This is a genomic window from Robertmurraya sp. DFI.2.37, assembly GCF_029211245.1.
Lineage (GTDB): Bacteria > Bacillota > Bacilli > Bacillales > Cytobacillaceae > Robertmurraya > Robertmurraya methanolica_A.
In genome coordinates, this window is the sequence record NZ_JARGEJ010000020.1 from 1 (window position 1) to 57,671 (window position 57,671).

Genomic DNA, 57,671 nt, shown 5'->3' on the forward strand with positions numbered 1-57,671 from the left:
ATTTTCTTTGTAAAACTTAGTTCCATAGTAGAGGCAAGGTTTAAGGGGTGAAAGAGGGCGTGAGGTCAAGTGGGAGAAGGGATTGAGGGGATGTAGGAGCTTTGTAAGGGAGAGTTCCAAGGGCATAGTTTTTGTAGATTTGGAATAAAGTCGCGAAGCTTTTCCCCTTTAGATATGATTGTCTAAAGGGGTGTTTTTATGTCGAAAAGAAAAATTAGATGAAGTAAAAGACTTACTAAATTTAAAGAATAAACAAATGGAAAAACATTTAGATATATTGATTAAGTATAAGTTACTTGATGAACCAGAAGAAAGTTATGAGTATCGAGGGTATATAAGTAATTTTAATCAGGTTGATGGATGGCCAATGTGGAAAGATATTAAAGAATATTGCAAGAAGAAATCAATAGTTTTATATTCTGTAGTTTATGATTTGAACTTTAAGTTATTAGATTAAGGTTAAAAACATTCAATCTTTTTTATAAGAACTAACTCCACTTTAAAACCCAATTCATTCATTTTGGTCAGTCTTTGTTCAAAATAAATGGGTTTCTATTTATATAAAATCAATGTTTACAGCTCTCTTTTAATCAAACTTTATTTCAAACCTACAGAATAGACGAAAATTGCGATTTATTCTTGATTCAATTTTCTTATCTTATCTTTGTGTGATGTAAATTGTTAAAAATAATAGTAAGACTAAAAATCGATGATAGTATAGTGCTGAATAACAATCCTTTAATTACATTTTGATTAAACAGTTGTACCAACCTTTTAAGTTTAATCAGTATTAATATTCATTTGTAAGTCTATTTTAATTCGGATTGCGAACTAAGCAGTTTTATTCAACTAACGTTGCAACTTAGTTTAGTATCCATTTTAATGATTATTCATAACACTATAAAGGATACGAATATAAATCGTTTATGGAAATATATTAAATAAATTTTCCTTGACTTGGTGTTCACTCCAAGTAGTAATCTGTGTTTACTATCGGAAACACAGAAAGGAAGAATAAAATGAACGAACAAAATAAAGTGGTATTGATTACAGGAGCTAACTCTGGGATTGGATTGGAACTGACGAAAAAGATGCTATCTCAAGGATGGGAAGTAATTGTTGTAATTCGTTCTGACTTTCTAAATGATCAACCAATAATTATTGATGCTCTTAAAAAGAAGCTATTAAGAGTGTATAAAGCTGATTTAGCCGAATTCTCCAGCCTTAGAAACGTACTTAGCCAGATTAAGAAAAGCGAGACCAAAATTGACTTGATTTTTAACAATGCAGGAGTCAGTTTTGCTGAATACAAATATTCCAGACAAGGGCGTGAAATTCATTTTGAAGTTAATACATTAGTGCCTTATATCGTTACAATGGAACTTAAAGAACTGTTACTACAGGGGCAGGAGAAAACGATCATCAATACGTCTTCCAATTCTTTATTATTTTTGAAGCAATTTGACTTAAATACAGTAATCGATCCTAAGACAATTCCATTTAAAAAGATTATAGGTCCATATGCGAACAGTAAATTAGCCCTGTCCCTGTGGACGAATGGAATTGCTCCGAAGCTATTGACCGAGGGAATAAAAATTCGCAGTGTCTGCCCAGGACCAAACAGGACGAAGTTGACCAAAGGAAAAAGAATGCCCAGTTATATTCTTCCAATAAGGAACCTTATTTTTTCTCCTCCAAGCAAAGGGGCATCTCGCTTATATGAAGCTGCTTTCAATTTCAACAACGAAATTACCGGGATTTTTGTAAACAAGGGCAAAGAAACTGCAATCAAATTCTCTGGTTATGAGGAACAAGTACTTAATCAACTGATAGATATTTACCAAAACGAGTTTCTCGTTTAGATTTTAATTAATCTATCTGTAAACAAAATTAGTAGGTGATGATTTGAATGCTTATTCTATCAAGCAAGCTTCCAAGAAAACCGGATTAACTGAAGATGCGATCCGCTATTATGAAAAAATCGGATTGCTTCCTTATGCAAAAAGAAAACGAAATGGACATCGAATATACGATGAAGAAGACATAGAGCTAATGGAACTGATCATTTGTCTGAAAAAAACAGGAATGTCATTAAATGAGATGAAAAATATTTTACAATATCCTGTAAAATATAAACTTAGTTCTGTTCCCGAATTAAAAAGAACCCTTTTAGAATATAAAGAAAAAGTTATGAATCAAATACACGATCTTCAACGTATTGTGGAGTTTATTGATTCTAAGCTAGAAAACGATGAGACCCTTTTTCGGCCTCAAAAAAATAAAGGTAACAAAAACGGTTAGTGTATGACTGATATTTTAACTGTAGTTAAGGTATGAAGCTGCCCCTTATGGGCTATTACTTATTATTTTGTTTAAATCAATATGTTCTTATTGCACTAACGGGGGCGTTAGTTGGCTATGGAGCTAGAAATAATCAAACTTTCTTATAAAATAATCTAACATAGTTATTAAAAGGAAATACATTTTGTTCAATCTTTCTTCAAAAAATGTATTTTTTGTATCCGTTGTTAAATAAGGAGTCAATTGTTTATTGCAAAATAGAAGTGCAGAGCTTTGCAAGAGGAAAATGCAGAGTTCTGCACTATTTTTATAGGCATGGAAAATAAAAAAAGACTTGCTAGTCACCCCAAGTCCCTCTACTGTAATTGGTGTCGAATCAACTTAGAGTGGAGGAAAAGAAAGGATGCTAGCAATGTCTGATATTAATTGTATCAAACACTTAAGAAACAACAAAGGTTTACCTATTACCAAAATACAACATACATTAAATATAAACTGGAGAACAGTAAAGAAGTATGCAGATGAGGAGCAATTACCAACAACAAAGATCTCTCCTAAAAAGGGAATGATGCATGATGAGAACTGGGGAGAAATTGTTTCGGATTGGCTTTTTGAGGATTCCAAATTAAGAAGAAAAGAAAGAAGAACTAAAAAGAAATTATTCCAAGAACTACAGGAGTTAGGATTCAAGGGGTCCTATCGGACTCTAGGCTATTTTGTTCAAGATTGGAACAATACCCATCACCATGAAAAAGAAAAAGGCTTTGAACTTTCACAAAGCATTCTTAATCCCTAAGCTTATGTTTTTCTTTAGAGCTAATACCATAGGAAAACTCATTGCAGCTCTTAATACAATCCCTAAAAGATGTTTAATAGAACAATTTAGATAGGTTATAAAAGCATATTGTCAAAAAGGACAATTTGCTTTATTATTCTTATTGATAATGATAATCAATTACAATTACTAAACAGGTGGGATGCGCAACTTTGAAGTATCTGTTTTTGTGAATGAATGTCTGAAATGAAGTGGGTAAAGAGCCAACTGAAAAATACAAGGAGATAAAATCAATGGACAAAAAAATTCTTTTTATAAGCATAATGGCACTTTTGATTATTGGGTTATTAAGTGCTTGTGGCAATGATACAGAAAAAACAGATGAGGCTGCTTCTGAATCTGAAGCTAAAACAAGAGTATATCAAGCTGAAAATGGAGATGTGGAAATTCCTGTTGAGCCTAAAAGAGTTGCCGTTTTAGCACATATTTATGTTGGGAATGTTTTAAAGCTTGGTGTTACCCCTGTAGCGGTGAATGAGTGGGTAAAGGGAAATAAATTTTTCGGTGATCAACTGGAAGAGGCTGAAGTTGTGCCGGATGGGGCGATTGAGAAATTAATCGAACTGGAACCAGATTTAATCATTACGTTTACAAATGACCAAAATATAAAGAAATATTCTGAGATTGCCCCTGTAGTTGCATTAACAAATACGAATTATGATTATCTTGAGCAGCATCTTGAAATTGGGGAAATTTTAGGAAAAGAAAAAGAAGCACAAGTGTGGGTTGATGAATGGAATACAAAGGCAGCAGAAGCAAAGGAAAAGGTCAAAGCTGCGATTGGCGAAGATGCAACCGTTTTGGTTATTGAGCAGGTTGAAAAGGTAACTTACATTTATGGACAGAACTGGGGCCGTGGCACAGAGGTAATGTACCAAGCTTTAGGAATCAAAGCGCCTGAAAAAGTAAAAACTGACGTGTTCGGACCTGGATATAAAGCGATTTCACCAGAGGTTATTTCTGATTATGCAGCAGATTATATATTTGTTGGCGTAGGCGAGGATGCTGCAGACCCGTCCTTTACTCAAACAAGTGTGTGGAAGGAACTACCTGCTGTTAAGAACGGGAATGTCTTCAAATTTGATTCAGAATCTTTTTGGTTTAACGACGCAATTACACTGGAACATCAACTAGAGTTTGTAGTGGATTCTTTAACGAAAAAATAATCATCAATAAAACGGCAGCCAAACGGCTGCCGTTCTTGCATGTTAACGATTCTTGAAGATTGCTCTTTTGTTATCGTACCTTTATAGCCATCAATAAAGATATGGCTCATTGAATGGTTCAATAAATAAAGTCATTGGGAAAGTGTACAAAATAGTGAATAGTTTTAAATGGCATTGTACCATGGTAATTTTTGTAGCTTTAAAATAAAGCTTGATCAAAAACAACTCGCAAACCCACAATTCACATGAAATTAAAGAAGGCGTTTTGAAAATAATTTGATCAAGAGGATTCTTTCTTTAATGCTGAAAAGAATTTTTTATAAGGTATACTTGTTTTTACTTGTGCTACTTAATAGTCGTGCTGGATAGCAGGATGATTTATATTGTTCAATATTCTTAAAGTTGTTTCTTATTAAAGCTATCTAAAAGAGTGTATCCAAAAGCAATTCCTCCAATTATCCCTAATGGTATATTTGCATTTTCTACTAATACATGGCCTAATGGTAATGAAGTTCCAAACGGAAGCATAAAATATAGCAAATATATTTGTGAAACGTATATACATGGGATTCCTATAGCTACAAACTTTACCCAATCTATTGATCTTTCTAATTGTTTTCTCTTAAACTCTAATATTAACTTAGGAAATCTTATTATCATTCCGACCAGTATGGGAAAGAGTGAATACCAGTATTTCCCAATTTCGTTATTTTCCATATGATCTATTTGTAGGCTATATCCCAAGAATACAATAATTCCAATGGATATAGTAATAATAAAATAATAAATAAATCGTTTCATTTAAACCTCCTATATAACTAGTATATATTAAGTACACATATTGTCTGATTGAAAGGTTAAATTTAGCTAATGGGTTTAGTGAGTAGTACTATTGACTTATTAAAAAAATCAAAATGACTTTGAGGTGTTAAAGGAAAATACCCATTTACTACTTCCTCGATTTATAGTGACCTTCGGAGTAGCCCCAAATAAAGACCTGCCACAACATTGATGAACTGCAGGTCAACTGCCAAGGCGTATGGAGTATGTTGTATTTACATTAATTGTGTTTTCTCTATTGCCTGTCCCACCGCCAAGTGCACCTCCTTGCTGTGTAAGGTAAACGCTCCGATCAGTGAATGAAATTCCTGATGTTAAAGCTTGCCAACCACCACTAACAGAATCCCATCTTACATACGTTCCCCCAGAACCGTTCACATTTGTGTAATAAAATGTAATATACCCTCTAGCTGAATAGGTTGGGTCAGTTACATTGTCGTAGTGAGTGCCACCACTACTTAAAATTTCAAGCTCGTTTTGGTTATCTGATAATTGTCCTTCCTCAACCACCGCAAAAAAAGTTGATGCAAATGACTGCTCGACAGTCCCATCTTGATAAATTGTTGTTTTTAGTAATATTCTTTTGCCTCATAAACTTCAAGTTCTTCTACTGCCGTTTTCCCAACACTTTCTAAACTAGCGCTATCGATTATTCTATTATCTGATAGTTCAGAAGCATTATTTAATTTTTCTGCCTTTTCAAATAGAGTATCGAGGTTATTAATTTTCTCTGCTATATACAAAACTCTTTCATCATTACTTTGGCCTTTTTTGGCTGATAGGGGTAAATTAATAGAAATTAGTAAAATAAAACAAACTGTAAAAATTATTAATTTTTTCATTTGTGTTCTTCCTTTCCATTTCAAATTTAAAGTAGAGTTTTTTTATTCTTTAACATTAGTTCAAAACACCTCCTTTGTGAAAATATTCGATATTTTTAAAAAATACCCTTTTTTTGTAAAAAATACAAATTTCAGACTTTAAACAAAGTCTATTTTATTTCATGTGAATAGTCTCCATAACCCCCAGGTCTATTTGTGTTTTTTTAGCGGTTATTCATTTCGTTCATACTCCTTATCTTTTTCATGGTGATGCGTATTGTTGGAAAAAAGAGAGCGTGTAATAGCGAAAGAGGTCGTGAGTGTGGCAAATGGATTTAATAAAGAATGGACTATCTAAGCTGATTACTATTTAGTCAATTGGGATTGAAATTGGGAAACACTCCTACTTCAGAAGCATTTAAATTTATTGCTGTAATCTAAACGCCTTATTAAGTAATAAGTGGATGATATACTAACTGTTAAGTCAATCTTTAAAATTTATTTTGAAACTGAGACCGGCTTTAATGTAATCTAAAATGGAACACATGAAAGAAATATTATAGGTCAGAGAATTCAAAAAGACGAAAAGAAGGATATTATTTATTAGAATATAATGGACAAGATTATTTAGGAGTTTTCGAGACATTCGAAGGAACCACTAATTTAAAATTGATAATTAAGGGAAGTATGAAGAAGTAATAAGATAATAGGCTAACAGTTAAAAAAAATCTCATAACCACAACCTATCTGATGTTACAATGATTATTCAAATTAGTGGAATAAAAAAGGACTGGTTGGGTAAGAGTGAAGTCAGAATAACTTCACTCTAAAGGTTGTATTATATAGACCTTGGAAAAGAACGTTTTTTCCTGAAGCCCCACAAAATGAAGGAAATAATAAGTGATACAATCGCATAAAAAACTGCCCACCCAAAAATACTTAGCCAGCCCACATTGTAAATGAATGGAATCACTACTGTTGGGATGTTAAGCATAAAAAATATGATTACAGGTGCCATCAAATACCTTTTAAATTTAATTGTGCAAAGTAAGGAAATAAAGATGGTTAAAATGGGTGCTAAGATTAAGTACATTGGAATTTCCCACATTAATATCACCCCCTCGTTTATTGTTAAACTGCCCATCTACTTGAAGAAGAAGCATCTCTTCTAGAAGGTACCTCTTAATTATATAATTCAATCATTTATGCTTTGATACCTTCCTCCGCTAAATCGTTGTATAAGTTTAAAACTAAAAAAAGAAATTTTTCTTAGAGGATCATTCCTGTTATTTTGAGGACAACACATCAATAAAAATCGATGATAATAAAAAAATGGGCCGCTATGAGTCCGGTTGAAACCGAAACCATACCAGCCAATGAAAAGTATAATAAAACGCTTACTAATCAAGTTACTTCATATGTAGGTACCTCTTTATTTTCCTGTTTCCATTGTTCGTACCATTCTGTAATAAAAGGGCTAGGTTGTTCAAGTAGTTCTGTCTGCATTAATTCTTTTAGGCGCACGTATTGCTGATGAACAGAAGCTCTCTTGCCTTTGACTGCAAAAATTTTCATCAGCCATAAAGAAGCTTCTTCTTCCAGAGGATAACGAGAACAAACATCTAGAGATCGAGCAGTCGCTTTTTCCCATTCCTGTTGAGAATAATGCCAGGCGATGAGTTTGTAGGATAATTGCAGCCATTGTACTTGCAGCCTTTGTCGTTCATTTTCTGTCCAAATATAATCATACCCTTGTAAATAATCGCCATTCACTAAGTCAGCCGCTTCTTCGTAATCACGGACCGTTGCATCATTTAATGGCAAATCCGTTTGAATCAGTCGTTCAAACTGTTCCACATCCAGCTGAATATGTTTAAGTGTTAAAATATATCCTTCTGATACTCTTTCGATTTTGAAATATCGAGCGTAAGGCGCTAATGTTTTGCGCATATTGTATACAGCCGAATATAGCTGCTGAAATGCTTTGTCGAGATCGAGATCCCACCATAGTAGCTCGACTAATTCCGTTTTATGGACCACCTGACCCCGATGTTGAACCAAGTAAAAAAAGAGCTGCTGTACTTTGGCTGTTCTCCATCGAAGGGTTAGTAGCTTTCCTTCTTCGTCGAAAATGGCTCCCTGCTGAAACAAATTCATATGTAGAATACCTGTTTGTTTCGTCGGAGGTGAGTCAGTCTTCCGATTGAAAGCACGTTGAACGGTGTTGAGCAAACGTTATTTGGTGACGGGTTTCAAAACATAATCAAGCGCATTCAGTTCGAAAGCACGGATAGCATAATCATGATGAGCGGTGATAAACACAATTTGCAGATCAGGTTTGTTCTCGAGGAGCAATTCAGCAAGCTCGATCCCGTTTATGAGGGGAATGTGAATATCGAGAAATACAAGATCGACGTCGTTCGTTTCAATGGCTTTTTTTCCAGCAATCGGATCTTTAAACTTACCTATGATTTGTAAGCCTTCGATATCGGACAGTTGGTACTCCAAATATTGTAAGGCAAATAATTCGTCGTCAATTAAAATTGTTTTCACCATATTCACCTTTTTAAATATAATTTTATTCCTTTATTATAGCATCCGAAAGGGAAACAGCAAACATTTCAAATAGTTTGATAGTTTGCTATTGTTTCTCTTTTTTTATAAATCTTTTTGATCAGTCTAGCAATTGTATAGTTTTTGTATAGAACGATGTAGTATCTTGTAGGAATGTGTTGCATAGTGTCACGTTATGCAAGACTATTACAAAAATAAGCAAAGGGGATGGGAATGTAGTTATGATTTGGCATCAAAAGCGACAAAAAAAGCTGTCGAAAATCCTTCTGATTTTCTTATCTATACTACTTGTTATAAGCGGGATTCCATTTGCAGGTAGTGAAGGTACTACTGTGCAAGCAGCAAATGGGACAGACAAAACGTCTGTGTTCATGACAGCTAATTCGACCTTTCCGGTGGAAGTGACTCAGGGTGGCAATCAAATTGCACCAGGTGGAACGATCCAAGGAAGACAGCAATTCACGCTGAAATCGGAAGGCTTGAAGATTCCGGTAAATGGTGATGATCCGGATCCGACCAACGCGGATCCTGAACAGTACATCCAGAAAGGTGACTGGATTGAACTGAAAAGAGAAGACCATTTCAAGGAAGTAGTGCTGCCGACAGCTACTAGAACCCTGATGGCACAGACTGAATCAGGGATAAAAACACTTGGTACCGCCTATTTTACGCCAAATAGCATTAGAATTTTATTTAACGGCGATGATAGCTTTTTCAATGGTATCGGCCGAAGTGTAGTTTTTAGTTTTGATACTACTGCCGATGCTGATGTAACGGGAATGGGGTATGGTGACACAAAGCCTATCACAATTTTTGGTGGTGCTTATCAGCTTAAAAACCCAGATGTTACAGCAGGGTACAGTATTAATTTATCCTCACCAGGAATGATCAGGTGGGATCAGTATGGTTATCGTGGAATTCAACCTGCGCAATTTATTGAGGGAGCGATTACTTGGCAGTCAACCGTATCTTCTTTTGATCAGTATGACACCAAAATCATACTGCCTCTAGACGGAAAGACATTTTATACAAATCCTGCCTCTTATAGTAATGTTAAAGGGATCTATGTACCTGGTTCATTCAAAGTAAATGGACAAGCTGTAACACCAGATATTGGGGCAGACGGATCACTAGCCTATACTTTCCCAGAGGGAACAGGTGAAAATCCGCAGGTTGAATATAAAACATGGATTCCAAAGGAATCCTATTATTACGAATATCGGAATCCACCAGGCAATCTTGGCCGCAGTTATCGGGTCATGAACGGTCAAGTGGAATTAAGACAAGGCAGTGACGTACTAGCAAGAGCTGGTCAGGAGATTTCTTTTGCTCCAGACTGGATTCAAGCCAGTGCCTCATATGATCACCCTAATGAAACCATCACATGGAAAGTTACTGTTAACCAATACAACAAAAAGGGATTAAAGGACTTTACGATTACAAATGCTTTGCCTGCTGGGTTGGAGTTCATCTCAGCGACATGGCAAACATGGGTGGATGGCACTGCATCTGAGGTACAATCCATTACACCGGATAATAACAGTGTTTATTCCTTTGGAGATATTGATGGTAAAGTGGAACTAGTGATTAAGACCAAGGTGAAGGAAGGTTCAGATTTCAGAATTGACCCACGTGCTAACTGGAATTTGGCTACACCAGGTGGTATTCAGAACAATGATGCAACGACCGGTACAAGGCCTAACGCAGTAACTGACGAAGCAATTGTTACAATCGGTGCACATACTTTTACAAAAAGTGGTTCTATTTCAATGGAGTCATACAATCTTGGCGCTATTACGTGGACTGTTAACCTGACTCCACAATATGCTTTGCCGGATGCAGCGGTTTACGATGTGCTTGTGCATGGCGGAGATTTGAACGTTTTGGATCATGCAGTGGATGCGACTGGTGAGGTGAGTGCAGAAACCATTGCAAAAATTAAAGCAAATGTTACAACAGGACAGCTGTGGAAGAAGTATCATGAGGGAACCTTGAGGGGCGTGACCAATGCATCTGGATTGACAATGAAGTCGATTCCTTTGACAGTGAACGGGGAAGTGGTAGCGGATTTAATTAAAGTGACAGGCTTCACGAACACGCAACCGACATCTTTCAGCTTCCGTGCACTGGAAACCAATCTGGATATCCTCTTTAGGCAGGATAATAGCTTAGGCAAAAGACGCACGAATCGAGCATTGTTATTTGATGGAGATGCTGTAAAATTAGCAGAAAATGGTATCGATCTTCACCTGCGTATGTTGAATAAAGACATGCTTACAGCATCCTACCCTATTAGGAGTAACGGAACGGCTGACACATGGTATATCCCGAACAATATTAGCCGCTATATTGGTTATGACAGTTCGTCAAGAGGTGATGAGTACACCTTAGCTGGTTATGATCAAGAGACAAAAACCGTTACCTTCCGCCTAGGCGTCAATATGCCGGGCTATAATACGGAGGAAATGGCAAAAACAGGCGAAAGCAGGACCATCACCAATGTGAAGCTGGTTGACACATTGCCGGAGGGGTGGGAGTTCGTTCCATTTTCTGAGGAAAAGGATTTTGAACTTTGGAAAGGCTATTCGGACAATGGCAGCGGAACTGGATATGGATTCCGAAATAATGCCTTATCCATAATCGAGCCGGACGACCCAGCTCATGTTGTAAGTTTCTCCCATAATGGCAACATAGGCACCTTCGACTTCTCAAAGCTGGAAAGTCCTTATGTTATTTTGGTAAAGGCAAGACCTTCCAATTCAGCTTTGGAGAAATATTTGGAGGAATATACTACAGATGGTACAGACAAGCAGGTGCTTTACAACCAAGCTGATCTCCACATGACATGGGGTGGAGAGGAAAAGGTTGTATCCGAGCAACGCAAAATTATTGTACCTATTCAAACCCTAGGGAAATCGGTAACAAAGCCAACTCCAGGGGTGCTGGAATGGACGGTGAATTATTCTCCACCGTTCAACATGGAGCAAGGTGTTTATTTACAAGATACGATCGGTGCTAACATAAACCTGCGCTATGATCTAGATGGAAAGCTTGTGCTGACCGCGCCAAGTATGGCCGTTTATCCAGCTAAGCAAACAGCAAGCGGTGCTTTGGAAAGAGTTGGAGAAGCGCTGGATCTTGCAGACCCGAACTCTGAAGTTCAAGTAGAAGCTGTACCAGGTGCAGATGGTACGACTGTTTTAACGTTTAAAATGGCTGATCCTAATAAGTTCTATCAGTTTGTATACCAGACGGAGGTTGACCCATCTAAGGCGAAAGCGGGCGACAAAATGGGCAACAAGGTAGAAATTATGGGTGATGATAAATTGAAGTCCATCAGTGCTACAAGTGAGAGCACTTTGGATAGTTCAGATGTCGCGGGAAGCTCAGCATCGAATGCACTGCTGCCACTGAAGAAGGTTGACCCCAACGGCAACCCGCTGCAGGGGGTACAGTTTACACTGTATAAGAAAGAAGATGGAACGGAAGCTGCCAAAGGAACAACCAATAACGGAGGGCTTTTAAATCTACTATTCCCGGATCCAGGCTATTATGAGCTAAAGGAAACGTATATTGACACGGATACTTGGCTGCCAATTACCCATGTCTATCAGGTATATGTAGGAAATACGCCAGGAAAGCCTATTTGGGTAGATGGAGTATACGTAACTAGTAATAATCCATTGGTCGTACCAACCCCGGCTCAAGGCAACCTTACCATCAGTAACACTGTACAAGGCAATGCTGGAGATAAGAACAAGCTGTTTGATTTTACAGTAGAAATAAAAGGCGATGATGCAGCTGAAGAATATTCCTACACCAAATCAGATGGAACAGTGGGTAAGTTCAAAAATGGCGACACCATTCAACTGAAAGATGGAGAATCTATCGTCATAAAGCAGCTGCTTGCAGGTCTTACGTATACTGTGACCGAGACGGACTATAGTAGTGAGGGCTATACAACAGATCCGACGACTCTAAAGTATACTGGCACGATTGAAAATAATGGTGATCATAGAGCGGACTTTGTCAATACACGAGAACTTTTCGGTAACTTGCTAATAGGGAATACTGTAACAGGAAACGGCGGAGATAAGAATAAGCCGTTTGAATTTACAGTTAAATTCAATGGCGAAGGTGCAGATGGCGAATATTCTTATATCAAGTCTGATGGCGGGCAAGGAAAGATAAAAAGTGAAGATGTCCTCTCTTTGAAAGATGGGGAGACGATCACAATATTTAGCTTGCCGAAGGGTATGAACTATGTTGTAACCGAGGCGGATTATAGCAGTGAAGGCTATGCTACGCGTCCTGAAAGCAAAAAGCTTACGGGTGCTATTATCGGAAATGAAACTACTGAAGCCAGATTTGTGAATAACCGTCAGTTACCTGGGACTCTTGAGCTTAAAACGAAGGCTGCTGATGATTTAGGAAGACCGAAAGATTCAGCAAAGGTACCTGGTGATGGATTGCATCCAGCAAAATTGATTGCCACACTTGTTGATGATGAGGGCAAACCGTATGCGGATGCAGAAATTACGTTTAGAGACAAAGATGGCAATGAAGTTGGAAAAGCAATGACCGATCAAACCGGAACTGCGGAAATTTCATATCAACCGGATAAGGTGACGGATAACACCGAAAAAGTATATCCATTCACAGCAACTACTACCGCTAAAAGTCCTTCGGGGATTCCTTATGAGGAATCTAACGAAGTGACCGTAATTGCAACTCCGGCGGTACTGGTTGGTATTCTGCGAAACAACAACACCGGTGAGGTGATTCCAAACGCAGAAATTATAGTGAAAAATGTAAAAACCGAAGAAGAAGTGATTATAAAAACCGATGAAAATGGTGGATATCGCTATCCTGTAAACAGAGATGAAGAATATACCATTACTTACAATAAAATGGTAAACATCGGTGGTGTTGAAACACCAGTTCCATTCACGCAAAAGGCGGATACGGAGGACAGTATTATCGCAGAGGGTAAGGAGATTCCGGCAGACATTGCGGGAGTAGGAATTGTACTCTTTAAGCAACCTGATGGAAAATCTTCTATGATACAAAATCAGTTTGCTGAAACTCTGAAACTTTACCTAAAGGATGAGTCAGGAAATTATATTATGGATGCGTCTGGAAATCCTAAGGCCTTTCCTTTAAATTCTACGTATGGTACTTTCTCTGCTGAGGGGTTAAGTGAACAAACCTATAGCATGGAAGTTCGTTATGAATTTGAAGCAGGTAAGGAACTGGTTATCAGCAAAGCGGAACTGAATATTAAGGCGAATGGCGAACTAAATATTTCAGAAGTGTTAGTTGATCCTTATGGAACGATTACCGATCAAGCTACAGGTGAGGTAATTGAAGGGGCAGAAGTAACGCTGTATTATGCAGATACACAAAGAAACAGAGACAATGGCATTGTTCCAGATACAAAAGTAACCTTGCCTGAAATTCCTGGTTTTGCTCCTAATGACAACGCTAGTCCAACTCAGAAAAGTGATAGAACTGGATTCTATGCCTACATGGTGTACCCGCATACGGATTACTATTTAATTGTAACTAAAGCAGGGTATAAGAGATATACCAGTGATACTATTTCGGTTGAGGAGGATATCGTACGTTATGATATCCAATTAGTGAAAGAAAGCTCTAGTGGCGGAAGTGGCGGATCCGGAGGAAGTGGTGGAACCGGAGGAAACGACGGTCCAGGAGGAAATGATGGAACCGGAGGAGATGACGGTCCAGGAGGAAATGACGGTCCAGGAGGAAATGATGGAACCGGAGGAAACGACGGTCCAGGAGGAAATGATGGAACCGGAGGAAACGACGGTCCAGGAGGAAACGATGGAACCGGAGGAAACGACGGTCCAGGAGGAAATGATGGAACCGGAGGAAACGACGGTCCAGGAGGAAATGATGGAACCGGAGGAAATGCCGGTCCAGGAGGAAACGACGGCACCGGAGGAAATACCGGAACTGGAGGAAACAACGGAACCGGAGTTAATAAAGGAATGGGAAGTAAAAAAGGAACTGATAACAATAAATTGGATGATGTTCCGAAAACAGGAGATGACCGCCCATCCCTAACTTTCTATATGATTTTGGCTCTTATTTCCTTGATTACACTTTATCTCTGTCTACCAAAAAGCAGGAAGAAAAAATATATGTAATACAAAAGGAAAGGTGGTAAGGAAAAATGGGAAAAATAAAAAAAGTTCTTATTATCCTTTCTACTCTTCTCCTCGTTTTTTCTCTTGCAATGATTGCAAGTAGTATTCAAAGTGATTATCAGGCTAAGAGGCAACTCGAAGAATTGGCTAGGCTGAAGGAATCAGGCGTAGGCGGGGATGTGGTGACATCCCTGCCTTCTGCTATGCTCCCGGAGTTTCAGGAGCTTTATAGACGAAACTCGGATATCGTTGGATGGCTGAAAATTGACGGCACAAGAATTGACTATCCAGTCATGCAGAATCCACAAGATACGGATTACTATCTTAGTCATGACTTTGATAAAAAGAAAAATAAAAATGGACTCCTCTTTTTAGATGAACACAGTCATATCAACGATTCAAACATTTTGCTAATCCATGGACATCACATAAAAAGTGGTTTGATGTTTGCAGACTTAATGAAGTACAAAGATGAAAGCTTTTTTAAGGAGCATACTACGTTTCAGTTCAGTACACTTTATGAAAAGTCAGAGTATGAGGTAGTTGCAGTTTTCCTTTCAGAGGTTTATCGTAAATCGGACAACGTATTTAAATACTACGAGATTGAACAAGTTGAAACAGCTGCTGAGTTCGACTCATATGTTCAAAATATTAAAAAGCGTGCTCTTTATGAGACGAGTGTGACTCCACAGTATGGTGACAAGCTTGTTGTCCTGTCCACATGCGATTACTCAACCGAAAACGGTCGATTGGTGGTAGTGGCCCGAAAGCTTTCATGATCATACTGAAATATGGATGATCCATTTTAATAGCATTAGAGAAACACTTAATAAACAGTAGAGTAGGTAAGTGCGTTTTACTCACCCCTTAATTAAATGCCAAGCATTGGAAAAATGCTTGGTATTTTTCTATATATGGATCACGGTATCTCATTGGGAGTTCTTCTAAACGAGGACGATTATGTTTTAAGTTTGCTTAAATCTTTATGTAGTATGAAAATAAAGGAGCTCATGATTGCCCTCAGTATAATATCGGATGTCTATTATAATATAATTGTTCGAAGAACATTAAATCACTGTCTTAAGATGAGATTAAACATTTATATTGAGATTCAGTGGAATTCATTTATGATAAAAACCAAAAAAAAAATGATGAGGAGAGGGGTAATTTGCGAAAGGTGGAAGTATGTCCATACAATGAGAAATGGGCTCAGATGTTTATAGAAGAGGCAGAAAGACTAAATCATATTTTAAAGAATGATATTATAGATATTCATCACATTGGCAGTACCTCTGTTCCAGGGTTAAAAGCAAAACCAATAATAGATATACAAATTGTTGTAAAAGATATTAACCGTGTTGAGCGGTATCATATGGAGATGAAACAAATAGGATATGATCCTAAAGGTGAAAACGGAATAGTTGGACGGAGATACTTTCAAAAGGGTGGAGACAATCGCTCTCATCACGTTCATATCTATCAGAAGGGAAGCTATGAAATAACAAGGCACCTAGCTTTTCGCGATTATTTAAAATCACATCCAGATGAAATGAAGAATTACGGTGAAGTGAAAGAAAAATTAGCACAGCAATTTCCATATGATATTGAATCGTACATAAATGGCAAGGATTATCTTGTGAAAGACATAGAGCTAAAAGCATTGGCGTGGTATAAATGAAGTTTAACAAATCATTAATTAATTGGTCAGGTACTTGGAAAAGTTTTCAGTTATGAAAGGTGTCACTTTATTTTTTATTAGTAATCGAAGAGAGATTGCAATAAAGTTCTCAAATTTGTCAAAAAGAAATTTTGTTGTACTTCTGAACGTGTTGTTTACTTTGATATAATAAGGCAGGTGAATGTGATAGCTAGAATCATAGAATTTAGCTATCTTTTTGAAGATTTTTAAGTGGATTAGGCTTTGTTATATGTCGGTGTTGATTTTGGATTCGTTTTCGCGATCTATCAGTATACTAAAAAGGCTGGCGAGACTAAGATCTGATAAGAGATAAGCTCAAAATCGTTTTATCAACCATCCTGCTTTACAAAGGCATATATTCATTAAACAGAAAGGAAGGTAGCAGAGTGAAGAAATTTATTTTCCCAATGCTTCTAAGTTCATTGATCATCTCAGGATGCTCATCAAATAATACACAAGAAGCTGAAGGTGGACACGAACATGCCGAGCCACAACAGCCGAAGCTGGAATATAAAATAGGAAGTAATGACTGGTCTGTCGTGACAGCATTGACTGATAGCCCGAAAGTTTTAGAAGCCTATCAGTTTGCAGTTGAACATCCAGAAGTACTTGATTACATGCCGTGCTATTGCGGCTGTTATGAGGAAGATGGACATACGAATAATACCCAATGTTTCGTTGATTCGGTTCATGAAGATGTAGCAGTGTTAGATACGATGGGCTTTGGTTGAGGGGTTTGCGTTGATATCGCCCGTGAGGCGAAGCAAGAGTTTGAAAAAGGAGTCGATCTTCAAACCATTCGTGAAAATATTGACAAAAAGTATGAAAGTTTAGATATCCCTTCTACTCCAACGCCAATGCCAGAAGGATAAGAGATAGCAGCGATTTTGCTGCTGTTTTTTTATGCAACGGTTTTTTAAAAGAGTACATCATTCAGCTATTCGCATATGATATTTTATCAAACCTAGGAAAGGTGGTTGAACATGTACTACACTCCTTATGTGTATCCATCGCAACATCTTTATTATAATAATACCCCATTGTACAACGTTCCAAGATATCCTGGATATTGGACAATGCCTAATGCCACAGAAGATACGCAGCGATTTTATCACCTGCAGCAACAAAACTGGAATAATAAATTAAAGCTAAAGGACTATGGCAAAGAACCATTTGTCGTGAATATTAATGAAGCCTCGAAACAAAATAAAACGTTTCGCACAGCACTATGGACAGGGAATCACTTGCAAGTCACATTGATGAGTATTGATGTTGGTGAAGACATTGGATTGGAAATTCACCCAAATGTAGATCAGTTTTTACGTATTGAACAGGGGCAGGGAATTGTTCAAATGGGAAAACGTAAAGAACACTTAAATTTTAAAAGAAAAGTGAAAGATGACTCTGCAATTATGATCCCAGCTGGAACATGGCATAATGTAACCAATACGGGCAATATTCCACTTAAGCTTTACTCCATTTATGCTCCTCCTAACCATCCATTTGGCACTGTTCATGCAACAAAAGCAGATGCGATGATGATGGAGGACTGAACATTTAACGGTGAGAATCAAATAAGTATTTATCCCCGCCATAAAGGACGGGGATTTTTTCATCTTTTTACTAAAAATATCGATTTATAGCCCTTTAGCAAAGAAGAATTATCAAAGTCATTGTAATAACTAAAATGACGTGTTTCTAATGTTAGACTAATGCTATAATTTTTAAAAAAATGAACCTGTCATGAAAGAGCACAGATGAACAGGAAGGTTTAGGGCATTGTTGTTAGACTGAGTATGAAGGGAGAGTTCATATGGAGGGACTTCAAAGAATGTTAGATAGTATCAAGTATATAGAGAGTCATTTAGAAGAGAGTCTTTCTATAGAAGATATCGCTGCAGTTGCTTGCATGTCAAAATTTCATTTTCAGCGGATGTTCAGTATGCTGACTGGTTTTTCCGTAAGTGAATACATTCGAAATCGGCGTATTACAGTAGCAACGCAGGAGTTAATTCATTCTAATTGTAAGGTGATTGACATTGCGATGAAGTATCGGTACGAGAGTCCGGAAGCATTTACGAAAGCATTTCGGAGAATTCATGGCATCAGTCCATCGGTTGCTAAGAAAAACAGTCAATTTTTGAAGGCCTATCCAAAGCTTTCCTTTCAAATTCAGCTAAAGGGTGATGTTGAGATGGATTATAAAATTGTTGAAAAGAATTGTTTCACTGTTGTGGGTAAGAGTATTCAAACAACTACGATCGGAGGTGAAAACCATCGGGAGATAGCGGCTTTTTGGGATGAGTCGAATCGAAACGGGTTTTCAAGAGAGCTTGCTAAAAATAGTGGTTCCCTTGGACTTATTGGAATTTGTATGGATTTTGATAAGCAACAAGAGAATCTCACCTATTTCATTGGTGCGGAAAAAAATATTGAAAGCCTCCCTGCTGGGTGGGAGGAACGGCGAATTCCATCCGCAACTTGGGCAGTCTTTCCAGTGCACGGTGCCATGCCTGATGCCATGCCAAAGGTGTGGGAAAGGATCTTCTCTGAGTGGTTCCCGGCAACTGGGTATGAACATGCTGGAGGGCCAGAAATGGAAGTTTATTTAAGTGATGCGGATCCATCTTCAGCAGATTACTATAGTGAGATATGGATACCGGTGAAAAAATAAAAGCTTGCCTAAGTGTGCTTTATAGTAATATAAAATAAAAAAAAGGTAGTCCGAAAATTTTCAATACAAAAAAAGAAGTGAAGAAATCAGGAGTCATTTTTCTTCATTTCTTTTTTTGTCAGCTTCCAAACTCTTACTCCCCGCTATCAAAATTCCCACTATTAACATTCCATTCCTTCGTCGTTTGTTCTGCTTTTATTAGGAGCAGAAATAAAGACATGAATGGGTGCATTGCGTTTATGATGACAAGTGAAATGGGAGAATGGTTTCCTTACATTACTTGTAAGTGTTTCTAGTCTTTTTCGTTGGTTATAATGTGTATAGCTCTATCGATCGATGAGAATTTTGGAAAATGAGCATCAAAAAGGAGAGTTATCGATGATTCGACAAGGGAAGTTGTTAGAGGTCCAAGACTTACAAAAACATTATGGAAAGAAAAACAATCTGACAAAAGCTTTAAACGGTGTTCGGTTCGATATACTCCCTGGGGAATTTTTAGGGATCATGGGGCCAAGTGGTTCAGGTAAAACAACGTTATTAAACTGTATTGCTACCATTATTAAACCAACCTCAGGACGTGTCCTTTTAAATGGCAAAAATATTAGTGCTTTTGATAGTAGGGATTTATCTGAATATCGTGGCAGTCGAATTGGTTATTTGTTTCAGGACTTTGAATTGTTGGATAATTTAACGGGGCAGGAAAACATATTATTACCTTTAGCCATTCATGGGATGGACTATACAAAAGCGCGGGGAAAATTAGAAGAACTAGCAGGTTATTTAGAGATAACAGAGATTCTAAACAAATTTCCAGCACAGATGTCTGGAGGGCAAAAGCAAAGGGTAGCTGCGGCACGCTGTTTAATCTCGGAGCCAGATATCGTACTTGCGGATGAGCCTACAGGCGCCTTGGACACACGATCAGCGAAAGCTTTGATGAATAAGCTGGAAGGCATTAATAAAGAGAGTGGAAGAACGATTTTAATGGTGAGCCACGACCCGAATGCAGCAAGCTTTTGCTCAAGAATTCTTTTTATTCAAGATGGTGTCATTTTTCATGAGCTGCGCCGCAAACAAGAAGAAAGACGTGAGAAATTTTATGAGAGAATTTTAAAGGTGTTAGCTCAGCTTGGGGGAGGAAGCGCAAATGTTCTCTAAGTTGATCTACCGTAATGCAAAACGAAGTCGCAGGGAAAATTTGATCTACTTTGCAACCCTTGTAGTTGCAGTAGCTTCGTTTTATATGATTCTTTCACTGGGGAAACAAGATGTGATCTTATTTTTAAGAGAGTTTGAAAGCGATGCGATAGATAAGCTGTTAACTGAGATGAATATCGTCTATGTATTTGCGTTATTTATCCTGTTTTTCTTAGTTTTATTTGCGAATCGCTACCAATTAAATCGAAGGAGTAAAGAGTTTGGGCTCTATCTCATGTTAGGAATGCGCAAGGACCGCCTTGTTCGCCAGCTTTTAACAGAGGGGTTTATCACTTCTATTTTCGCACTTGCTGGAGGGATTTTAATTGGAGGCATTTTAGCGGAAATGATCAGTCTGACTGTTTCTAAATTAGTCGGACAGGGCATTATCGGTCATCAAATCAGCTTATCGGTCAATGCAATTATTTTTACGATCATTGGTTTTTTAATGATTCAGTTTATAGCATTAGCCATTCTTGGGGGAAGACTATTTTATCAAGAGATCCATCAATTGCTTTATGAGCAAATGGATAAGACGACTGATATGGGCCATGTTAAAGGAAATCTCCTTCATATATTACTAGGCGCAGCGTTATTAGGTGTAGCTTATTGGATCGTTTTGTATCGCTTTTCTGATTTTGCCGGACTGCTTCTGTTTGTGGCGTTGGCTCTTGGAAGCATAGGAACAATCCTTTTTATGAGGGGATTAGGAAAGCTACTTGGCTTGTTGGCAAGCCTGTCCAAGCATAAATCGCTGCAAGGGTTGCACACTTTTACATTAAGGCAGTTTCAAGAGAACGTTGCGAATCGCTCTACTTCTGTCGCGGTCACATCGATTCTTATCACGTTATCAATCATTTTGATTGCCAACGGTGCTTCAACTATTTTGAGTTTGGACGGTTTATATAATAGGAATTCGTCGGTCTACGATTTTACTGTTAATGGAGACAGCCAGAAGGTTGAAGAGTTTTTGAGTACAGGAAAAATGGTATCCTATGTAGAGGACGCAAATCTTTTGGAAATGGGAAAAATGAAGGATGAGGGCGAGCGCATGGAAGATGGTATGCCCTTGTCAATGGTGGATTGGTCTAAATTAAAAGAACAGTTAACGATTGCTTTGCCAGCCCCATATAAAGAGCAGGTTTTATCCGGAGAAATGCAAAGTTACGATATTAGTTCGGAAAACCCTGAGGCTCTTAATCTGTTAGGAGTTCTGGAAATGGATACAATAACCCCTCACCTTATTCCCGAATCCTCCTATAATGGGCTTTTAAAAGCAATAGGGGAACAGCCATTGAACTTACATTCAGATGAAATTGCCTTATATTTTAATCCGGATTTTATGCCTATGGAAAATCTTGATCAGATGCCGGTACTTAATGGTATTCTTGAGAAGGCTGTAAAGGAAGGGCGAAGTTTGTTAAGCATTGATGATCAGGCCATCATCATTCGTCCATCTATTCCTATGAGAGGATTGGTAGCTGATCGTTCCGTAGAAATTTTTTCGGCTTTTGTTGTTCCCGATCCTATGTTCAAACAATTAGTCAATCCTGATACGTATGCGTCCTATTGGAACTTTCGTATCCCGCAAAAGATGCAGGCACAGCAGGGGTTGATGAAACCGATGATGGAAGCTAGAGACCTATTGAAATCTTCGGGCTTCGCCTTTGAAAGTTATTTGCAAAACTTTGGACGTAAATTGTTTTATATTGTTGCTGGAAGTTATACAGTCTTATATATGGGGTTCTTGTTTTTAATCATTGCATGTACGGTATTGGCTTTACAATTTTTGACTCAAATGAGGCAGACAGGCCGACGTTATGTAACACTCTCCATGTTGGGAGCCAAACGTCAGCAAATGAAAAAATCGATGCAGAAACAGGTGTTATGGACTTTTCTATTACCGATGTTTCTAGCTTGCGTGAGTGGAGCTGTTGGAATAAAGGCTATGATTTCATTTGTGGTTGTTCAATTTGAAGACGTTCCATCCCTATATCCGATTGCCTTTGCTTTTGCCTGTATGGTGATTTTCATTGTGGCAATTTACGGAGTAGCGGTAGCCCGTTCAGCAGAGCATGAGATCGACCAATTACGTTGGAAGCCTAATATGGATTAGAAATTTGTCCTATTTTTCATAAGAGGAGGTGCTAAAAGTGGCAAAAATTATCATTGTTGAAGATGATGTCTGGATGAGAGAGGAGTTAATGGATATATTGCGAAAAGCCGGATATGAAGTTTCGGCCATTACCAACTTCCATGATATTGCTCATCAAATCGCTACTTTAGCACCTGATTTAGTTTTATTAGATATCAATTTACCGGAACAATCGGGATTTGTCATATGCAAAAGTTTAAAATCAAAGGGGCTCGGTCCTATTTTAATACTTACATCTAGAGATAAGCTTCAGGATGAACTACATGGTCTTCATTTAGGTGCAGATGATTATCTCACAAAACCATGCAATCGCGATCGATTATTGGCGCGCATTCAGAATCTGTTAAGAAGGTTTGAAGGCCAGCCAGGTTTAATCGACGGGGGCAGTTTTTCACTCGACCCCAATACTTTTACCTTGTATAAGGGCACTCACTCATTAGTTTTATCCCCAAATGAGGGAAAAATTTTATTGGCGTTAGTTCAGAATCGACCTGATTTAGTATCTAAAAAGGCATTGAGTGAATTATTATGGGGGACTGACCAATTTATTGATGAAAATGCCCTTCAAGTCAACCTTACACGCCTGCGAAAAACGCTGCGTCAACTAAATCTGGAAGAGCAAATTGAAACTGTAAGGGGACAGGGTTATCGACTTAGGGGGTAGATGATACCGTGGGATGGATAAAGCAAATCTATGATTGTTTTCAAGCATATAAGATATGGTTTCTCATCATCATTGCCACAAATCTCTTATTTATTTTTTTCGCTTGGCTGGCTTATCCGGATACTTTTAAGGCATTAGTAGGATTAATGATTGTCTATACACTGATCATAATATGTTTACCTGTCTTTCTGATGATTAGAAAGCAAAAAATCAGCGAAGCTGCCTTTCAAGCTTTTTTGTTAGAACCAAATGAGACAAACGAAGAAATATTTTGTCAAACCATTCCTAACATACATCGATTGTTTACCCGGAGAATGGGAGACTTAATCAGAGAATATCAAGTGAAACTTAATGACCAAATGATGGAGTTGGCAGATTATGAAAACTACATAGAAGGCTGGGTTCATGAAATTAAAAAGCCTTTGTCCTTAATGACGTTGGTCATTGACAATCGTGGTGATGAAATGTCTCCCCTTGTAAGACAACGCATGCTTCACATTCGAGATCAAATGCTTGGAGATGTAGAGCGAATTTTGTATTTTGCAAGACTTGGAGCAGCTCATAAAGATTATATTTTCGAGCCAGTAAACGTACTCGCTTTTTGTAAACAGGTAGCAGAGAACCATCAAACTTTAATAGATGAATCTGGCTTTCGAGTACATTTTACCGGTGAAGAAGCAGAAATAATCTCCGACCGTAAAGGTCTGGCCTTTATATTAGAACAAATCATTGCCAATAGTACGAAATACGTTAATCAGCATCAGGCACAGCCAGCTCTGAGGTTTGAAACGGCTTATGATAAAGCGGGTAAGCAGATAATTCTCAATATTAGTGATAATGGACCAGGCGTATCCGCTGAAGATTTACCCTTTATATTTGATAAGGGCTTTACTGGAAGAAGTGGAGCTTATACAAGAGAAGCAACAGGAATGGGTCTGTTTTTAGTAAGCAAAATGGCCAATGATTTAGCCATTCAGTTCGATGCAAAATCCGATTTAGGCTCGGGATTGACCATATCACTGATATTTCCACATGTTGAATAAAAGAGCTTTATGTCGTCTTTGGAGGGGTCTTGTTTTAGACTAGGAGGTAGTGGAAAGGAAAAACAATTAAGAGGATATCAGTGAAAAACTAATATTTTTGGACAAGAAGAGGGTTAGGCAGATCCGTTGCTTGAACCCGCCAAATCATTTCTTGTTTAGAATATTTTTAAGCTAGTCTAATCGACCAAGCCTTGCTGAAAAGCGTAACTCGTCAACTGGACCCGATTGTCCAAATGCAGCTTACTTAAAATATTTTTTAAGTGACTTTTAACCGTATTTTCGGAAATGAAGAGTGCCTTGGAAATTTCCTTATTTGACAGCCCTTTGGCCACTAATTGAAGCAGTTCTAATTCCCTTGTGGACAGAGGGATATTTTCCTTTGATAGCGTCTTTTTTTGCGGGAATTCTTTTAAAATTTGGAAGGCGATTTCTTTGGACATCGGCACTTCATCTAAGGCGAAAGCTCTTAAATGCTCTACCCATTGATCAGACTGAATGTTTTTTAGTAAATATCCTTGCGCCCCTTTCTTTAAAGCATCGAATAGATCAGTAATATCATCAGAAACGGTGATCATGACAATTTTTACTGCAGGGAATTGAAGCTTAATTCTTTTCGTTGCTTCAAGCCCGTCCATTTCAGGCATCTGTATATCCATTAATATAATGTCAGGCAATAATTGTTCAGTAAGTTGAATGGCTTCTTTTCCGTTTTTCGCTTCTCCAATAATGAGAAAGTCCTCAAACTCCTCTAAAATTTCTCGAATCCCTTCTCTGGCATGTGCGTGGTCGTCGACGATAAGTATGCGAAACGGTTGCATTTACGTACACTCCTTTTTTAAGGTAACGATCGTTTCGTTTTCTATTCTTTCTATGGAAAACTTCCAGCCCATATCAAAGGCTCTGTTTTGGATAATTTGAAGTCCGTATCCTCGGTTATGCCCGATCATTTCATCCGTGAATCCGATTCCGCGATCTTTAATTTCGCAATGCCATCCATCGTCCGTTTCTTTGGCATCAATCCATATTTCATTGGTTCTCGCATGCTTTATGACGTTCATAACCGCTTCCTTAATACAGGCAAATAGCTCAATCTTTTCTTTTGAGGTTAATGTATGCTCCTGAATCTCCCACTGCAAATGGACATCGATTAAATGATGGTTTTTAATTTCCTCAACATACTGGTAGAATGCTTCCGTCCAATTTAATGGTTCTTTGTCAGGCAAATATTTCAAGTTTGTAATCGCTTGGCGGGTATCCTCGTGAATATGCTGCAAGGTTTGTTTAATCCTTTGAAAATCTGGGTCTTGTTCCAATTCATTCTTTCTGCCAAATTTATTCATTTTTACTGATAACAGAAATAAAGATTGGGCAATACCATCGTGGAGTTCCCGTGCTAATTTTTCTCTCTCGACGAGCGCCGCCTTCTTCGTCTTTTCCAATCTAAGCTCTACCTGCATTCTTTCTAAAATAGAGAAGAGATGACGTACAAATAAGAGTGTAACGATAAAGACTAAAAGAGGGGAGAGATAATTTCCCAACTCCATGGAGATATAGGAAAGGAGAAATTCGTGGCGTATATATTCCCATAAGGCAATTGTCACCGATGGTGTAATTAAAATCAGCCATTTAATATGTTTATATTTCAAGTTCTCACCTTTTTTCTAAGCTTTTTCTCATTCTTCCGGAGGAAATAGGGTTAAAGACTATCGTGTTAATTGCTCTGACTTGAGCAAGTGCTAGGTGAAAGCTGTGTATTTGAGTTAAAATATGGCGAAAATCAGGCTGCATCATAATCTTTAACAAAACCGATATAAAATTGTGTCTATATTTTAACACCTATTTACACTTTTTTAATGGTTATAATAAAAAAATCACTCTTTCGGGGTATTATTTAATATTACGATTGTATTTATAATATCATCTAGTGCCATACAAATAAAAAGATAGGCAAAATCAGCAAGGAGGAATTGTTTTGAAACGTTTTTTTATCGCGCTAATCGCGTTTTTATTCGTAACATCAATATCAAATAATGCTTTTGCACACTCGCATTTAGAAAGCTCTAATCCTGCGGACGGCGAGGTAGTAACCGAAGCCCTGAATGAAATTGTCCTTGATTTCGATGGCGGAATTGAGCAAGGAAGCTTTCTTGAAGTGACAACAACGGATGGACAAGCCGTTGAACTGCAGGATACATTGATCGATGAAGATAAATTGACTGCAGTGGCTGCTGAGACGCTTACAAACGGTGAATATCAGGTGACATGGAGCGTTATTAGCGCAGACGGTCACTCTTTAGATGGTGAATTTTCCTTTACAGTCGATGCTCCCGAAATGGTTGAGGAAGAAGTAACGGAAGAGGATAGTGGTACTGAAACATCTGAGCAATCTGTGGATAATGAAGAGTTGGATTCTACAGAGACAAGTGATGAGAAGGAGTCCTCCTCGTTGACAATTGTTTTCGTTGTTCTTGCGATCGTTTTGGTGGCAGGCGGATTAATCTATTTTACAAAAAGAAAGAAATAATAGATGGAAGTCATGACGATTATTAGTCAAGTACTATTGTATATATGCTTTTCGCTTTTAGCGGGAAGCTTTCTTCTATTGCTTGTCCCAAACAATTATCGACCTGATCTGAGAATCTCAAAGGGTTTTATGATCGCTAGTGTCATCACCGTCCCTATTGTTTCATTTATACCGATTCTAGATATTACGCGATTGCTTGCTCCAAGACTCGGTTTCGTTGATTCGTTGAAAATGGTGTTAACGACCTATACAGTAGGAACAGCTTGGAATTTTACCCTCCTTGCTTCCGTTCTTTTGCTTCTATTAATGATCGTGGCAAGACGTTCAGAGCAAGGAGTGTTTGCTTTTCTAGGAATTGGACTTACGCTAGGGCTTATTCTTACGGTTGCATGGTCCAGCCATGCAGGTGCAGTAGATCCGGTCAGAGGAATAATCAGTGACTTTATCCATCTGACAGCCTCTAGTATTTGGGTTGGAGTGATTCTTGTTGTAGGCTGGAATTCATTAAATCACCATAACTGGCTTAAGTTTTTACGCTGGTTTTCAATGGTGGCGATAAGTTGTCTCGTGATAACAGCTATTAGTGGGCTGATGTTGATGAATATTATGGTGGATGATTATCCGAACTCTTGGCGGGTCTCGTATGGTCAGGGGCTATTAATCAAGCATGTGTTTTTGCTGCCACTTATTTTTTATGCATTTGTGAATGGGGCACTAGTGAAAAGTTTAATATTAAGAAACTTTCATTTTAATCCTATCCCTTGGGTGCGCTTAGAAGGGCTTATATTGCTGGTTATTTTTGCGATAACAGCTGTGTTTTCACAAAAGTCACCGCCATATGGAAACTACATGTCGAATGAAGCAGTATCACCATTATTTCGCCTTTTTCACGATGAAATGATCGATGCATCAAGCACCATTGCTTTTGCGGGAAATCTAAATACTGTGTTCTTTCTCGTCTTATCAATCAGCTTGCTGGGATTAATGGGCTGGGCGTTTTTCAAAAAAGCACCGATGCTTATCTCTTTCCTTTTTAGCAGCTTATGTGTATTAAGCGTCTATATGATGTTGATGGTGTCCGTAGTCGTGCGTTAAATCCGTCATGCAATAAACAGTAGATTGCTCTACAGTTTTTTGTAATTAAAAATATAAAATGAAAGATATATATATAGTTGATGGAAAAATGATGACGAGAAATATGTTGCTCACAATGGACGAGTTAGTACCATCAAATCATTTGGTACGAAAGCTCGAAGTTGTTCTTGATTTCTCGTTCATTTATCCTTGGTTGATTATGTAGAAGAGGTTGAACACCTTTATCATACAAAAGAGGTAAAAGAAATATATGCACATCGTAAAGAGTCAGTTGAAAGAGTCTTTGCCGATGTAAAAGAAAAGCATGGTATGCGATGGACAACACTGAAAGGTCTAAAAAACAAGTCCTTGTAGGCGATGCTTCCTTTCAGTGCAATGAATTTAAAAAAATGGGCAAGTTAGATTTGACAACTTGCTTAAAAGAACGTAAAACTAGTTGATTGGAGCGGAAGCTGCTTGACTCTTGGGGGATTAGCGTTACAGCCGAGACCCCACAGGAGTGTCAGCGACGAGGAGGCTTGGCGAACGCCCCCTGGAAAGCAAGTGCCTAGAGTGGAAATCAACAATTGTATCGCAGTTCATTCAACTTTCGATGCCTTTTGTCGACAAACTGAGATGTGGTTGTCTGAAAAGCTCCTAAAATAAAGCAAGAGGCGAAAAACGGATCGTTTTTCGTCTCTTGCTTTTCTGTTCGATTGATTTCTATCTGAAAGTAGCTGGCGGATGCCTGCTACTTTCAATAGGTTATGGGCCAATGCCACAATTCCAAACTCGACGTGGACCTTATCGAGCCCCCGCAAGGAAAACCTACGGAACGACCGATTGCCCCTGATGTGACCGAACACGCTTTCTATTTCGATGTTTCGTCGAGCGTAGATTGCTTCCTGCCTTCTCTTTACACTCAAGGGCTGTTTTCGCTTTGGCTTTCATTTCTTCAAAAATCGGATTCCAGTGGACTTGTCGATTTCCCTTGGCTTTTGTACACTGGGTTTTCAAGGGACAACCTGTACAATCTTCACATTCATAGATTTTGAAATTTTGTTCATAACCGGAGCGATTCGTTTTGTGTTGGTATTTTTTAAAGAGAACCTTCCTTCCATTTGGGCAAATAACATAGTGGATAGTACCTCTATTCGGACAGTTACAGCGTTCACATTGCTCGTTCAGGTCGAATAGCCTCTCTATTGGGACAGTTACAGCGTTCACATTACTGGTTCGTGTCGAATAGCCTCTCTATTCGGACAGTTTCAATGCTCTCATTGCTGGTTCAGGTCGAATAGCCCCTCTATTCGGACAGTTTCAATGTTCTCATTGCTTGTTCGTGTCGAATAGCCTCTCTATTCGGACAGTTACAGCGTTCACAATGCTCGTTCAGGTCGAATAGCCTCTCTATTCGGACAGTTTCAATGTTCTCATCGCTGGTTCGTGTCGAATAGCCTCTCTATTGGGACAGTTTCAATGTTCTCATCGCCTGTTCGTGTCGAATAGCCTCTCTATTGGGACAGTTTCAATGTTCTCATCGCTTGTTGGTGTCGAATAGCCTCTTCTCTATTCGGACAGTTACAGCGTTCACATTGCTGGTTCAGGTCGAATAGCCTCTCTATTCGGACAGTTTCAATGTTCTCATCGCTGGTTCGTGTCGAATAGCCTCTCTATTCGGACAGTTACAGCGTTTACATTGCTGGTTCGTGTCGAATAGCCTCTCTATTCGGACAGTTACAGCGTTTACATTGCTGGTTCAGGTCGAATAGCCTCTCTATTCGGACAGTTACAGCGTTCACATTACTGGTTGGTGTCGAATAGCCTCTCTATTCGGACAGTTACAGCGTTCACATTGCTCGTTCAGGTCGAATAGCCCCTTTATTCGGACAGTTTCAATGTTCTCATCGCTTGTTGGTGTCGAATGGCCTCTCTATTCGGACAGTTTCAATGTTCTCATCGCTGGTTGGTGTCGAATAGCCTCTCTATTCGGACAGTTTCAATGTTCTCATTGCTGGTTCAGGTCGAATAGCCCTATTATTCGGATATTCTCGTCTTTTTTCTTTGTCATAAGAAATTATTTCGAAGGATATTACGTTATATAAATATATTGGTGAATCCATTCCATCATTGTGCACTTCAATTAAAAAACGAACGTCATTCGATTTTTACAGCATTTTAATTGGTGAAAGTTCGGATATAGATTTTTAATAAGCGGTTGTACATGGTGAAATCGATTCCGGTAAATGAATATCATAAAATCCATGGGGGTTTAACATATGGCAGCAATTTTAAGAGCAGTTGAGATAACCAAGGATTATGGAAGTAATCGGCAGAAAAAAGTTTTAGAAAAAACCAATTTTATGGTCGAAAAAGGAACGATTCATGTTATTGAAGGAAAGAGTGGTTCCGGGAAATCGACTTTTCTAAGCATTATGGGTGGCATGGAGTTTCCTACAAGCGGAAAAGTATATTATCAACATGAATCGCTTTATGAATTGTCTGATGCGAAGCAATCACTCATTAGAGGTGAAAAATTTGGCTTTGTTTTTCAGTCCTTTCAATTAATACCCGAGCTTACAGTTTATGAAAATATAGAACTTCCATTAAAATTTCAAAAAAAGAAAGAATTTGATTTGAAAGCAAGGATTAAAGAACTTGCCAATGAGTTAGGTATTGTCCATCACTTAGATAAGCGGCCAAGCTTTTTATCCGGAGGGGAACAACAAAGAGCTGCTATTGCGAGGGCATTGATCACCGAGCCGGATATTCTTTTTGCTGATGAGCCAACTGGGAACCTCGATCAAATAACAACTAAGAGTATTGTCAATTTGTTAATCAGATTAAACAAGGACAAAAATTTGTCTTTAGTGGTTGTTACGCATGAAACGAACTTATTTCCAACACCGCATTATTTGTACTCCATGAAAGATGGAGTTTTAAAGGGGATAAAATCGAATGTTTAAGCTGGGATGTAAGTTTTTATTTTCGAGAAAAAGCTGGCTTGTTTTGCTTGTATTCACTTTGACATTGGTCATTTCCTCTATCCTCTCGATATTTTCAGCTTCGGAAACGATTAGAGCGGGTCTGTTAACCAACGCTTATTCGCAATATGGGGAACATAGTGGGATTTTGCTTGATGTAGTGACTAAAAAAAGTGATCTCGAAAAAGGCATAGAGAAGGTAGGCGCTTATCAATTAATTGATTTCTATCATTTTGGAAATAAAGATAAGAAAGCTGTTATCGGCCGGCTGGATGAAGATGCATTAGAGCTGAGCCATATAAAAATTAAGGAAGGCAGGTTTCCGGAAGAAAAAAATGAAGTAGCGATAGAATCTGCTTATTTAAATTTAATTGATAAAGATTGGAAAATTGGCGAAACAAAAACTCTGCAGGGTGAGAATCAGCGATGGCAATTCAAATTAGTCGGGATTCTAGATAATTATTCTTCTCGATGGTACGCCCCGATTGATTTAGAACAAGGAGTCTATGCCTTTCCAAATATTTTTATGGGTACGTATGCTGAGCCTCAGCTTAAGAGTAATTACTTGGTCAAGCTTGAGGGTGATAAAAATACGGCAATGGAAAAAATGGATGATTTGTTAAATGAATATAAGGGATTTGAAAATTTTAAGTTATTTGATGAGGGATTAAAGCATTATGACGCCGTTCGGAACTTATCCATCATTTTTCAAAGCATCCTTATTTTCATTTCAACGGTTGCTTTAACAAGCATATTTACATACTTTAATAGAAAACAAATGCAAAAAATAGGCATTTTGAAGGCAATCGGTGTCAAAGATATAAGCTTGTATAAAATCTATTGTTATCAAGCTTTTATTCTTTTCTTGACAAGCCTTGTTTTGGCAATACCACTTCAGTATGTCTTTAAAACTAACATGATCAGAATGAGTTTTATCGAAAGCCTAGAATCTTCATATCCTCATCATACATATGTGATCATGATCGGCTATTTTGTTTTGTTATTTTTATGGATCTTAATTATTTCTCTTAGGTCTGTATTTTTTTCTAAACATCTTTCAATCAGGAGTATAATGGCGGGAAAGAGAAATATTTCTTCTCTTCACCACTTTATCGAAAAGAAAATAAAGCCTTTTGCATTAAAACAATTATTAAGACAATTATTTTTATTCCCTAAGGAATTTACTTTTACTGTTTCTATTATTTGTTTATCCATTCTCGTGTTCGTATTTTCTATTGTTTTGCAAAAAGAATCAGAGGGAATTTGGGATGTGGATGAATACTACTACTTAAATTCACAAGAAATCTATCGATTTGATATGGTAGATCATTTACCTGTCTTATTTGATCAACGTTTAACTTTTTCTGAAGAGAACGTGATGAAATTGACCCGTCTTCCCGGAGTTAAACATGTGGAAAAAAATCCTTTTCTGGAGGATGTTGTTCCGCTAATTGGGGCAGATAAAAAAACAATCGCGATCGATCAGTGGATCAATCAAAACGGAGGAGCGTTAAGATACAAAAATAAATGGATCATTCCGAATGTAAAATATGAAGTTGTTGATGAAAAAGAATTCAAACAAGTCTATCCAGAGGGAGATTACGAAGACTTTAAAGGGAAAATCCTGTTGTTCGTCCCAAGCGAAAATGGCACAAAAGACTCAAATTTACATAAGCTGATTGGCGAAGAGCTTAGCTTTGTTAAATTAGTAAAGGAAGAGGAAAATATACGCAAAATTGAACAGCAATTTGAAGTATATGATGCAAGAAACGAAGCGCTTGTTAAGCATTTGGATGGGATGAAGGACATCAGGTATGATAAATTTACGATTGTGATTGCTAAGAGTACACTGGAAGATTTAAACCTTTTTGTCGGTTATCATGAGTTAGACATTTTTTTAGAGCAAGATATAAAAGAGGAAGAGTTCAAGGAAATTGATGATAATGTTAATCAATTAATGGCAACAGTGCCAGGAAGCTTGCTCCAAAATATACCGGAATTTATCCAAAAAGAAACGAGCATTACTTCACTTTTACGCTTTCTTGGGATTTTTTCTTTTGTAGTTGCTTCACTTTTGACGCTTACGAGTATCATTATTATTGTATTTAGTAAGTACCAGCTTCAAAGAAAAGACTGGGGTATTTACTTGTCGATGGGGATGTCAAAAAGAAAAGTTTACCATTTTTTAACAGCCGAAATGGTGATATATTATATTCTGGCCACTATCATAGGCTTTATTGTGTTTATAACAGTTCTACTCTCAATCAATTTATTTTTCCCCATTTCATTTTACTTATATTACTTTTTCTTATCCATTCTTTTTTTGTTTATATTATTCATGATCGGCAGCAGACTTCTTTATCAAATGATTGCGAAACAATCGATTTTATCTTTGTTAAGAGAAGTGGAATAAGTACTAATTTGGAGAAGGTGTGAATTTTCTGGATTGTAACGGAAATATAAGTTTATGATTATGATGGATAACTTCTCTTTTTTCGATATATGCAAAAGGGCAAAGGACCGAAGGTGAAATTCGGTCTCTTGCCCTTTATTTTTGTTAAGCAATCCATCATTATCTAATCTTTTGCAAGATTTTGACCCGATATTTTTTAAAGAGGAAAAAAACAATTAAATAGATAATGATTGAGGAAATTAAAATATTGACGACTGCTCCAATTAGAAATGAATAGCCACGGGTTTGGGCGCTCGTAACCCCCTCTAACGTGTGCTGAAGGGCGTTTAAATAATCAACCTCTTCAAGCTCGTCTACCTTTGGTTGTCGATTGAGGATTAGGCTGCCGACTTTATAATTAAATAGAAAAAGCAACGGCCAAATTGGAGTACCGATTACGCCACCGACGAGAGCGGCAACCTCATTCGATCTTGTCAATTTTGCGAGGCTTACCGAAAGAACCGGACAAATTCCAAAAGTAGGAATCCAACTTGGCAAAAAGCCCATGGAAAGACCAACAGCGACTTGATGTGGGCTCCCTTTCAATCGAAATAAGCGGATAAAATAATATTTTATTCTACGTGTCATCTTCATCTCTTTTTATCCCTTCGGTGTAAATCTCATAGGTTCCTAATAAAAGCAACCATTTATAAGAGGATCATATCTATAACTTTACATCTAACCTTAAATTCTTACTACTACAATTTTTTAGCAATGAGGCTCCGCTATATGCCGGTCCAGATCTGAGGATATTTCATGAAAAACCTTGGGTTTCACACTTATCAACATGTGATTTAACAAAGCTTTCCTTTAAAAAAGGGTTGCGGAAATTTTTCAGTGTATATATAATGTATATATAGTATATATACATTATATAATTTATAAGGTTAACCAATTAGTAAACAGTGACTACTATGCCCTGTACTGAATCATCCAAAGGTCAATATTAAAAAACAAAAAAGAGGGATTGGCATGAAAATAATTATCTCCAATAGTTCCAAGGAGCCAATTTATGAGCAAATCATGAATCAAATTAAATCGTCTATTTTAGCAGGCGAAATACAAGAAGGAACAGCAATCCCCTCCATGCGAAAGCTTGCGCAGGATTTACATATTAGTGTTATCACAACAAAGAGGGCCTATGAGGAACTGGAGAAAGAGGGTTTTATTTATTCGATTGTTGGAAAAGGTTCATTTGTGGCCGAACAAAATTTAGAGGTCATCAGGGAGAAGAAACTAAAAGCGATTGAAGAACAATTGAGCACTGTCATTACAAATGGCAGGGAAATTGGCTTATCTCTGGAAGAACTACAACAATTATTGAAGATATTATATGAGGAGTGAAATGATGGAGAACGTGGTTGAACTAAAAAATGTAACGAAAAAATTTAAAGGTTTTTCCGTTGAAAATATAAATTTGGATGTGAAGCAAGGCTTTGTAACAGGTTTTATCGGAGCAAATGGAGCAGGGAAATCGACAACGATAAAAATGATTATGAATTTGTTAAAGCCGGATGCTGGTGAAGTTAAACTCTTTGGAATGGACTATAGGACGCATGAGAAGGAAATTAAAGAGCGGATTGGATTCGTTTATGATGGCAATGTATTTTTTGAAGGGTTGAACTTAAAAGATATTAAACGAATTGTGGGACCAGCTTATAAACGTTGGGATAATCAAGTATTTGACCATTATATTGACCAGTTCGAGTTACCGTTAAACAAAGCAATTAAAACATTTTCTAAAGGAATGCAAATGAAGGCATCTTTAGCACTTGCGCTCTCACATCATGCAGAACTAATCATTATGGATGAGCCAACGGCAGGCTTAGATCCGATTTTTAGACGGGAACTACTCGCCCTTTTGCAGGAATTAATGGTTGATGAGAACCGTACCATTTTCTTTTCCACCCATATAACAACTGATTTGGATCGAATTGCTGATTATATTACATTCATACAAGGCGGGAAAATCATCTTCAATCGCTCTGTTCACGATGTAGCTGAAAACTATGCTCTTGTTAAAGGCGGGATCGATCTATTGGATAGAGATACGGAGAAGCCTTTTATCCAAGTTCACCGTGCACCAACAGGGTTTGAAGCATTAACGGATAATGTAAGGGCAGTAAAAGAAACATTCGGAGATACGGTAGTCATTGAACAGGCTTCTTTGGAAGATATTATGTATTACATGAAAGGTGGTGTTCGTCATGTTTAATCTCATTAGACGTGATCTCATCCTGCAGAAAAAACAACTTTTATTTTTTATTCCGATTATTCTATTTTTTATCTATATGGATAAACATCCCGCTTTGACTTTTCTTGTTGCCAGTATTTTTATTCCCTTTAACGCATATGCTTATGACGAAAAATCAGAGACGAATATATTATTAAATTCCTTGCCTTATACACGTAAAGAAATTATTGTATCGCGCTATCTTGGTGCCGTTTTTTATATGGTCATAGCCTGTGGGCTGACAAGTTTAGCATTATTTCTATTTGGCAGGACGTTTACGATGACAGATATGGCAATTGGAGGAGGCTTATTTTTAACATTTGCTGCTTTTACTTTTCCGCTATTCTATATCCTTAAACCAGGTTACATCTCAACAGTAGTCATTATTAGCTTTCTCTTGTTAGCTGCTGCAGGGCCACCTGTCGTGATATTTTTTGCCGAACGATTAACTGCGATTACCAATTTCATTATGAATTTATCTGACCTTGTTTTATATACTGGAACGGCCCTAGTGGTTATCGTAATTTATGGTCTTTCTTGGGCGATGAGCATGGTTATTTATCAAAGAAAAGTATTTTAAATCGCCGCTTAATTTTGAGTGAACTCCCCATTTTTGATGTAAAGTATCTCCTTTAAATGTTGCTTAAGGGAGATACTGACCTCGTTATTCCCTGCTTTTCTCTTGTAAACTAATAACCTTTCCCTATCCTAATGACTGTCAGGATGATAAGATAAATGAAATTGCTTTTCTTAGAGACGAAATGGTAATTATGGGTAAGGGAATTTGCAGGGCTGCAAAACCTGTCTAGAAACGGTTAGCGCTCGATAGGAAACAGGCAACTTTTCGAAAATAATTCTATTTACAAATTTCCGAACCATTATTGATCCTTTCATACAGAATGAGCATGTTATGGGAGCGGGGCAAGGATGTCTTTAACGTTCAAGCTGGATGTTGAAATGGTATAAAAGATCGGGAAAAAAGAGTGGGTGTTCACGTGTCAAAAAGTTTGGCGGAAGATTATATGGAACCAGAAATACAGAAAAAGCTGTATAAACGGACATTGGTTATTGTGGTTATTTCACAAATATTTGGTGGGGCAGGATTAGCGGCAGGTATAACAGTCGGAGCGCTTCTTGCACAGCAGATGCTTGGAACAGATGCGATGGCAGGACTTCCTGTTGCTTTGTTTACACTAGGATCAGCAGGATCTGCGCTATTAGTTGGCAGGCTTTCTCAACGTTTTGGACGTCGCCTAGGTCTTGCAGCAGGCTTTATAATAGGTGGCTTGGGAGCATCTGGAGTGGTAGTTGCTGCTTTGCTTAATAATATCCTCCTTTTATTTGTCTCATTGTTTATTTATGGTGCAGGCACTTCGACGAATTTGCAAGCACGTTACGCAGGCACCGATTTAGCGCAGCAAAAGCAGCGGGCGACAGCAGTCAGTATTGCGATGGTGTCCACAACATTTGGAGCTGTCGCAGGACCGAATTTAGTCAATGTAATGGGAGAGTTTGCTGTACTCATCGGGCTCCCTTCGCTTGCGGGCCCTTTCATTTTATCTGCCGCCGCATTTATCCTAGCTGGACTTGTCATTTTCATCTTTCTTCGTCCAGATCCGTTAGTGGTTGCCAGAGCGCTTGAAGCGTTAGCTCAGGAGCGTACGGTTAAGGGCCCTTTAGGTGCTGTACATGAAGAGGAAAATAAGAAGGGGGTTATTGTTGGTACGACAATGATGGTGCTAACGCAAATTGTCATGGTCGCCATTATGACGATGACTCCAGTTCATATGGGTCATCATGGTCATGATTTGGGAGCCGTAGGACTTGTGATCGGCTTTCATATTGGTGCGATGTATCTCCCTTCTTTAGTGACAGGCGTCCTTGTTGATAGGTTTGGTCGTACTGTGATGGCGATCGCATCGACAGCTATTTTGCTTTTGTCAGGCATTGTTGCTGCGATTGCACCAGGTGATTCAATGATTTTTCTCATCGTTGCCCTGTCCTTGCTTGGTTTAGGCTGGAACTTTGGGTTAATTACAGGAACGGCCCTTATTGTAGATTCAACCAACACGGCTACACGGGCGAAAACCCAAGGAAAAGTCGATGTATTAATTGCTTTGGCAGGGGCTTCAGGCGGGGCTTTTTCGGGACTGGTCGTTGCTGGTTCAAATTATGAAACATTGTCATTAGCTGGTGGGATTTTATCTTTAATCCTCATTCCTGTTGTAATCTGGTCGCGACAAAAGAAAGAACAAAAGGCTTAGAATGAAGTCAAAGAAATACACACACGCCGTAAAGCGTCGATGGAATGAGTCTTTGCGAGAGGTCTAATCGGCCAGTACGTGGAAAGCGAGAAAGACTTCAGTCCGTATAAGTGGTCCATTTGACCAGAACAATTGAGGTCTGCGAGAGTTCAATCCGATTAATAGGGCCAATATAAAATAAACTGCCGGAGCTAACGTCACTTGCTTTCTACCCAGACAGAACAGAGGACAGTAGCTCTGGGAGTTCTGTAAAAAAAGATCCTGCTGAGGACTTTTTCAATGGCCTCATTTACGGGATAGGTGAGTGATTCTCTGAGGAAGCTCATCGCCCGCTGCTAGAGCGGAACTCAACGGATGTTAAACGCCAGTCCTATCCAAAAGACATCGAGAGGTAATACTCTTAATGCCTTTCTCAACAAATTGGCGCGTGGTGTGGAGTCACTTAATTTTTTTCTATCACATGGATCATGATTTTGGTGACGAATTCCTCTTTTTCGTTCTTTACGACTGTATCATAAATATATTCTTCAAGTGCGTAGTCCCCTAATGTTAGGTTTAGCCGTTCCATTTCAGAAAAAAGGCGTTTGTATGTTTTATCGATCGTTTTTTCATCACCGATGTGATAGCCGATGAGATAATTTCCTGGAGCTTTTTCAAAATAGGAGTACCCCTTCTTTGGTTTAGGTTGTTCCATGTATAAATAGCTATAATTGGAGAACTCCCCTTTTACTAATTGTTCACGCTTCGTTAAGACCCCGATAGGATGTCCTGTATCGAGATGAGACAAATATAATTCATCGACAAAGTCTGAAATTGCTTCAACAAAGCCTTCATCCGCAGTATTTTTAATCTTTCGACTTAAATACAGGGTGGTTCTAGGTAATTCCTCCAAAATGATTCGATTGAAATCAAGCTTTGCCGCTTCTTGCATGAGTCTGATTTTGGCGTCTATCATCGTTTCTTTCATCTCAATTTCTTGCCGCTTTTTCACGATTTCATCCTTTTTCTGATACATCATCGCTAAAAATGTTTCCGGTGATTTGTTTTGCATATAATGTTGAATATCACTTAAGGACATATCAAGATCCTTTAATAATTCGACAACAAAGAAGAGTTCTATTTGATGAATGGAATAAAAACGGTACCCTTTTTCATTTTTGAATTCGGGAGAAAACAGTCCAATTTGGTCGTAATAAAAGAGGGTTTGTTTATTGATTTTGCAAAGTTTCGCAAACTCTCCTGTCGTTAAATATTTGCCGCTCTTTTTACTCATTTATAATTTCCCTCCTTGACTATATAGTTACTATATACATTAAGATGATAAGAGTAAATATGGAAATTCGTTTATTAAGGAGCTTATACAGGATGAGAAGTTATAAAGTCACGTTAGGATTACTATTAATGAATTTGTTTATTGCCTTTTTAGGGATTGGCCTTGTCATTCCAGTTTTGCCTACCTTGATGAATGAATTAGGGATTACAGGTACAATCGTGGGCTATTTAACGGCAGCATTTGCGATAGCTCAATTAATTGTTTCTCCATTCGCAGGGAAAGCAGCTGATAGATTCGGTCGAAAAATAATGATTGTCATAGGTTTATTTATTTTTGGTATTTCCGAGTTGTTATTCGGACTTGGGAAAGAAATTGAAGTGCTGTTTATTTCTCGAATTTTAGGAGGGGTTAGTGCGGCCTTTATTATGCCGGCAGTAACCGCCTTTATTGCAGATATTACGAATATGGATACGCGGCCAAAAGCTCTTGGCTACATGTCGGCTGCCATCAGCACAGGATTTATCATCGGTCCTGGAATTGGTGGATTTTTAGCTGAATTTGGTACGCGCGTGCCGTTCTTTTTTGCAGGTGGCTTAGGTACAACTGCGGCCGTTTTATCGATTATTTTATTATCGGAACCAACTCGCTCAGAAGAGCATACTGAACAAGCTGCTGAGGGTCAATTTGGCTTGCGACGGATTTTGGCACCAAAATATCTTTTGGCGTTTATTCTCATTTTTATTGCATCCTTTGGCTTAGCTGCGTTTGAATCTTTTTTTAGTTTATTTGTCGATCATAAGTTTCAATTCAAACCAGCCGATATCGCGATTGTAATTACAGGTGGCGCGATTTTTGGTGCTATTTCACAGGTGTTATTATTTGATAGGCTAACACGGATTTGGGGTGAAATTAAGCTGATTCGCTATAGCTTAATTTTATCTGCCATCCTAGTATATCTTATGACAGTTGTCCATTCTTATTTTTCAATTTTGCTCGTTACATTTATTGTGTTTGTCGGCTTCGATTTATTTCGTCCGGCTGTTACTTCCTATCTTTCAAATATCGCTGGGAATGAACAGGGTTTTGTTGGGGGAATGAACTCGATGTTTACTAGTTTAGCGAACATCAGCGGTCCAATCATTGGCGGAATGTTGTTCGATATCGATATTAATTACCCTTATTACTTTGCCACAGTCATTCTTGTAATTGGAATTGTGATAACATGGTTCTGGAAGAACCAACCTGTGGAAAGAGGCCAAGGGGTCAAGGTAAGTAAAGTGAGCGGTTAATATCTTTAGTTTAAACGACTAAGTAGCGTTGATCCTAGGGGGGATTAACGCTTTTTTTATGGGCGTATGAGCTACATAAGAGTTTTCTTTAGTGTGCACATATTATTTTCAAACATTTCATTACGATCTCTATTTCATGTATAGCTTCAATTTGGAAAAGAGAGGTTTGAGCGCTTTTAGCGTGCCTGTGATATTGTGTAGGTTATTTTGCCGTTTAGGAATATTAGGGTGTTTTTGTATTTTATCTTGCCTAGAAACGCTGCTTTCTCTGCTGTTTCACCTTGTCCGGTGTTTATTATCTATTTATAAGGCAACGAAATTTTCTCTAAAGAAAATGCGTTAAATCAGAGGATTACCGAAATATTTATTGAATATGTTCTTAAGACAATAGCTTTGTTATTTATTGATGGTGATTTTCGGCCCATTTCCCCTCTGATTCCATGAAGCGAAAAAAGCTAAACGCGACTTCTTCAACCGTTTCATGGTATCAAAAGATTTTCCAAATATATATCAAGCTTTTACGTGAAATGAACCGAAAATGGTTTTATCAATACTGTTGTTTGTTAAAACTTAGAAATATAGAAAGTGAAGGTGGATCTAGATGGATACAAAGTGGCTTGAATGGGCGAAGCAGCTTCAAGCGATTGCACAAGCGGGATTGACGTACTCAAAAGATATTTATGATCTAGAGCGATTTGAAATGATCCGCAATATAAGCATTGAAATGATGTCACAGCAAACGGAACTGGACGAAAGTGTCATAAGAAATCTTTTTGTTAATGAAACAGGGTATGCAACACCGAAGGTAGATATAAGAGCGGTTGTCTTTAAAGACAACAAAATTTTGTTAGTAAAGGAAAAAAGTGATGGCGCTTGGGCCATGCCAGGTGGTTGGGGAGATATAGGACTAACTCCAAGTGAAGTAGCTGTCAAGGAGGTCAAAGAGGAAGCGGGTTTTGATGTCAAAGCAATCAAACTTTTAGGGGTACAAGATAAAAAATGCCATCCACACCCTCCGTCGCCTTATTATGTGTACAAACTATTTATTCAATGTGAAATCATTGGTGGAGAAGCAACGAAAGGTATGGAAACAAGTGAAGTTGACTTCTTCCCCGAAGACGATCTACCATTGTTGTCGCTAGGGAGAAACACTGAAACTCAATTGAAATGGGCTTTCAAGCATCTTCGAAATTCGGCTGAACCAGCTTATTTTGATTAATGGTGAGACAACTTTTTGTAAAACCAAACGTTTTCGATGTAAAAATAATGAACAGAGCGGATGAATGGAAGGGAGAGAACTTCTCTCTTTATGATTTTTACGTTTAAAGGATTGGCACGCAAAGTTCACAATATCCACGAGCAAGCATTTCTACAGAATATCTTTCAACAATCGGTTTGTTGTCGATTTGATGTCCGCTTTTTTGCAAGAGAGGAAATATTTCTGACCATGCTTGCTGGAGGGCCTCTTCTGTATGTTCTACTAAATAAATAGCGTATTTTCCCCCAGAAAATGTTTGCTCAGCTATTGAATCATCCAGTTGATATGCTTCTGTTATGACAATGCCAACATCATATCTGCATTTTTCAGGTTGTGTTACTTGTGGATTATCCTGTGGGATGCCGAAAAGGATTGCAGCTGACATAAGGTTGTTCGCTGATGCCCACCTTTTTAATCTGGTCATTATTTCGTTATTGCGGGGACCATAGGGACCAACTCTGCGCATGTAGGCAAGTCGATAATTTGGAAGAATTTCCACGTTCATATGCAAAATTTTTCCTCCTTGTTCGTTAATGATGTTCCATTTTGAATGTAGCATGTTATAAAAAAATATACATGTATTTTTTTGATAAAATATGACAGACTGTTGTCCAATTAAGGATGGTATTTTGATAATAAAAATTCATAGTGGAGGAAGAGATGAAGAAGACATGTTCGTGGCCGGGTGACAATCAGCTTATGCGCGCTTATCATGATCAAGAATGGTGTGTACCGAATCATGATGAGCAATATATTTTTGAAATGCTGACTCTGGAGGGTGCCCAATCTGGTTTATCTTGGAGTATTGTTTTAGCAAAACGTGAAGGTTACAAAAAGGCCTTTCATAATTTTGAGCTTGATTATTGTTCAAGCTTGACGGATGAAGATTTAGAAACTATAAAAGAACGAGAAAATGTAATCAAGCATTTGGCGAAGCTGCAGTCTGTTCGAGATAATGCAAAAGCAATTTTAAGGATTCAAGAGGAGTTCGGCAGTTTTGCTAATTATCTATGGCGGTATGTGGACTTTAAACCACTTGTAAATCAATGGGATACTGAAGCGCAAATTCCAGCTGAAACAGCGTTATCGAAACAAATTAGCAAAGATCTAAAGAAGAGGGGGTTCAAGTTTGTCGGACCGGTTACGATGTATTCCTTTATGCAAGCAATTGGTATAATCGATGATCACGTACGGACATGCCCTTATCACACGTTAAATCGATAATGGGTACGCTAAAACGTTTCTCTCTTGCTCAATAGTAAGGAATTAAAGGAGTCACATTGCCAAGCGATAGTAAATGGGAGGAGTTTGTGTGAGAAGTCCGTGAAATGTTTTATACAATAAGAGTTGTTACACCATATTATGAAATAAACGATTTTTGGCTTATTTTGTGTGAGAACAAAGTTCCACACGCAATGAGCCAAAATCAGCTTTTATAAACAAAAAAACAATAAGAAAAATAAATTATGGCATAAAATCAACAAATTAAATATAGTCTTCCATCCATGAATTTGATCTGTTAATATAAAAGTACTTAAGATGTACAGTGATTTTTTCCTGCATAAAAAAGAAGAAAAGGAGGAGGAAATTTCAGAGCCAAGGAGATTTTATTTTGCTGATTTATGGTATTTATAACCATTTTTTATTTCGTTCATTTTGTTAACGTTAACATTTTAAAAAGACGACTGAAACAGCTTGATAAAAAAAGGCGGTGTTTTTTTAATCTTTATAATGTTAACGTTAACATTTTGAGATAGCAGTATTGGAGGAATGAAAAGAGCAAGATTAATGAAACAGTGTTGAAGATTGTACATTTTAAGTTTAGATGTAAGCGGTTACCTTCGTAATATAAACATGTTATTAATAGCGTTAAACTGAAAACGATTTTGAAAATGGAGTGGAGGAAAGTGCGGATGAAGAATATGAAGCATTTGGGTGTTTTGTTGAGTTTATTGTTGTTATTGAGCACGTTTACTGGATGCTCCTCAATCACTGTCTCTAGTGAAGGAAATGAGGAAAAATCGTTTGAATTTATTATTTCAAGCAACCAGCCAGATACACATCCTACTGTTGTTGCATTAAGAGAGTTCGCCAAAAATTTAGAGGAAAAATCACAAGGGACGATGAAGGCAACGGTTTATTCAAGCGGGGTGTTAGGCTCTGATCGTGAGACGCTTGAACTCGTTCAATTTGGAGCTGTTGATATGGTCTCAACAGGTGTATCAACAATCGAATCCTATGAAAAAATGTATTCCTTGTTTAGCGTTCCCTATTTGTTTAATGATAAGTCTCATTATTATCGAGTAATGGATAGTGAGTATATGCAAGAGGAAATATTTCCACGAACAGCAGAACTTGGTTTTGTCGTGAAAACATGGTTTGATGCAGGAGCCCGCAGTTTCTATACAAAGGATACTCCAATATCAGAACCTTCTGACTTAAAAGGTTTAAAAATGCGAACATTAGCTTCTCCAACATTAATGGAAATGGTTAGCTTAATGGGAGGAAACCCTACGCCGCTTGATTGGGGAGAAGTGTATGGCGCGCTTCAACAAGGGGTCATCGACGGGTTAGAGAATAATGAATTGGCGTTAACTGTTAATAAACATGCGGAGGTAGCGAAGGAATTTTCTAATACGAAACACTTGTTTGCCCCTGACGTATTAATTATGAATACAAACACTTTGAACAAGCTGACGAGCAATCAAAAAGCCATTTTAGACGAGTGTTTTGGGGAGTTAAGCTTAAATCAACGCGAATTATGGGAAGCGGAAATAGAGAAAGCCATTCAAGAAGCAAAAGAACAAGGTGTTAACTTTACTAATCCGGATGTGCAAGCATTTATTGAGAGTGTAAAACCAATGCATGATCAGGTTGCGAAAGAATATCCACAATTTGTCGACCTAATTAACCGTTTAAGGAACGAATAGCCGGTTGAGCCATTAAAGGAGGGAAAATCATGAGTAAGTTTTTTAAACTACTGAATAAGGGAATTGAGTATTTGCTAATGGTATTAGTTGCGTTAATGGTCATTTCCTGCGTATGGCAGGTAATGTCGAGGTATATATTTGGGCAGGCTAGTGCACAGACTGAGGAGCTGATGCGATACGCGATTATTTGGGTCTCTATAATTGGAGGGGCTTACGTCTATGGAGAAAAAGGACACTTAGCGATCACCTATTTTGCAGATAAACTTAACAAGACCATCGCCAAAGGAATTGCGATCTTCATTGATGCAGCCATTTGTATCTTTTCAGCTATCGTTCTTATTTATGGAGGATACCAAATTGTGTCAGCAACCATGATCCAGATTTCACCGGGAATGGGTTTGCCTATGGGGTATATGTATATGGCTTTACCGATTGCAGGCATTCTTTTCATCCTTTATTCAATAGGTCATATTACTACTAAATTAAAAACGGAAGTTATCTAGCTTAATAGAATGGAGGAAAAATAGATGGATATTGCAATTCAAGCCGGTCTTATATTATTAGTGATCTTTGCCTTTTTGTTGCTAATAGGTACTCCTATTGCCTTTAGTATCATTATTTCATCCGTTATCACAGCAGTCGTAATTTTTCCTATCAACACGTCGATTATTATCGCAGCACAGAAGGCTGCCACGGGTGTTGACAAACTTTCATTGTTAGCGATTCCATTTTTTATTTTAGCGGGGATTATCATGAATAATGGTGGAATAGCTGTCCGGCTCGTTAATTTTGCCAAAGTAATGGCTGGACGCATTCCTGGTTCACTAGGGCAAACAAATGTAGTCGGAAATATGCTTTTTGGTTCGATTTCTGGTTCAGCGGTCGCCTCAGCAGCAGCGATGGGGGGAATCCTTGGACCGATGCAGGAGAAGGAAGGATATGACAAAACCTTTTCAACCACATTAAATATCGCTTCTGCTCCTACTGGTTTATTAATCCCGCCTAGTAATGTATTAATCACGTATTCACTCGTATCGGGAGGAACATCTGTTGCGGCATTGTTTATGGCTGGATACTTACCCGGGCTTTTATGGGGAGTGCTAACAATGCTTGTTGGCTTTATTATTGCTAAAAGGAATAAATATCCTGTTAGTGAAAAAATTCCGGCTAAGCTAAAATTAAAATTATTTTTGGATGCCATTCCTTCCCTGATGCTTATTGTGATTGTGATTGGAGGAATTACAACTGGTATCTTTACCGCAACTGAAGGGGCGGCGATTGCAGTCGTTTATGCTTTATTCTTGTCTATGTTTATCTATCGCACACTAAAATTAAAGGACTTACCGAAAATTTTAGTTGAAACTTCAAGAACAACGGCTATTATTATGTTTTTAATTGCAGGCTCAACGATTATGAGCTATGTGATGACGGTTGCAGGAATTCCACAAATGATTAGTGAAAGCATCCTTGGGATTACGGAAAATCCGATTGCAATTCTGTTAATTATGAACTTGATCTTATTAATCATCGGTACCTTTATGGATATGACGCCGGCTATTTTAATTTTTACGCCCATTTTATTGCCAATTGCTATGCAGCTAGGAATGGATCCGGTTCATTTTGGAATTATGATAACGATGAATCTTTGCATTGGGAGCATTACTCCTCCAGTTGGAAATTGTTTGTTTATCGGGTGTAAGGTTGGAAACATTAATATTGATAAAGTGATAAAACCATTAATTCCTTATTATTTTGCGATTATCATTGCCTTATTAATCGTTACCTTTGTTCCGGCGCTCTCTCTTTGGATTCCAAGCTTAACTGGAAACCTGTAAGTCATTTTGCTAATGGGTATTGCTGTTGAACTGCGGAGAAATCGCGTTTACTACTTACTTACAGAAATAAAATTGCGGGGATTAATCCATTGATTCCTGTAAGCTTTGAGCATCAATGCTGATGCCCATTGTTTTAAAAAGGCAAGTGAAGAAAAAAGAATCGCTTTTCTTCACTTGCCCTTTTCATTGCTGTCTTTCTACTGCGCATGATCTTACTTCTCGTTCCTTTTTTTTGAAAAAAAGTAGCACAGACCTGTCTTTGGCCTGTGCTACTAGTTGTCCATGCCCTTTTAGAGGGTAACGCCAGTTTTAAATATCGCGATTTCACGGAAATCATTTTTCTCGTTGTTTACGAGTTCTCCACTTGCAACTTTAATAATATACTTTGTGAAATCCTCTAGAACACTATCCGGTTCCTGTTCTAATAGGATGCCGGCATTATAGTCAATCCAATGTGGTTTTGCCTCGAAAAGAGGGGTATTGGTTGATATTTTCATCGTTGGTACAAAAGCTCCAAATGGCGTTCCACGCCCAGTCGTAAATAATACTAATTGACAACCTGCCGAAGCTAAAGCAGAAGAGGCGACTAAGTCGTTACCTGGAGCACTCAATAGGTTTAATCCTTTCCGAGTTAAGCGATCGCCATATTTGAGAACATCCACTACAGTCGAGGTTCCTGCTTTTTGTGTACATCCTAGTGACTTATCCTCTAATGTCGTAATCCCGCCATCTTTATTCCCGGGAGAAGGATTTTCATAGACTGGTTGTTTATTTTCAATAAAATATTCCTTGAACTCATTAATTAACCCTACAGTTTTTTCAAATACTTTTCTGTCTGCCGCGCGTTCCATTAAAATCGTCTCCGCACCGAACATTTCAGGCACCTCTGTTAGGACTGTTGTGCCACCTTGAGCGACAAGGAAATCGGAGAATCTCCCTAAGAGTGGATTTGCGGTGATGCCAGAAAACCCATCAGAACCACCACATTTTAACCCAACCTTTAATTCTGATAATGGTACTGATTCTCGTTTATCACCTTTAGCATTCTCATAAATTTCTTTTAATAATTGTACGCCAGCTTCAATTTCGTCCGTTACTTCTTGAGAGACAAGAAATTTAACACGGTTTTCATCGAATTCGCCTAAACTTTCTTTGAATTCATATAGATTATTATTCTCGCACCCTAGTCCTAAAACTAAGACACCGCCGGCATTAGGATGTAAAACGGCATCCTTTAAAATTTTCCTTGTGTTTTCATGATCATCTCCTAATTGGGAGCAACCAAAATTATGTTTTAGTACTAGAATATTTTCAAATGGGCTGATATCGCCTACCTCTTTTTCAAAGAGCTTAATCATACGTTCGGCTACCCCATTCACACAGCCCACCGTTGGGACAATCCAGAGTTCATTACGAATACCGACGTCGCCGTTGACACGTCTATATCCTTTAAAGGTTAAATTTTGTTGCTTATATGGGTTGGAAGTTAGCTTTTGTTTAAACTGATACTCTTTGATCCCATCTAAATTCGTTTTCGTATTTTGTGTATGAACATGTTCTCCGATCGCAATATTTATAGTAGCATGACCGATCGGATAGCCATATTTTACGACATTTTCATTGATTGGAATATTCTTGATCGCTACCTTATGCCCCCTTTTGATGTCTTCTTTAAGCACTACTTCTTTTCCTTTAACAGCGATAGTTTGGCCAGCTTGTAAATCTTTTAATGCAACAACGACATTATCCGATTCGTTGAGTTGAATGATATCCAACATTGTTAGTCCCCCTTAATTAGCTGTTTATTTTCCTAGAACGGTCTGAATGGCTTGCTTCATACCGTGAATTTCAATTTCATAAAGGTAGTTGGTCACAGCGGTTGTTAAACCTGGTACTTCGTTTAAATCCATCTCCCAGTTTTGTTCGTAAGCTAATACATTCGTTACAATGGCATGAATACTTTCAATGGAGGAATCATATTTGCTCCATTGCTCCTTAAATAAGGCTAAGATGTCAGGGTCATCGGCAAGCTTGATCTCTTCTTCTTCACGTTTTCCTTTATAAAAAGAAATTAGAGCAGCAAGAGAGAATACTAGCTTTTGAGGCAATTTCTGCTTACGATTGTAATATTCTAGCAGCGATGGCAAATCTCTTGTTTTAAACTTAGACATGGAGTTAAGAGAAATACTTAATAGGAAATGTTGAATAAAAGGATTTTGGAATCGCTCTAAAACTGCATGGGCAAAAGATTGCAGTTCTTCAAGTGAAAGGTCCAATGTCGGAATGATCTCATCATAAATCAGTTCTTTTACAAATTGACCAATGACCTCATGCTCGACCGATTCTGCTACTGTATTCAATCCATAGAGGTAAGAAACAGGTGTCAGTGCAGTATGGGCCCCGTTTAATATGCGAACCTTTCGTGTTCGGTAAGGTGTCATATCATCGACAAATAATGTATTTAAACCAGCTTTATGGGCCGGGAATTCGTCACGAATCCATTGTGGTCCTTCAATAACCCATAAATGGAACTGTTCTCCAACGACAACTAGATCATCTTTATAGCCAAGTTCCTGTGTGATTTCATCAATGTTGTCACGTGGATATCCAGGCACAATGCGATCGACAAGGCTGCAACAAAATGTGTTTGCCTCTTTGATCCAGTTTACGAACTGATCTTCAAGCTTCCAAAGGGCAGCATATTGAAGGACTATCTTTTTCAATTTTTCTCCGTTCCGATCAATCAATTCACATGGGATAATAATGAAGCCTTTATCGTTATCACCGTGAAACGCTTGATACCGGTAATATAGGAATGCTGTTAGTTTGGCAGGAAAGCTGCTTTGTGGGCGATCCTCCAGTCGATCGTTCTCATTGAAGGCAATTCCAGCCTCTGTCGTATTGGAAAAAATAAAGCGCAGCTCTGGGTTTTCAGCAAGTTTCGTAAATTCTTCATATTGTGTATAAAGATTTAACCCTCTATTAACCGCGCTGATGACTGTATGCTCCTTGACTGCTTTTCCATTTTTTACACCCTGTAAATAAAGCGTGTATAACCCATTCTGGTCATTTAATTTTTCAACTAAGCCTTGGCCAAGCGGTTGAACGATGACGACACTGCCATTAAAATCAGTGTTTTTATTCAGCACGTCAATTTGCCAATCAACAAATGCCCGTAAAAAATTTCCTTCGCCAAATTGCAGAATTTTTTCTGGATAATGATGGTTTTCTTTTAATAATTCTCTCGATAACTTTTCCATACGTTTTCCTCCTTTTATGCACACGTTAACAATTTTCGTTAAAAGTATTACTAGCCATATGACTAGTAATGATTAAGAAGATTTTAAAGAAGAAACCGATCGTCTAATGATAAGTTCTGTTTCAACGTAAATTTTTTCACCGGACATTTCTGCCTCTTCTTCTGTTTCTAGCATCTCTAAAAGTTTTTGTGCTCCCAATGAACTAATTTTTTCAATCGGTCGTTTTACGGTTGTAAGAGATGGATTGGTGTAACGTGCAAACTCAATGTCATCAAAACCGACGATCGAAATATCATCGGGAACGCTTAAACCATTTGCAAATGCAGCATTCAGTGCACCAATGGCCATATCATCGTTTGAACAAAAAATGGCTGTCGGGGGATGATCCAACTTAAGTAACTTTTCTAACGCTTGATAACCACTTTCCATATCATAATTTCCTTGAACAATGTATTCATTCTTAAGCGGAATATTATGGTCATGGAGTGCCTTTAAATAGCCTTCTCTACGTTTTATCGTGGATTTAAATCCTTTAATCCCTTCAACGATGGCAATGTCACGGTGGCCATTTTCGATTAAATGATGGACGATTTGTGCTGCACCCTCCCGATCGTTCGATAAAATATTGGTAAGCGAGGAGTCGCCAATATCTCTTCCTAAAACGACACAAGGTATCTTTTTTTCTTTTAAGTAAGCAAGGAAATCATCATCGATGTCACTTTGGCTCATTAAAATAATCCCATCGAAACGTCGATGATTAATCATCGTATAGTCGCCAAGGTTTTCGATGCCTCTGACATACAAATTATAGTGTTGATCAATGACAGAATTGACGCCCTTTACCGTTTCGACAAAAAAACTGGAAGAGGTTCCGTTTGTAATACTTGTCAGGAAAAGTCCGATTGTGTAGGACTTCTGCATGACAAGACTTTTTGCATTATAATTTGGTGTATAATTGAGTTGAGAAGCTATTTCCAGTATTTTCTTTTTAGTTCCTGGTTTAATGAGAGGGCTGTCATTCAGTGCCCTCGATACAGTTGTATGGGAAACATTTGCTAGCTTTGCAATGTCTTTAATGGTAACCATTGATTCCATCCTTTTCAAAATTCGCTCCTACCATTCATCATATCAAAAAAACTAGAAATTAATAGCCCCCTACAAATTTAACCTATTTGGCTGACATTGCTCCTTGAGTAAATTGAAAGTATTCCTTTGCATTATTATAGGAAATTCCTTGAACGATTTTTCCTAAAAATTCGATATCATTTGGCACCTCGCCATTTTCAACCCATTCGGCTATTAATGCACAAACGAGTCTTCTGAAATATTCATGTCGAGTGTAAGAAAGAAAGCTTCTAGAGTCTGTCAGCATCCCAATAAATCGAGTGAACAGCCCCAAATTGGCCAGTGACTGCATTTGCTCCAACATTCCGGTTTTATTATCATTAAACCACCAGGCTGTTCCAAATTGAATTTTGCCTGGAATTCCGCCACTTTGGAAGCTGCCGATAATGGTTGCAATGACATCATTGTCTTTTGCATTTAATGAATAAATAATCGTTTTAGGCAGTCCGCTCTCCTGTTCGATAGCATCCAATAAATGGGTTAGAGGTTTTGCAATTTGGTCATCATTAATCGAATCATAGCCTGTATCCGGACCAAGAATGTCAAACATTTTCCTGTTATTATTTCTCAACGCGTTAATATGGAACTGCATCGTCCAGCCTAATTCAGCGTATAATCCACCTAAAAATTTGAGCGTATAGGTTTTATATTTTTTCTCCTCTTCAATCGAAATTTTTTGCCCTTTTAAAGCCTTTTCAAAAATGATTGCTACTTCTTCCTTTGTTGCTTCTGCAAACACCATCGAATCAATCGCATGGTCAGAAATGCGCCCACCTACAGAATGGAAAAAGCGAGCTCGGGCCTCAATTGCATGTAAAAAAGCGTCGTAGGAGCTAATCTCTATATGGGAAACTTCTTCAAGCCTCTGTACCCATGGTCGGAAGCCTTCGCGAGTAATCTCTAGCCCTTTATCAGGCCGGAAACTTGGCAGGACTTTAACATCAAAATCATGATCTTCCTGGATGCGCAAATGATATTGCAATGCATCTACCGGATCATCGGTTGTACAAACGACCTGAACATTTGCCTTTTTTATGAAATCGCGCGCACTGTAACCGGGACTATTCAGCAGTGCATTTACTTTTTCCCAAATTCGTGGTGCGCTTTCTTCGTTCAATAATTCATCGATGCCAAAAAATCTTTGTAGTTCTAGGTGTGTCCAGTTATATAACGGGTTGCCGATCGTCATTGGAACAGTTTTTGCCCAGGCAAGGAATTTTTCGTAGTCCGTAGCACCCCCGGTAATATATCTTTCCTCAATGCCATTGCTTCTCATAGCGCGCCACTTATAATGATCCCCGTATAACCAAATCTCGGTAATATTTTTAAACGTTTTGTCTTCGTAAATCTCCTTTGGGCTTAAATGGCAGTGATAATCAATAATTGGCATCTCTTTTGCATAATCATGATATAGCCGAATGGCTGTTTCATTGTTTAACAGAAAATGGTTATCCATGAAATTCTTCATAATAGCACCGTCTTTCTAATATTTGATTGACTTGGGAAATAGGGGGGGATGTTAGCCTATTTCAGTCCTCCTTATTTCGTTCACGTTAACAAAGTTGTTTTTTCAATAATGTTAACGTGAACATTTTCAACTTTATTTTAACTTGTTACTATATGATTGGCAATCATTTTCACGAAAAATACTTACAGGCTTTCACAATAGAAGCGAAATCTTACCGGACAATTTTCCCAGGAGTCGTATGAATGAAATCTCGAATTTCACTCTCGGTAAAATTGCTGTAATCCCCGCGTATCGTATGCTTTAATACGGATGCAGCTGTTGCAAAAGCGGCGATCTCTTCTGGTGCCCACTCCCTCATAATTCCATGAAGAATCCCTGCGGCGAACGCATCTCCGCCACCGACGCGGTCAACCATTTGGTCAATTGGATGCATTTTCGATTGATAAAGGGTTCCGTTTGTATAAATATTTCCTTGAAGGATATTGGTTGAGGCTGAGATCACGTCACGAAATGTACAATAAAGCCATTGGATATTTGGATACATTAGTTGAATTTGCTGATAATAATAGGCAAGCTGTTCGCGTTTCTCCAATGTATCACCAGTCGGTTCAATTCCTAACAAATACCGGGCATCCAATTCGCCACATGAGCAAATATCTACATATGGCAGGAAGGTTTGGAATGCTATGGCTGCTTCCTGCTGACTCCATAACGTCGCCCGATAATTAAAATCAAAGCTTGTGGTCACACCAAATTGCTTTGCTTTTTGCAACGAGTAAAGTACAGTTTCTTTCAAGCTCGGTGATAACGCAGGAGTAATGCCACTAACATGGTAAAGAGCAGCACCAGAAAAAATCATTTCGAAATCCACGTCTCTTAAGGCGAGCTGTGAAATACTTGAATATTTCCTGTCATAGACCACTTGAGCACTTCTAGGTCCCACTCCTGATTCAACATAATAGGTTCCTAGTCTGTCTCCACCTGTTCGTAAATACTCTGTATGGACGCCGTTTGTTTTCAAATGTTTTTCTGCAGCATAGCCAAGGGGGTTTTTCGGTACCTTGCTAACAAAATAAACTTTATGTCCAAATTTTGCTAACGATATAGCTACATTGGCTTCCGCTCCACCAAAATGGCTATAAATTTGATCTGTTTGGAACAAGCGCTCTCCAATGTTTGTCGAAAATCGAAGAAGAAGCTCCCCAAATGTAATAATCTTTTTCATGTTGTTACACACCTCTGGCAGCTTGAACCTTTTTTACATAAGCGCGTGCAAGCTCAGTTATTTTTTCATACTCTCCGGTTTTTGCAGGTGCTACCAAATTTCCTCCTACACCTACCGCTACACACCCGTTTTGGATCCATTTCTCAATATTTTCAAGACTTACTCCTCCGGTTGGCATCAAATTGATTTGTGGAAGAGGTGCTTTAATGGCTTTCACAAAATCTGGACCATAGGCGTTACCAGGGAAAAGCTTTACAATGTCGACTCCTGCTTTCAGCGCTTCTTTCATTTCTGTAATGGTCATACAGCCGGGCATATAGGGGACTTGATAAAGATTACACAGTTTTGCTGTTTCTTCATCAAAACTTGGACTTACAATATATTCGGCCCCCGCTAAGATGGCAATTCTCGCAGATGTCGCATCAAGAACGGTACCGGCACCGATAATGACCTTGTTGTTATTTTTATAAATAGAGACAAGTTCCTTAATCACAAGGTCCGCATCCTGAACGGTGAAAGTCACTTCAATCCCATAGATCCCACCTTTCACACATGCTTCAGAGATGTTGAATGCTTCCTCCTTTGAGTCGGCCCTAACAACGGCTACAACACCGCAATTCATTAACTTCGTTAGCGTTGCTAATTTTTTCATTCTCTCACTCCTTCCCATAACATTAATGCACACGTTAACATTTTTGTGGACAGAAATGATTAGACAAATAGTATTCTGCCCTAGCTACAAACATGGTCATTGCAGTATTAATGTTAAAATATTGTAATGTCGATTACAATAGGAATGGCTTAGTAAATCCGAACAATCTTTGAACAGTGGTGAGAAAGCAAGGGAATAGTGTATCCGCTCGGGTTTTCTATAGCTATCTAGGACATTCCATTTTGATTAGTGCGGAAAACTTTTTATGACTGTGTCTAGCGCAAGTAACCAAAGTCTAACAAACTTCAAGTTCTAGTGAATTTTTAACTTTTACGACCTGGATTGGTAAATTTTGTATTGTATCAGGGTTGTTATGGAAATGCCATAGGAAGTGGGAATTAAATCAGTTTCTGATTGCTGTTGGGGGGAAAAAGTTTGAAAGAATATTATTCGATTGGTGAAACAGCTAAATTAAACAATATATCCGTTCAGACTCTTCGTTACTATGACCGATTAGGGATATTCAAACCGGAGCATGTCGATGTTAACAATGGATATAGATTCTATCACATTAGACAATTTTTTTATCTAGACATTATAAAGTCATTAAAATATATCCAAACACCATTGGAAGAAATAAAAAAGATTTTAGTAGATACTCCTGAAAATATGCTTCACTCCCTTAAAAAACAAGAAAAAGCTATACAAGAAGAAAAGGCAAGGCTTGTTCAAGCAGAACAGTTGCTTGAAAGGAGGAAGCTTCAATTAGCTGAGCAGATTGAGATTTGCCAAAAAAGCAGGAAGAAGGTATTTACACACGTTATATAGACGAGCAAAAGGTGTTAAAAATTGATACCTCCAATTCTAGCCCTAATGATGCGCCGTATTTCCATATTCGTCAATTAGCCGACAAACTAGAAGAGAGATGTTCATTGATTGATAATCAATGCGGATACATATATGAGATGAAGGATTATCAAAATATTAATCAGATTTACTATGATTTCTTTTATACATCTATTCCTCATGACCATATTGAACTAAGTGAAAAAGAGACCGGGCTTGAATTTGATCTGATACCTTCCGGAGAATATGTGTGTGCTGCTTTTGACTGGTCTCTTCAACAATACATTAGCCATTACCAAAAGCTCTATCAATATATAAAAGCTAATGATCTCGAAACAGAGGGGAAAATGTACGAGGTTTCGATTCCGATCAATTATAGCGCCATAAGAGAAGACTGCTTTATTACAGAAATCAGGATAAAAATAAGATAATTATTTTCCTGCTTTATCTTTACACATAAAGTGTATTTTTTTCAAATTACAGCACTTGACCCTATAGCTACTATAGGGTTTAAAATGCGTTACATAGAAGTGTATGCTGAGATGAAAGGAAGGATGAGAAATGGCTATTGTAATGAGATGTTTTAGGTAACAACGCGCACAAACCTTATTAAACTAAGGTTGATAAACAAAATAAACGAGAGCTTAAAAAAGGAGAGATTTTTGAAGATGAGAACCCCAATACAAGAACCTATTTGGTATTCCTATCCGGGCATGATTGCTGTAGTTACAGCTCGATATAATGGGAAACAGAACGTCATGGCTTCTGGCTGGCATACCTATATCGGATCGAATCCAGGTATGTATGGAATTTCATTGCAAAAAAAAGCATATACGTACCATATGATTGAGAAAAGTGGCGTGTTTGGTGTTCATTTTTTACCAGCAAATTGTTCTGAGTTTATCCAAGCGGTTGGTACGTGCAGCGGCTCAGAAATTGATAAATTTCAAACATTTAATATCCCCTACGAGAACGGTTTAAAAGCAGATATTCCGGTTTTGACGGATGCCTATTTTGCCTATGAATGTGAAGTGAAAAGTATCACAACGATTGCCGATCAGGAATGGATAGTTGGAGAGATCGTGCAACGTTATCAAGATAAAGAATTGTTTTTAGATGACGGACTACCTAACTTAGCTAAGCTTGCGATCCCGATTCATATTGGCCGATCCACATATCGAATTTTAGATGATAAAGCGCCTGAAAAAATCCATACATTTAATTGAAGTAAGGGGAAGTCAAGCTGAAAAGGAATGATTTAAAGGCCGGATTTGAAAAATGATATTGAAAATTCGAAAAGAATGGATATAATAGTAACAATACTTATAAATGGTCGATGACAAAGAGAGTAGTTATTTGTGAAAGTAAGAGCGAGTTAGGGATGGTGGAAGCCTAATGCGGAGCAAATGATGAAGCGCACTTTGGAGATTCCTTCCTGAACGTAAAAGTAGGGAAAGGACGGGGACAGCCCCGTTATCAAGTGGAAGTGGTTTTTAGATTTCTAAAAACAATTAGAGTGGTACCACGGGATTATAATACTCTCGTCTCTTTTTTAAAGAGGCGGGAGTTTTTTTATGGAGGGAATAAAATGAACTTTAAACATGATTTCGTTGAATGTTTATATCCAGCTTTGAATGGTCAATTGGAACAAAAGCAAATCGTGAAAATGATTGAGAAACCGAAGTTTGAACAGCAGGGCGATATGGCCTTTCCTTGCTTTGAATTAGCAAAAATATATCGTAGGTCTCCGAACGATATTGCACTTGCCATCGTAGAAAAGATAAATTCACCTATTTTCGAAAAGGTGGAAGCAGTTGGAGGATATGTAAATGTCTTTTTAAATCGAAAGGATGTTTCAAGTAAGGTTGTGAAGGAAGTTCTATTGCAGAAAGAACAATATGGGAAACTCGATTTAGGAAAGAACGAAGTGATTACAATTGATTTTTCCTCACCTAATATTGCTAAGCCGTTTTCCATGGGGCATTTACGCTCGACTGTTATTGGACATTCATTAGCGTTAATTGCTGAAAAATATGGTTATTCTCCGATCCGAATTAATCATTTGGGTGATTGGGGGACACAGTTTGGCAAGTTAATCGTCGCCTATAAAATGTGGGGCGATGAGAAGAAAGTGAAGGAAGCCCCGATTAAAGAGCTATTGACGCTATATGTGAAATTTCATGAAGAAGCCGAAAAAACTCCTGAACTAAATGATGAGGGAAGAGCGTGGTTCAAAAGGTTAGAGAATGGGGATGAAGAAGCACGTCATTTATGGAAATGGTTCAGAGAGGAATCATTAAAGGAGTTCTCAAAAATATATGAATTACTAGGAATTCACTTTGATTCCTATCATGGAGAAGCATTTTACAATGACAAGATGGAGCTAGTCGTGCAAATGATTGAGGACAGGAGGCTTTTAGAAGAATCACAAGGAGCGATGGTTGTTCAGCTAAGCACGGAAGAGTTGCCGCCGTGTCTAATTACGAAAAAGGATGGGACGACTCTTTATGCGACCCGCGATCTAGCGGCAGCTCTCTACCGCAAGGAAAACTATCGCTTCACCAAGTCCTTATATGTTGTAGGTCACGAGCAGTCTCTCCATTTTAAGCAATTATTCGCGGTGCTAAAGAAAATGGGCTTTCCGTGGTATGAGGGAATGGCACATGTCCCGTTTGGCATGATTTTGAAAGACGGTAAGAAAATGTCGACGCGAAAAGGGAAAGTTGTGTTATTAGAAGAGGTGCTTGAGGAAGCGATTCAACTCGCTCGGAAGGATATTTTGAAAAAGAATCCGAACTTAGTGGCTAAAGAGGAAGTGGCCCATCAAGTTGGAG

49 protein-coding genes, 2 pseudogenes and 1 other annotated feature (1 of these 52 running past the window's edge) are annotated in these 57,671 nt (G+C 38.2%); of the genes and pseudogenes, 34 read left to right on the plus strand and 17 right to left on the minus strand.

Annotated features, from left to right (window positions below; genetic code table 11):
* Nucleotides 1-256 precede the first annotated feature (256 nt).
* From PZE06_RS12425 to PZE06_RS12445, 5 genes are all read left to right on the plus strand, one after another.
* On the plus strand, nucleotides 257-457 hold the full coding sequence (locus tag PZE06_RS12425) for a hypothetical protein (protein WP_150915913.1): 201 nt from the start codon (nucleotides 257-259) through the stop codon (nucleotides 455-457).
* Between the two features lie 562 nt (nucleotides 458-1,019).
* A complete protein-coding gene (locus PZE06_RS12430) occupies nucleotides 1,020-1,862 on the plus strand; it encodes an SDR family NAD(P)-dependent oxidoreductase (RefSeq protein ID WP_150915914.1) in 843 nt (280 codons plus the stop codon).
* A 43-nt stretch (nucleotides 1,863-1,905) separates the two neighbouring features.
* Nucleotides 1,906-2,301 carry a MerR family transcriptional regulator gene (locus tag PZE06_RS12435; protein ID WP_073203836.1) on the plus strand — a complete coding sequence of 132 codons (396 nt, stop codon included), beginning with the start codon at nucleotides 1,906-1,908 and terminating at the stop codon, nucleotides 2,299-2,301.
* Between the two features lie 412 nt (nucleotides 2,302-2,713).
* On the plus strand, nucleotides 2,714-3,097 hold the full coding sequence (locus tag PZE06_RS12440; RefSeq protein WP_225315200.1) for a hypothetical protein: 384 nt from the start codon (nucleotides 2,714-2,716) through the stop codon (nucleotides 3,095-3,097).
* Between the two features lie 272 nt (nucleotides 3,098-3,369).
* On the plus strand, nucleotides 3,370-4,302 hold the full coding sequence (locus tag PZE06_RS12445; protein WP_150915915.1) for an iron-hydroxamate ABC transporter substrate-binding protein: 933 nt from the start codon (nucleotides 3,370-3,372) through the stop codon (nucleotides 4,300-4,302).
* Between the two features lie 396 nt (nucleotides 4,303-4,698).
* On the opposite strand, the gene PZE06_RS12450 is transcribed toward PZE06_RS12445, so the two are convergent.
* The 5 genes from PZE06_RS12450 to PZE06_RS12470 all read right to left on the minus strand — a co-directional run bounded on the left by PZE06_RS12450 (nucleotide 4,699) and on the right by PZE06_RS12470 (nucleotide 8,519).
* Nucleotides 4,699-5,103 (minus strand): hypothetical protein, encoded by a 405-nt coding sequence (locus tag PZE06_RS12450; protein WP_150915916.1) that lies wholly within the window; start codon nucleotides 5,101-5,103, stop codon nucleotides 4,699-4,701.
* A gap of 222 nt (nucleotides 5,104-5,325) precedes the next feature.
* A complete protein-coding gene (locus tag PZE06_RS12455; RefSeq protein ID WP_150915917.1) occupies nucleotides 5,326-5,652 on the minus strand; it encodes a hypothetical protein in 327 nt (108 codons plus the stop codon).
* 59 nt (nucleotides 5,653-5,711) lie between these two features.
* Nucleotides 5,712-5,984, minus strand: a complete 273-nt coding sequence (locus PZE06_RS12460; RefSeq protein WP_150915918.1) for a hypothetical protein — start codon at nucleotides 5,982-5,984, stop codon at nucleotides 5,712-5,714.
* A 1,383-nt stretch (nucleotides 5,985-7,367) separates the two neighbouring features.
* Nucleotides 7,368-8,120: an AfsR/SARP family transcriptional regulator gene (locus PZE06_RS12465; RefSeq protein WP_225315201.1), complete on the minus strand. Its 753-nt coding sequence runs from the start codon at nucleotides 8,118-8,120 to the stop codon at nucleotides 7,368-7,370.
* A gap of 78 nt (nucleotides 8,121-8,198) precedes the next feature.
* Nucleotides 8,199-8,519, minus strand: coding sequence for a LytR/AlgR family response regulator transcription factor (locus PZE06_RS12470; protein WP_275791692.1), 321 nt, complete (start codon nucleotides 8,517-8,519; stop codon nucleotides 8,199-8,201).
* A 239-nt stretch (nucleotides 8,520-8,758) separates the two neighbouring features.
* On the opposite strand from PZE06_RS12470, the gene PZE06_RS12475 reads away from it, so the two are divergent.
* The 10 genes from PZE06_RS12475 (at nucleotide 8,759) to PZE06_RS29865 (ending at nucleotide 24,145) form a co-directional block, all read left to right on the plus strand.
* Nucleotides 8,759-14,713 (plus strand): MSCRAMM family protein, encoded by a 5,955-nt coding sequence (locus PZE06_RS12475; RefSeq protein ID WP_275791693.1) that lies wholly within the window; start codon nucleotides 8,759-8,761, stop codon nucleotides 14,711-14,713.
* A 26-nt stretch (nucleotides 14,714-14,739) separates the two neighbouring features.
* Nucleotides 14,740-15,492 carry a class B sortase gene (gene srtB, locus PZE06_RS12480; protein WP_150915919.1) on the plus strand — a complete coding sequence of 251 codons (753 nt, stop codon included), beginning with the start codon at nucleotides 14,740-14,742 and terminating at the stop codon, nucleotides 15,490-15,492.
* 389 nt (nucleotides 15,493-15,881) lie between these two features.
* On the plus strand, nucleotides 15,882-16,391 hold the full coding sequence (locus PZE06_RS12485) for a GrpB family protein (RefSeq protein ID WP_150915920.1): 510 nt from the start codon (nucleotides 15,882-15,884) through the stop codon (nucleotides 16,389-16,391).
* A gap of 407 nt (nucleotides 16,392-16,798) precedes the next feature.
* Complete coding sequence (locus PZE06_RS12490) at nucleotides 16,799-17,284, plus strand: PCYCGC motif-containing (lipo)protein (protein WP_369011851.1); 486 nt, start codon at nucleotides 16,799-16,801, stop codon at nucleotides 17,282-17,284.
* Between the two features lie 111 nt (nucleotides 17,285-17,395).
* Nucleotides 17,396-17,965: a cupin domain-containing protein gene (locus PZE06_RS12495; protein WP_095314587.1), complete on the plus strand. Its 570-nt coding sequence runs from the start codon at nucleotides 17,396-17,398 to the stop codon at nucleotides 17,963-17,965.
* A 260-nt stretch (nucleotides 17,966-18,225) separates the two neighbouring features.
* The gene (locus PZE06_RS12500) at nucleotides 18,226-19,086 is read left to right on the plus strand and encodes an AraC family transcriptional regulator (RefSeq protein ID WP_095314586.1); all 861 of its coding nucleotides are present in this window, start codon (nucleotides 18,226-18,228) and stop codon (nucleotides 19,084-19,086) included.
* A 378-nt stretch (nucleotides 19,087-19,464) separates the two neighbouring features.
* Nucleotides 19,465-20,244: an ABC transporter ATP-binding protein gene (locus PZE06_RS12505; protein ID WP_150915922.1), complete on the plus strand. Its 780-nt coding sequence runs from the start codon at nucleotides 19,465-19,467 to the stop codon at nucleotides 20,242-20,244.
* The gene (locus PZE06_RS12510) at nucleotides 20,234-22,399 is read left to right on the plus strand and encodes an ABC transporter permease (RefSeq protein WP_150915923.1); all 2,166 of its coding nucleotides are present in this window, start codon (nucleotides 20,234-20,236) and stop codon (nucleotides 22,397-22,399) included. Before PZE06_RS12505 ends, PZE06_RS12510 begins: the two co-directional genes overlap by 11 nt.
* Nucleotides 22,400-22,436: 37 nt before the next feature.
* Nucleotides 22,437-23,102, plus strand: a complete 666-nt coding sequence (locus tag PZE06_RS29860) for a response regulator transcription factor (RefSeq protein ID WP_150915924.1) — start codon at nucleotides 22,437-22,439, stop codon at nucleotides 23,100-23,102.
* An 8-nt stretch (nucleotides 23,103-23,110) separates the two neighbouring features.
* Nucleotides 23,111-24,145 (plus strand): sensor histidine kinase, encoded by a 1,035-nt coding sequence (locus tag PZE06_RS29865; RefSeq protein WP_150915925.1) that lies wholly within the window; start codon nucleotides 23,111-23,113, stop codon nucleotides 24,143-24,145.
* A gap of 176 nt (nucleotides 24,146-24,321) precedes the next feature.
* Here the strand turns inward: PZE06_RS29865 and PZE06_RS12525 are convergent, their stop codons facing one another.
* Nucleotides 24,322-24,963 (minus strand): response regulator, encoded by a 642-nt coding sequence (locus PZE06_RS12525; RefSeq protein ID WP_150915926.1) that lies wholly within the window; start codon nucleotides 24,961-24,963, stop codon nucleotides 24,322-24,324.
* On the minus strand, nucleotides 24,964-25,791 hold the full coding sequence (locus tag PZE06_RS12530; RefSeq protein ID WP_150915927.1) for a sensor histidine kinase: 828 nt from the start codon (nucleotides 25,789-25,791) through the stop codon (nucleotides 24,964-24,966). It lies immediately after the preceding gene.
* Between the two features lie 326 nt (nucleotides 25,792-26,117).
* On the opposite strand from PZE06_RS12530, the gene PZE06_RS12535 reads away from it, so the two are divergent.
* The 3 genes and pseudogenes from PZE06_RS12535 to PZE06_RS12545 form a co-directional block, all read left to right on the plus strand.
* Nucleotides 26,118-26,669 carry a copper resistance CopC family protein gene (locus PZE06_RS12535; protein WP_191963710.1) on the plus strand — a complete coding sequence of 184 codons (552 nt, stop codon included), beginning with the start codon at nucleotides 26,118-26,120 and terminating at the stop codon, nucleotides 26,667-26,669.
* 12 nt (nucleotides 26,670-26,681) lie between these two features.
* Entirely contained in the window at nucleotides 26,682-27,764 is a 1,083-nt protein-coding gene (locus PZE06_RS12540) for a copper resistance D family protein (protein WP_191963711.1), read from the plus strand.
* Nucleotides 27,765-27,962: 198 nt separating this feature from the next.
* Nucleotides 27,963-28,115: pseudogene (locus PZE06_RS12545) on the plus strand (transposase); the annotation flags it as partial.
* Nucleotides 28,116-28,342: 227 nt separating this feature from the next.
* Here PZE06_RS12545 and PZE06_RS30105 read toward each other — a convergent pair.
* Nucleotides 28,343-28,970 (minus strand): annotated as a pseudogene (locus tag PZE06_RS30105) (transposase).
* A 1,052-nt stretch (nucleotides 28,971-30,022) separates the two neighbouring features.
* On the opposite strand from PZE06_RS30105, the gene PZE06_RS12560 reads away from it, so the two are divergent.
* Together PZE06_RS12560 and PZE06_RS12565 are read left to right on the plus strand one after the other, a co-directional pair.
* Nucleotides 30,023-30,709, plus strand: a complete 687-nt coding sequence (locus PZE06_RS12560) for an ABC transporter ATP-binding protein (RefSeq protein ID WP_150915932.1) — start codon at nucleotides 30,023-30,025, stop codon at nucleotides 30,707-30,709.
* A complete protein-coding gene (locus PZE06_RS12565; RefSeq protein WP_150915933.1) occupies nucleotides 30,702-33,140 on the plus strand; it encodes an FtsX-like permease family protein in 2,439 nt (812 codons plus the stop codon). The genes PZE06_RS12560 and PZE06_RS12565 overlap by 8 nt, the downstream gene beginning before the upstream one ends.
* Before the next feature lie 159 nt (nucleotides 33,141-33,299).
* Here the strand turns inward: PZE06_RS12565 and PZE06_RS12570 are convergent, their stop codons facing one another.
* Nucleotides 33,300-33,773 (minus strand): DUF2062 domain-containing protein, encoded by a 474-nt coding sequence (locus tag PZE06_RS12570; RefSeq protein ID WP_150915934.1) that lies wholly within the window; start codon nucleotides 33,771-33,773, stop codon nucleotides 33,300-33,302.
* A 378-nt stretch (nucleotides 33,774-34,151) separates the two neighbouring features.
* On the opposite strand from PZE06_RS12570, the gene PZE06_RS12575 reads away from it, so the two are divergent.
* The 4 genes from PZE06_RS12575 to PZE06_RS12590 all read left to right on the plus strand — a co-directional run bounded on the left by PZE06_RS12575 (nucleotide 34,152) and on the right by PZE06_RS12590 (nucleotide 37,676).
* Nucleotides 34,152-34,523, plus strand: a complete 372-nt coding sequence (locus tag PZE06_RS12575; RefSeq protein WP_150915935.1) for a GntR family transcriptional regulator — start codon at nucleotides 34,152-34,154, stop codon at nucleotides 34,521-34,523.
* A 4-nt stretch (nucleotides 34,524-34,527) separates the two neighbouring features.
* Entirely contained in the window at nucleotides 34,528-35,394 is an 867-nt protein-coding gene (locus PZE06_RS12580) for an ABC transporter ATP-binding protein (protein WP_150915981.1), read from the plus strand.
* A complete protein-coding gene (locus PZE06_RS12585) occupies nucleotides 35,387-35,992 on the plus strand; it encodes an ABC-2 transporter permease (RefSeq protein ID WP_150915936.1) in 606 nt (201 codons plus the stop codon). The genes PZE06_RS12580 and PZE06_RS12585 overlap by 8 nt, the downstream gene beginning before the upstream one ends.
* Before the next feature lie 442 nt (nucleotides 35,993-36,434).
* Entirely contained in the window at nucleotides 36,435-37,676 is a 1,242-nt protein-coding gene (locus PZE06_RS12590) for an MFS transporter (protein WP_150915983.1), read from the plus strand.
* A gap of 442 nt (nucleotides 37,677-38,118) precedes the next feature.
* Here the strand turns inward: PZE06_RS12590 and PZE06_RS12595 are convergent, their stop codons facing one another.
* Entirely contained in the window at nucleotides 38,119-38,949 is an 831-nt protein-coding gene (locus tag PZE06_RS12595) for a MerR family transcriptional regulator (protein ID WP_150915937.1), read from the minus strand.
* Between the two features lie 92 nt (nucleotides 38,950-39,041).
* Here PZE06_RS12595 and norA point away from each other — a divergent pair, with 92 nt between their 5' ends.
* Nucleotides 39,042-40,238, plus strand: coding sequence for a multidrug efflux MFS transporter NorA (gene norA / locus PZE06_RS12600; protein WP_150915938.1), 1,197 nt, complete (start codon nucleotides 39,042-39,044; stop codon nucleotides 40,236-40,238).
* A gap of 601 nt (nucleotides 40,239-40,839) precedes the next feature.
* The gene (locus PZE06_RS12605) at nucleotides 40,840-41,457 is read left to right on the plus strand and encodes an NUDIX hydrolase (RefSeq protein ID WP_150915939.1); all 618 of its coding nucleotides are present in this window, start codon (nucleotides 40,840-40,842) and stop codon (nucleotides 41,455-41,457) included.
* Nucleotides 41,458-41,560: 103 nt separating this feature from the next.
* On the opposite strand, the gene PZE06_RS12610 is transcribed toward PZE06_RS12605, so the two are convergent.
* Nucleotides 41,561-42,007 carry an AraC family transcriptional regulator gene (locus PZE06_RS12610; protein WP_150915941.1) on the minus strand — a complete coding sequence of 149 codons (447 nt, stop codon included), beginning with the start codon at nucleotides 42,005-42,007 and terminating at the stop codon, nucleotides 41,561-41,563.
* A 149-nt stretch (nucleotides 42,008-42,156) separates the two neighbouring features.
* Here PZE06_RS12610 and PZE06_RS12615 point away from each other — a divergent pair, with 149 nt between their 5' ends.
* The 4 genes from PZE06_RS12615 to PZE06_RS12630 all read left to right on the plus strand — a co-directional run bounded on the left by PZE06_RS12615 (nucleotide 42,157) and on the right by PZE06_RS12630 (nucleotide 46,261).
* Nucleotides 42,157-42,720 carry a DNA-3-methyladenine glycosylase I gene (locus PZE06_RS12615; protein ID WP_150915943.1) on the plus strand — a complete coding sequence of 188 codons (564 nt, stop codon included), beginning with the start codon at nucleotides 42,157-42,159 and terminating at the stop codon, nucleotides 42,718-42,720.
* Between the two features lie 689 nt (nucleotides 42,721-43,409).
* Nucleotides 43,410-44,426, plus strand: coding sequence for a TRAP transporter substrate-binding protein (locus PZE06_RS12620; protein WP_191963712.1), 1,017 nt, complete (start codon nucleotides 43,410-43,412; stop codon nucleotides 44,424-44,426).
* A 29-nt stretch (nucleotides 44,427-44,455) separates the two neighbouring features.
* Nucleotides 44,456-44,929: a TRAP transporter small permease gene (locus PZE06_RS12625; protein ID WP_150915947.1), complete on the plus strand. Its 474-nt coding sequence runs from the start codon at nucleotides 44,456-44,458 to the stop codon at nucleotides 44,927-44,929.
* 30 nt (nucleotides 44,930-44,959) lie between these two features.
* Nucleotides 44,960-46,261, plus strand: a complete 1,302-nt coding sequence (locus PZE06_RS12630) for a TRAP transporter large permease (RefSeq protein ID WP_150915985.1) — start codon at nucleotides 44,960-44,962, stop codon at nucleotides 46,259-46,261.
* A 290-nt stretch (nucleotides 46,262-46,551) separates the two neighbouring features.
* Here the strand turns inward: PZE06_RS12630 and PZE06_RS12635 are convergent, their stop codons facing one another.
* The 6 genes from PZE06_RS12635 to PZE06_RS12660 all read right to left on the minus strand — a co-directional run bounded on the left by PZE06_RS12635 (nucleotide 46,552) and on the right by PZE06_RS12660 (nucleotide 53,991).
* Entirely contained in the window at nucleotides 46,552-48,039 is a 1,488-nt protein-coding gene (locus tag PZE06_RS12635) for a UxaA family hydrolase (protein WP_150915949.1), read from the minus strand.
* Between the two features lie 24 nt (nucleotides 48,040-48,063).
* Nucleotides 48,064-49,521, minus strand: a complete 1,458-nt coding sequence (locus PZE06_RS12640) for a tagaturonate reductase (RefSeq protein ID WP_150915951.1) — start codon at nucleotides 49,519-49,521, stop codon at nucleotides 48,064-48,066.
* A gap of 72 nt (nucleotides 49,522-49,593) precedes the next feature.
* Complete coding sequence (locus tag PZE06_RS12645; protein WP_150915987.1) at nucleotides 49,594-50,607, minus strand: LacI family DNA-binding transcriptional regulator; 1,014 nt, start codon at nucleotides 50,605-50,607, stop codon at nucleotides 49,594-49,596.
* A gap of 82 nt (nucleotides 50,608-50,689) precedes the next feature.
* Complete coding sequence (gene uxaC, locus PZE06_RS12650; protein ID WP_150915953.1) at nucleotides 50,690-52,114, minus strand: glucuronate isomerase; 1,425 nt, start codon at nucleotides 52,112-52,114, stop codon at nucleotides 50,690-50,692.
* 211 nt (nucleotides 52,115-52,325) lie between these two features.
* A complete protein-coding gene (locus tag PZE06_RS12655) occupies nucleotides 52,326-53,339 on the minus strand; it encodes a sugar kinase (protein ID WP_150915955.1) in 1,014 nt (337 codons plus the stop codon).
* A gap of 4 nt (nucleotides 53,340-53,343) precedes the next feature.
* Nucleotides 53,344-53,991, minus strand: coding sequence for a bifunctional 4-hydroxy-2-oxoglutarate aldolase/2-dehydro-3-deoxy-phosphogluconate aldolase (locus tag PZE06_RS12660; protein ID WP_150915957.1), 648 nt, complete (start codon nucleotides 53,989-53,991; stop codon nucleotides 53,344-53,346).
* Between the two features lie 435 nt (nucleotides 53,992-54,426).
* On the opposite strand from PZE06_RS12660, the gene PZE06_RS12665 reads away from it, so the two are divergent.
* The 4 genes from PZE06_RS12665 to argS all read left to right on the plus strand — a co-directional run.
* Entirely contained in the window at nucleotides 54,427-54,819 is a 393-nt protein-coding gene (locus tag PZE06_RS12665) for a MerR family transcriptional regulator (protein WP_225315205.1), read from the plus strand.
* Entirely contained in the window at nucleotides 54,777-55,268 is a 492-nt protein-coding gene (locus PZE06_RS12670; RefSeq protein ID WP_225315206.1) for a GyrI-like domain-containing protein, read from the plus strand. The genes PZE06_RS12665 and PZE06_RS12670 overlap by 43 nt, the downstream gene beginning before the upstream one ends.
* Nucleotides 55,269-55,505: 237 nt before the next feature.
* Nucleotides 55,506-56,063, plus strand: coding sequence for a flavin reductase family protein (locus PZE06_RS12675; protein WP_150915989.1), 558 nt, complete (start codon nucleotides 55,506-55,508; stop codon nucleotides 56,061-56,063).
* 101 nt (nucleotides 56,064-56,164) lie between these two features.
* Nucleotides 56,165-56,389, plus strand: a binding site (T-box leader).
* A gap of 36 nt (nucleotides 56,390-56,425) precedes the next feature.
* On the plus strand, nucleotides 56,426-57,671 hold the 5' portion of the coding sequence (gene argS / locus PZE06_RS12680) for an arginine--tRNA ligase (protein ID WP_150915959.1). 440 nt of this gene lie beyond the right edge of the window; only the first 1,246 of its 1,686 coding nucleotides appear in the window; the start codon lies at nucleotides 56,426-56,428; the stop codon falls past the right edge of the window.

Bases quoted from the DNA above. Each gene is read 5' to 3' on its own strand.
- PZE06_RS12425 (WP_150915913.1), top strand. From the start codon at position 257: ATGGAAAAACATTTAGATATATTGATTAAGTATAAGTTACTTGATGAA.
- PZE06_RS12430 (WP_150915914.1), top strand. From the start codon at position 1,020: ATGAACGAACAAAATAAAGTGGTATTGATTACAGGAGCTAACTCTGGG.
- PZE06_RS12440 (WP_225315200.1), top strand. From the start codon at position 2,714: ATGTCTGATATTAATTGTATCAAACACTTAAGAAACAACAAAGGTTTA.
- PZE06_RS12445 (WP_150915915.1), top strand. From the start codon at position 3,370: ATGGACAAAAAAATTCTTTTTATAAGCATAATGGCACTTTTGATTATT.
- PZE06_RS12450 (WP_150915916.1), bottom strand. From the start codon at position 5,103: ATGAAACGATTTATTTATTATTTTATTATTACTATATCCATTGGAATT.
- PZE06_RS12460 (WP_150915918.1), bottom strand. From the start codon at position 5,984: ATGAAAAAATTAATAATTTTTACAGTTTGTTTTATTTTACTAATTTCT.
- PZE06_RS12465 (WP_225315201.1), bottom strand. From the start codon at position 8,120: ATGAATTTGTTTCAGCAGGGAGCCATTTTCGACGAAGAAGGAAAGCTA.
- PZE06_RS12470 (WP_275791692.1), bottom strand. From the start codon at position 8,519: ATGGTGAAAACAATTTTAATTGACGACGAATTATTTGCCTTACAATAT.
- PZE06_RS12475 (WP_275791693.1), top strand. From the start codon at position 8,759: ATGATTTGGCATCAAAAGCGACAAAAAAAGCTGTCGAAAATCCTTCTG.
- srtB (WP_150915919.1), top strand. From the start codon at position 14,740: ATGGGAAAAATAAAAAAAGTTCTTATTATCCTTTCTACTCTTCTCCTC.
- PZE06_RS12495 (WP_095314587.1), top strand. From the start codon at position 17,396: ATGTACTACACTCCTTATGTGTATCCATCGCAACATCTTTATTATAAT.
- PZE06_RS12500 (WP_095314586.1), top strand. From the start codon at position 18,226: ATGGAGGGACTTCAAAGAATGTTAGATAGTATCAAGTATATAGAGAGT.
- PZE06_RS12505 (WP_150915922.1), top strand. From the start codon at position 19,465: ATGATTCGACAAGGGAAGTTGTTAGAGGTCCAAGACTTACAAAAACAT.
- PZE06_RS12510 (WP_150915923.1), top strand. From the start codon at position 20,234: ATGTTCTCTAAGTTGATCTACCGTAATGCAAAACGAAGTCGCAGGGAA.
- PZE06_RS12525 (WP_150915926.1), bottom strand. From the start codon at position 24,963: ATGCAACCGTTTCGCATACTTATCGTCGACGACCACGCACATGCCAGA.
- PZE06_RS12540 (WP_191963711.1), top strand. From the start codon at position 26,682: ATGACGATTATTAGTCAAGTACTATTGTATATATGCTTTTCGCTTTTA.
- PZE06_RS12560 (WP_150915932.1), top strand. From the start codon at position 30,023: ATGGCAGCAATTTTAAGAGCAGTTGAGATAACCAAGGATTATGGAAGT.
- PZE06_RS12565 (WP_150915933.1), top strand. From the start codon at position 30,702: ATGTTTAAGCTGGGATGTAAGTTTTTATTTTCGAGAAAAAGCTGGCTT.
- PZE06_RS12570 (WP_150915934.1), bottom strand. From the start codon at position 33,773: ATGAAGATGACACGTAGAATAAAATATTATTTTATCCGCTTATTTCGA.
- PZE06_RS12575 (WP_150915935.1), top strand. From the start codon at position 34,152: ATGAAAATAATTATCTCCAATAGTTCCAAGGAGCCAATTTATGAGCAA.
- PZE06_RS12580 (WP_150915981.1), top strand. From the start codon at position 34,528: ATGGAGAACGTGGTTGAACTAAAAAATGTAACGAAAAAATTTAAAGGT.
- PZE06_RS12585 (WP_150915936.1), top strand. From the start codon at position 35,387: ATGTTTAATCTCATTAGACGTGATCTCATCCTGCAGAAAAAACAACTT.
- PZE06_RS12590 (WP_150915983.1), top strand. From the start codon at position 36,435: ATGGAACCAGAAATACAGAAAAAGCTGTATAAACGGACATTGGTTATT.
- PZE06_RS12595 (WP_150915937.1), bottom strand. From the start codon at position 38,949: ATGAGTAAAAAGAGCGGCAAATATTTAACGACAGGAGAGTTTGCGAAA.
- norA (WP_150915938.1), top strand. From the start codon at position 39,042: ATGAGAAGTTATAAAGTCACGTTAGGATTACTATTAATGAATTTGTTT.
- PZE06_RS12605 (WP_150915939.1), top strand. From the start codon at position 40,840: ATGGATACAAAGTGGCTTGAATGGGCGAAGCAGCTTCAAGCGATTGCA.
- PZE06_RS12615 (WP_150915943.1), top strand. From the start codon at position 42,157: ATGAAGAAGACATGTTCGTGGCCGGGTGACAATCAGCTTATGCGCGCT.
- PZE06_RS12620 (WP_191963712.1), top strand. From the start codon at position 43,410: ATGAAGAATATGAAGCATTTGGGTGTTTTGTTGAGTTTATTGTTGTTA.
- PZE06_RS12625 (WP_150915947.1), top strand. From the start codon at position 44,456: ATGAGTAAGTTTTTTAAACTACTGAATAAGGGAATTGAGTATTTGCTA.
- PZE06_RS12635 (WP_150915949.1), bottom strand. From the start codon at position 48,039: ATGTTGGATATCATTCAACTCAACGAATCGGATAATGTCGTTGTTGCA.
- PZE06_RS12640 (WP_150915951.1), bottom strand. From the start codon at position 49,521: ATGGAAAAGTTATCGAGAGAATTATTAAAAGAAAACCATCATTATCCA.
- PZE06_RS12645 (WP_150915987.1), bottom strand. From the start codon at position 50,607: ATGGTTACCATTAAAGACATTGCAAAGCTAGCAAATGTTTCCCATACA.
- uxaC (WP_150915953.1), bottom strand. From the start codon at position 52,114: ATGAAGAATTTCATGGATAACCATTTTCTGTTAAACAATGAAACAGCC.
- PZE06_RS12655 (WP_150915955.1), bottom strand. From the start codon at position 53,339: ATGAAAAAGATTATTACATTTGGGGAGCTTCTTCTTCGATTTTCGACA.
- PZE06_RS12660 (WP_150915957.1), bottom strand. From the start codon at position 53,991: ATGAAAAAATTAGCAACGCTAACGAAGTTAATGAATTGCGGTGTTGTA.
- PZE06_RS12675 (WP_150915989.1), top strand. From the start codon at position 55,506: ATGAGAACCCCAATACAAGAACCTATTTGGTATTCCTATCCGGGCATG.